The following is a 57121-nucleotide window of genomic DNA, read 5'->3' on the forward strand; positions in this document are numbered from 1 at the left end:
CGCCGGGCAGGGGGTGGCGCCCGGTACTTGCGAAGAGTCTCGGGGGGCTCCCGCCGCGAAGGCGCCGACGGGACCTGGCGGGAAGGCGCCCTGGCGGCTTCCCGCCAGGACATGCCGGTAGGAGCCGCAGAAACCGGGACAGCCTCAAGTGGCGGGCGCGGCAACGCCGTTGTCACGGCGACCGGTGCGTCGCTCCGGGTGCTCCGCGACGGAGGCCGGGACCCGGCTCCGCGGGTTCGAGCCCGGCGGGCGGCTCGGGGCCGCGGCAGGCTCCTGTCCGGAGACGGGATCGCGTTCAGGGATCGGATTCACCGCGGCGGCGGGCGTCCGGCGACGCGGCCCGGCCGGACGGCGCCGGACCACCCGTCCGGCGGTGCCTCGCCCGGCCGTCCAAAAGGGGCGCCCGGCGCGTCATGCCCTCAGGATGTCCAGAGAGGACCGCCGCCCGGCGGAGCCCCGCGGTCTGCGCACTCGGGAGGACCTGCCATGACAGCCAGTCTGGAGCAGCTGCGCCGCTGTCACTTCGCCGTCGACCTGGGCGCGTCGCGGACCCGCGTGTGGGTGCGGGGCGCGGGCCTGGTCGTCGACCAGCCGAGCGTCGCGGCGATCAACACGAAGACGGGCGCGCTGATCGCGGTCGGGGAGTTCGCGGAGCGGATGACGGGCCGTACGCCCGACTACATCCGGGTGGTGCGCCCGGTGTCCGGCGGCACGGTCGTCGACATCGACATGGCGCAGCGGATGCTGCGCAATCTGCTGGGCGACAAGGTCCGGCGCACGCTGCGCCGCAAGCCCCGGCTGCGGGCCGCGGCCTGCACCCCGCACGACGCGGACCCGCTGGCGCAGCGCGCCACGATCGAGACGCTGGTCGGGCTGGGGGCCCGGCGGGTCGAGCTGGTCGACACCCTGATCGCGGCGGCGGTCGGCTGCGGACTGCCCGTCGAGCGGCCCGAGGCCACCATGATCATGGTGTGCGGGGCCGCCGCGACCCAGCTCGCCGTGCTGTCGCTGGGCTCGATCGTCACCGCCGAGCGCATCCCGGTCGGAGGCGAGGCCGTCGACCACGCGATCGTGCAGCACCTGCGCCACCAGCACGAGCTGATGCTGCCGAGTCAGGCCGTACGGCCGCTGCAGCTCGCCCTGTCGGGGAACGGGCTGACCCCGCACGGACCGGCGCTGACCGAGATCCACGGGCGGGACGTGGCGACCGGTCTCGCGCGTTCCGTGAAGGTCGACACGGCAGCCGTGCGCTTGGCGATCGAGACGCCGCTGACCGCCGTGCTGGACGGCGTCGGCAAGGTGCTGCGGTCCTGCCCGCCCGATCTGGTGGCCGACGTCGCCGACCGCGGGATCATGATGGTCGGCGGCAGCGCACTGCTTCCCGGGCTCGACCAGATGCTCCGGCAGGCGACCGGTGTGCCCGTGCACATCGCGGAGCGGCCCGACGTCTGTGCCGTCCAGGGCCTCGGGTACATGCTGGAGGGCAAGATCGAGCCGATGGTCCTGAACCCGCTGGCGAACTGACGGTCCGGCGCCCGAGGGCCTCGTATGACCGATCCCGTGCCCGGTCTCACGCCCCTTCTCGAGGCGGTCCTCAGCGTCGGCGGCGAGCTCGAACTGCGCGCGACCCTGCAGCGGATCGTGGACGCCGCGGCCGAACTGACCGGGGCCCGGTACGCGGTGCTGGGGATGCGGGACCCGGCGCGGGACGGGCTGGTACGGATCCGCACGGCGGGACCGCCCGCCCCGGAGGCCGGCCCCGCGTCCGGGGAGCCGGAGGCGCCCGGGCCCGAGGACTTCCTCGAGTCCGACATCTGCCTGGACGTTCCCATCCGGGTCGACGACGAGGTGTTCGGCAACCTCTGCCTCGCGGACAAGCCGACCGGGCCGGTGACCCGTGAGGACGAAGAGCTGGTGCGCCTGCTCGCCACACAGGCCGGTATCGCGATCGGCAACGCCCGGCTGTACGAGACGGCCCGGCAGCGGGAGCGCTGGATCGAGGGCGTCGCCGCCGTCACCACCACCCTGCTCAGCGGCGGGACCGGCGCCGACGCGCTGGCGACGGTGGCCGAGCGCGCCCGGATGCTCGCTGGGGCCGCGGCGGGGATCATCCTCGAGCCCACGGGCGACGGCGGTATGAAGATCGTGGTCGCCTCCGTCCCCGGGGATCCCGTCGGCATCGTGGGCACCACCATCGCACCCGGCAGCCCCCTCCTCGAACAACTCCTGGGCGGGGAGCCGGTGTTCATCGAGGACTCGGCGACCGACCCGAGGTTCACCACCCCCGTACGGTCCCGGTTCGGGCCGAGCATGCTGCTGCCCCTGCAGACCGAGGGCCGGCTCATCGGCACGCTGGCCCTCCCGCGCGGGCGCGGCGACCGCCCGTACACGGAGGTCGAACGCCTGCTGGCCACCCAGTTCGCCTCGCAGGCCGCGCTCGCCCTGGTCCTCGCCGACGCCCGGCACAGCCGTGAACTCCTCGCGGTGTACGAGGACCGGGACCGTATCGCCCGTGACCTGCACGATCTGGTCGTACAGCGACTCTTCGCGACCGGGATGATGCTGGAGTCCACCCAGCGCAGGAACGCCGCGCACGCGAGGGGGGACGGCGAGGGCGGTGACGGCGGGGCCGAGGAGGTGTCCGCGGCCCTCGGCCGGGCGGTCGACGAACTGGAGGCCACGGTCCAGGAGGTACGCACCGCGATCTTCGCGCTGCAGCAGCCGCCGGCCGACGCCCCCACCACGTTCCGCGGGAAGGTACTGCGCGAGACGGCCGGCGCGGCGGCGGTTCTCGGCGTCCGGCCGTCCACCCGGTTCGCCGGCCCGGTGGAGAACACGATCACGGATCCGGTGGCCGGCCGGCTGCTCGCCGTGCTGCGGCGCGCACTGGCCGCCGCCTCGCGGCGCTCCGGGGTGTCACGGATCGAGGTCGTCGTCGATGTGACGGTGCCCCTGCCCGACGGCCGGCCCGGGGTCCGGCTGACCGTCCACGACGACGGCGACGGCGACGGCGTCCCGAACGGCACGGACGTCACCTGGCAGTCGGCGCTCTAGCGGCCGGGAGCCGACCGGGCACGGGGGGTCCGGACAACCGTCGGCAGGGGTCCGGACAACCGCCGGCGTGCGACCCGGGAGCGGACTCTCCCGGACGGACCCCGTCCTCCCGACACGACGCGGCCCGCCGGGTGCCCCGCCCGGCGGGCCGTACTGCTGTGGCCGAGGGTGGGTCAGTACGGCAGCAGGCGCCCCGACGGCGTCCTGCGGTCGATCGGCATCTCGCGCGAAGCGGCGGGCCGGCGGTTGACGCGAATCCGGACCTGACGGTTCATGACCCCTCCTCATGACGAATGGGACCGGCGTCCTCGTCGACGCGCATAGACGCATGGTGCCCACGGATGTGCCCCTCCTACCCTCCGAGCAGGATGTTCCGTCACCGGCCCCCGCGCACGGGCAACGCGCCCGACCGTGGTCCCTGTCTCGCGGGCCCGTCCGTGTTCACCTGGAACGCATGAACAGCAGACACGGAGCGCGCGTCACGCAGTGGTGGGAAGCACTGGATCCTTCGGCGCGAAAGGCCCTCCTCGATCTCCACCTGGTGGAGGGCGACAGGCTGCCCGAGGAGTTCGTGCGGGGCCTCACGGACCACGGCATCCACCCCGTCCAATGGGAAGAACCGGAAGCCGGGCACCTCGTGCCCGGGGAACTGGTGGCGTTCCTCGCCGAGAAGCGGGCCGCGGGCACCTGACCGTCCGCCCCGCACGCCGGGAGCCGCGGGACCGGCGCGGCGGCAGTGCGCCGGAACACCGGCCGGCGGTCCCCCGGGACCCGAAACCCCCTCACGGGAGGGGGCCGCCGGACGGTGCCGCCCGGCATGCCCGCGGCCGGGTCGCCCCCGTGGCCCGCCGTGTCCCACGACCGTCCCAGCGGTGATGCGTTCCCACAGGTCACAGGCGTGGGACTGTCCCGCCGTCCCGATCCGGAGCCAGAGGATCCACCCCCAGGGCAGGCGCTGCCAGCATGGCCGGCGGCCGGGATCTCCCGGCCGATGACCAGAGGGGGAACACCAGATGGGAACAAGGACGCTACTGCGGGGCCTGACCCTCGCCGTGGCAGCGGTCCTGCCCCTGTCCGGGTCGGCGGCGGTGCAGGCGGCACCGGCCACGGCCGCCGCGGTCGCGGTCTGCGGGCACACGAGCGAGCAGCCCACGCTGAAGCAGGGATCCACGGGGGACGCGACGGTCGAGGCGCAGTGCGAACTCGACCTGGCGACCAAGCCGAGCCGGTACGCGCCGATCGCGGCGGACGGCTCGTTCGGATCGGGGACGGAGACGCGGGTCAAGGAGTTCCAGCGGTGCGCCGGGCTGAGCGCGGACGGCGTGCTCGGCCCGAACACCTGGGCGGCGCTGAACACCTGGGCCGCCCAGCCGCACACCTGCGCGACCCAGGGCGCGGCGGGCACGGCGCAGGCGACCGTGTGCGGCCACACCGACACGCGCCCGACCCTGAAGCAGGGCGCGAAGGGCGATGAGGTCAAGGAGGTCCAGTGCCGTCTGAACCTCGCCATGGAGCCGTTCCACTACCCGCCGCTGACCATCGACGGCGACTTCGGGGGCGGCACCGCGGACCGGGTCGTCGAACTCCAGCACTGCGCCAACCTCAGCGCCGACGGCACGGTCGGCCCGAACACCTGGGCGAAGCTGGTCGACTGGTCCAGCCGTAACACGTACTGTGTCCCGCCCCACCCGGCCGGCCACCCGATCGACGGGCTGGACACGGCCAAGTACCAGCACCCGGGCGGTGCGCCGATCGACTGGAAGGCCGTGCGGGCCTCGGGCGTCGAGTTCGCGACGGTCAAGGCCACCCGGGGCATGAACGTCACCGACGAATACCTCGCCACCGACCTCGAGGCGGCCAGGGCGGCGGGGCTGGCCGTCGCGCCGTACCACTTCTACACGGGCACGGCGGCCGACACGGGTGCCGCGCAGGCCGACCGGTTCATCGCCGCCGTGCGGGCGACCGGTTACACCGGGAAGCGCGCGGGCGACCTGCCTCCGATCTTCGACCTGGAGCGCATGGACGACGGCAGCGGGCGCTGTCCCACCTACGGCACGGTGGCCGACGCCAAGGCCTGGCTCGACCGGGTGGAGAGCGCCTTCGGCCGCGTCCCGATGATCTACACCCAGAAGTCCTTCCTGGACGACTGCATGGGTTCGACCACCGCCTTCGCCCGGTATCCGCTGCAGCTCGCGGACTACCGCCAGTCGATCACCCAGCCGCCGCTGCCGAACGGCTCGACGACCTGGGCGATGTGGCAGTACACCGACGCCGCGGTCTTCCCGGGCCTGCGGGCGCCTGCGACCGGGGACGTGTTCAACGGCACCCAGGCCGATCTCGACCGGCTGGCCAACCGGTGATCCCGGCCGCCACCGTCGCCGTACCGAGGAGCGTCCCCATGACCGCCCGGTTCGCCCGCGCGTCCCTCGTCGCCCTGCTCGTCGCCCTGGGCTTCACCGTTCCGGCGCCCGCCTCGGCCGCCACCGCCACCGCCGCCACGAGCTGTTACGGCGGAGCGGTCACGGTGCACTACGGGGAGGTCCGCGACTTCGGCCCGTACGTGACCACGAGCCGCTGCACGGACATCAACATGCGGATGACCGGCGGCGACGCCGATTTCGGCTGGGCCTGCGTGCAGTTCGAGAAGGTCGGCGCCTGCAACCACTGGACCAAGATCGGCCGGAGCTGGACGACCATCGCCACCGACGTCCTGAACGGAACCAGGTTCACCGTGCCCAACGGCGTCGACCTGGAAGGCAGTTCCGCCACCTTCCAGATCGCCTTCTGACCCCCTCACCCACTTCACCGAACGGAGACCACCATGATCAGGACCAGGGCGCTCGCCTCGGCTCTCGTCACCGTGGCCGCACTGCTGGGAGCGGGTGCCGCGCCCGCCGCCGCACAGTCCTCGGCCGCGGCGACCAGCTGCTACGGCGGCGCGAAGGACCTGAACTACCGCTACCACGTGGGACCCAAGGAGTACGGCCCCTACACCACGTCCTCGCGGTGCGGTGACATCAACATGCGGCTCACCACGGACGACCAGGGGTTCCTGTACGCCTGCGTGGTGTTCATCGACCACACCGACAAGTGCAACAACGACAACAAGTACTCCCTCCACGGCACCCCGTGGGCGACCGTCGCCACCGACGTCAAGGACGGCACCCGCTTCGTCCTGCGCGTCGGCCCCTATGACACCGACGCGCAGAACGTGAACTTCCAGCTCGCCTACTGACCTCTTTCCGCTCCTTCTCGCACCACCGTTCCGAAAGGACGACGATGACTTTCCTGTTCCGCTCCGCCGGCCGCTCCCTCGGCAGTCGCTCCCTCGACCGCCGCAGCATGCTGCGCGGCACGCTGGCCGTCGGCGCCGGCCTGGCGTTCGGCCCGCTGCTGCTCTCCGGTACCGCGCAGGCCTACTCGTGGTCGCGCACCATGAAGCAGGGCGACAGCGGCGCCGACGTGCTGGAGCTGCAGATCCGGGTCTCGGGCTGGGCGGCCGACAGCGCAAGCCACACCCGGGTCGGCCTCGACGGTGACTTCGGTCCCGGCACGGCCGCGGCCGTCAAGCGGTTCCAGGCCGCGTACGGTCTCGACGACGACGGGGTCGCCGGTCCCAACACCCAGGCGAAGCTCAACGCGCTGGAGCAGTCGGACGGTTCCACGGCCCACTTCAACTGGAGCGAGTTCGTCGACCAGTCGAACGGCACCTTCGACGGCGGCAAGCTGAGCGCGGCGGCCACGAAGGAGAACGCCCGGCGCTGCATGTACAAGCTGGAGGCGCTGCGCAAGAAGCTGGGTGACAAGCCGATCACGGTCAACTCCGGCTTCCGCAGCATCGCGCACAACGCCGACATCGGCGGGGCCAGCGACAGCATGCACCTGTACGGCACCGCGGCCGACCTCGACGTGCCCGGCGTGGCCACCAAGACCGTCTACCAGAAGGCGGAGACCTGCGGGTTCTCCGGTCTGGAGCGGTACACCGTCGACCACCAGCACGTCGACAGCCGGGCCGACCTCGGCCGCGACTGGTGGTGGGAGAGCGGCACGGTCTGACGCCGTCGCGGATCGCCCGGGGCCGATCCCCGGCACCGGGCGATCCGGAGGCGGATCACCCGGGTACCGCGGGGAAGTACCCGGGCGTTCCGCCCTTGCGCGTCTCGTCGCCCGGCGTCCGGGCGCTCGGCACTCGGCGTTGGGGCGCCCGGTGCTCGGGCGCCCGGCGTTCGGGCTCGTGTCGTGCTTCCGGACCTCGGCTCTTCCGGGGCGTCCTTCGCGCCGTCAGCTCTTCAGGTGCCCTTCGGGGCGTCCTTCGCATCCTTCGCGTCCTTCGTGTCCTTCAGCGCCGCCTCGCAGGACGGCCAGTCGTGGAAGTCGTGCCGGACGCGCCACAGCCGGTGGGCCGCCTGGATGTTCCACTCCGGGTCGAACGCCCGCAGCGGCGTGCCGCCGAGTTCCCGCAGGCGGACGTCGGAGATCTGGAACACGCCCCAGTTGCGGCTGCCGTTGGTGTTGGGCAGCACCCACAGCGGGTCGAGGAACGAGGCGCAGCGGGCGATGGCCACGGCGGTGCGGGGGTCCTCGGTGAACACCTCGCGGATCCGCTTCGCCACCCTGTCCTTCGACCAGGTCGCCATGCGCACCTTGTGCGCGTAGAGCGCCTTCTTGGTGGGCTCGTCGACCACACTGCGGGCCGGCATGCCCGCCAGCACCTGGAACGCGGTCAGTCTGTTCAGGGTCTCGGGCCCGAAGTCCCCGTCGACGGCGAGCCGGCCCCCGGCCCGCACCAGCAGTTCCTGGACCTCGCGCACGCACTCGTCGTGCTGTCCCATGCTGACCGTCCTGCACGCGGAGGAGTACAGCAGCCCCTCGTCGGCGGGCGGCGAGGGATCGCCGGGCATCCACACGAAACCGGCCACCAGAGCGGTCACGACCACGACCGCGGCGGCCAGCACCGCGAAGCGGGAGGACAGCCTCTCGGGCACCCGGGGCCGTCGCGGCTCCACGTCCCCGGCGGGGGTGATGTCCGGCGTGAGGATGTCGCCCGGTCCGGAACCCGCCTGCGCGGGCACGATCGGGCCTCCGGATCCCGGCTGCGGGGCCGGAACCGATGCCGGATCCGGTACCGGAAGCACAACCGGTGCCACAGCCGCCTCGTCCTCGCCGGTCACCGCGGACCCACCGGTCGCGGGCGACACACCGGTCGCCGCAGCCGCCGCGGTCGCGGCCGGTGCGTTCCGTTCGGTGTCCGCCAGCGCCCACAGGCGGTGCAGTTCGCGGAGCTCCTCCGGACTGGCTCCGCACACCTTGGCGAAGGAGTGCACGACCCGGTAGTCCGTCGGGACGCCGAGGCCGGAGCAGTACCGATGCAGACTGGAACCGCTGACGCCCGCCTCCTTGCCGAGACGGTCATAGCCCCGGCCACTGCGGTCCTTCAGCATCCGAAGGCAGGCGGCGAACTTTTCGGTTTGCGAAGGGGCAGCCACGCATCCACCCTTGCTCAAGCCTCTACTGACGGGTAGAAGCTACACCGCGGAAACCTGTGTCCGCCCTTTGAGTGCCGGAACGCGATCGCCAACGACCTCTTCAAAGACGGTATTTGAAAAAGTGTCGACAGACGGGACCGCCGTCACGGCGTTCACCTCGGCTCCGGCCGGCCTCTGCCGACGATCACGCACGGGCATGGGTGTGAGCTCGCGCCATGAGGTTGACGTGCGGTGTCCGGCGGACAGGGAGGCGACGGATCGGGATCGCACCGGCACACGGGCCGCGGGACGACGGACGCACTCCGACCGGACGACAGACACACTCCGGCCGGACGACGGACAGGCTCATGACCGGACGAGGGATCTCGCTCACGTCCCGGGGTGGGCGTCCGGGGCTCTCGACGGCCTTCCGGATCACTCCGCGACCCTCGGGGCCTCAGGGGGCCTCCTGGCCGTCTCCGGGCTCCTGGACCGCTCCGCGCCCCGCCTCGGGGCAGCCGTCCCGGAAGCCGGCGACGGCCGGGGCCGAGGTCTGCGTGGTGGGGCGGGTGGGACTCGAACCCACGGCCGACGGATTATGAGTCCGCTGCTCTAACCGGCTGAGCTACCGCCCCGTTACGGCGCGCCGCGCACATTTGTGCGCGCCGTCTGCCGCAGCATAGCCGCTCATACGATCTCCTGCTCCGGCTGGTCGGCTTCGCGCGACCATGACGCCTTCGGCATGCCCTGAGCGGTTCCCGCGGACATGAAAAAGGACCCCGAAGGGTCCTCTTTCGTTGCTCTCCCGACTGGACTCGAACCAGTAACCTGCCGGTTAACAGCCGGCTGCTCTGCCAATTGAGCTACAGGAGATCGAGCTCCCCCGACTGGACTCGAACCAGTAACCTGCCGGTTAACAGCCGGCTGCTCTGCCAATTGAGCTACGGAGGATTGATCTTTGCATCGAACGCACCTACCTGGGTATTCGCCAGGGGGCGTGCGCTCGCTGCGACACATACATTAGCGCAAGCAGGGGGGTGCTCCGCCAATCGGTTCCCTCCGCACCGATGCCGACGCAAGGGAAGGGTGGCCGTCATGCGCTACCGGCTCACGTTCGTCGCCGGACTGGCCCTGGGTTACGTGCTCGGCACGCGGGCCGGGCGCGAGCGCTACGAACAGCTGAAGAAGTCCATGCGCCAGGTCGCGCAGAACCCCGCGGTGCGCAACACCGCCGAGACCGCGGCCCAGCAGGGACGGGAGATCGCGGGCAAGGCGCTGCACACGGTGGGCGAGAAGGTGGGCGACCGCGTCCCCGCCTCGGTCTCGGGCCGGGTCCGCTCCCTGCGGGACCGGAACACGGCCGGCACCGGCGAGGACGACTGGGGCACCAGCAACACCTAGAACCTGCCGTTCGGATCGTGTCGCGGGGCGCCGGGTGAGGCCTGTGTGCCGGCCCGGCGCCACCGGCTCCCGCCGTACGGCAGAATTTCCGCCATGGGGATAGTCGCCGGGTTGGACAGTGCGCCCGATTTCACTCGCATCGTCGTCTGCGACGCGGACACGGGTGCCGTTCTGCGGCAGGGGTATGCGCCACATCCGGTCGACGGTGCCGAGGGCGGCGGCCGTCGTTCCGACGTGGATCCGCAGGCCTGGCTGCTGTCCCTGGGCGAGGCCGCCGGGGGCGGGCTGCTCGAAGGCGTCCAGGCCATCGGCGTGTCGGCCCAGCAGAACGGGCTCGTCCCGCTGGACCCGCAGGGCAACACCGTGCGGCCCGCGATGGTCGGCGGCGACAAGCGGGCGCAGGTCGCGGCGGCCGATCTGATCGACGCGCTCGGCGGGCGCGAGGCGTGGGCGCAGGCGGTGGGCAGCGTCCCGCAGGCCGCGCAGCCGGTGACCAAACTGCGCTGGCTGAGCAAGACCGAGCCCGAGGCGGCGCGGCGCACCAGCATGCTGCTGCAGGCCCACGACTGGCTGGTGTGGCAGCTTCTCGGGCGCCCCGTGCGCAGGACCACGGACCGCGGCGGGGCCTCGGGGACCGGGTACTGGTCGGCGGCGACCGGCGCGTACCGGCAGGACCTCGTCGAACTGGCACTCGGCCACCAGGCGGGGCTGCCGGACGTGCTCGGCCCCTCCGAGGCCGCCGGGACCACGCCCGAGGGGCTGCTGATATCCGCCGGGACCGGCGAGACCATGGCGGCGGCGTTCGGGCTCGGCATCGGGCTCGGCGACGCCGTGGTGTCGCTGGGCGCCTCCGGCTCCGTGATGGCCGTCCACCCCGAGGCGCTGGCGGACTCCACCGGCATGATCACCTCTCTGGCGGACGCGACCGGCATGCACCTTCCGGTCGTCACCACGCTCAACGCCGTACGGGCCCTGCGCGGGGCAGCCGAGATGCTCGGCGTGCCGGACCTGGAGGGGCTGTCCGAGCTGGCGCTGAAGTCGACGCCGGGCTCGCACGGGCTCGTCCTGCTGCCGTACCTGGAGGGTGAGCGCACCCCGAACCTGCCGCACACGGCGGGGACGCTGTCCGGTCTGCGCCGGGAGTCGATGAAGCCCGAGCACCTGGCGCGGGCGGCCTTCGAGGGCATGCTGTGCGGGCTCGCGGACGCGCTGGACGTGCTGCGCGGCCGGGGTGTCGACGTACGCCGGATCTTCCTGCTCGGCCAGGCCGCCGAGCTGCCCGCCGTCCAGGCCGTGGCGCCCGCGCTGTTCGGCGCGCAGGTCGTCGTACCGCAGCCCGCGGACTACGCGGCGCTCGGCGCGGCCCGTCAGGCGGCCTGGGCCCTCGGCGTCTCGCAGGGCACCCTCGACCCGCGGACCCCGCCGATGTGGCAGGGGCCGGTCGCCCAGGTGCTGGAGCCCGGCGAGGAACTCGCCGTGGGGCAGGCCGTACGGCAGCAGTACGTCTCCGTGCGCGAACAGACACATCCCGGGGCGTTCCGGGCCTAGCCCTCGCGCGGGCGTACGACCGAAGGCGGAGGCGGCGTCCTCTTTTGGGCCGCACTTGGGTCAATCGGTTGAGGTAACGCCGGGGGAGTGTCCGACGATAGGGGGTGGTGCGTGCACCATGCACAACCCGTCGGTCACCCCCGCCGTCCACGATTCCGAGAGACCCCGCGTGCTCATACGACTCCTGCGGACCCACCTCAGTCCGTACAAGAAACCCATAGCCCTGCTGGTGCTGCTGCAGTTCCTGCAGACCTGCGCCACGCTCTACCTGCCCACCCTCAACGCGCACATCATCGACAACGGTGTCGTGAAGGGTGACACGGGTTACATCCTGTCCTTCGGCGCCCTGATGATCGGCATCTCGCTGGCCCAGGTCGTCTGCAACATCGGGGCGGTCTACTACGGCGCCCGCACGGCGTCCGCGGTGGGCCGGGACATCCGCGCCGCCGTCTTCGACCGGGTGCAGTCCTTCTCGGCGCGTGAGATGGGCCACTTCGGCGCGCCGTCGCTGATCACCCGCACCACCAATGACGTCCAGCAGGTGCAGATGCTCACGCTGATGACGTTCACGCTGCTGGTGTCGGCGCCGATCATGTGTGTGGGCGGCATCGTCCTGGCCCTCGGCCTGGACGTGCCGCTGTCCGCGGTGCTCGTCGCCGTGGTGCCCACCCTCGGCATCTGCGTGACGCTCATCGTGCGCCGGCTGCGCCCGCTGTTCCGCACCATGCAGGTGCGTCTGGACACCGTGAACCGGGTGCTGCGCGAGCAGATCACCGGCAACCGCGTGATCCGCGCGTTCGTGCGCGACGGCTACGAGAAGGACCGCTTCAAGGGCGCCAACACCGAGCTCACCGAGACCTCGCTGGCCACCGGCCGGATGCTGGCCCTGATGTTCCCGATGGTCATGACGGTGGTGAACCTGTCGTCCATCGCGGTGGTCTGGTTCGGCGCCCACCGCATCGACAGCGGCGGCATGCAGATCGGCGACCTGACCGCGTTCCTGGCCTACCTGATGCAGATCGTGATGTCCGTGATGATGGCCACCTTCATGTTCATGATGGTGCCGCGCGCGGAGGTCTGCGCCGAGCGCATCCAGGAGGTCCTGGCCACCGAGAGCAGCGTGGTCCCGCCCGTCGCGCCGGTCCTGGAGCTGCGCCGGCACGGCCACCTGGAGATCCGCGAGGCCGGGTTCCGCTACCCGGGCGCCGAGGAGCCGGTCCTGAAGTCCGTCGGCCTGGTCGCCCGCCCCGGTGAGGTCACCGCGGTCATCGGGTCGACGGGCAGCGGCAAGTCGACCCTGCTCGGCATGATCCCCCGCCTGTTCGACGCCACCGACGGCCAGGTGCTCGTCGACGGCGTGGACGTCGCGACCATCGACCCGAAGCTGCTGGCCAGGACGGTCGGACTGGTCCCGCAGAAGCCCTACCTGTTCGCGGGGACGGTCGCGACCAACCTGCGGTACGGCAATCCGGAGGCGAGCGACGAGGAGCTGTGGCACGCGCTGGAGGTGGCGCAGGCCAAGGGCTTCGTGGAGGAGCTGGAGAACGGTCTCGACGCGCCGATCGCGCAGGGCGGCACGAACGTGTCCGGCGGCCAGCGCCAGCGTCTGGCCATCGCCCGCACCCTCGTCCAGCGCCCCGAGATCTACCTGTTCGACGACTCCTTCTCGGCCCTCGACTACGCGACCGACGCGGCGCTGCGCGCCGCCCTGACCGAGGAGACCGCGGAGGCGACCGTGGTGATCGTCGCCCAGCGGGTGTCGACCATCAGGGAGGCCGACCGGATCGTGGTCCTCGACGAGGGCCGGGTCGTCGGCACCGGACGGCATCACGAACTGATGGCGGACAACGAGACCTACCGGGAGATCGTGCTCTCCCAGCTGACGGAAGCGGAGGCCGCCTGATGGCCGGGCCCATGGGACGCATGATGGCCGGGAGCGGCCCTGACCAGCGCTCGATGGATTTCAAGGGGTCGGGCCGACGGCTCCTCACCCAGTTCAAGCCCGAGCGCGCCACGCTGTACGTGATGCTGGTCGCCGTCGTCATGAGCGTGGGGCTCTCGGTGGTCGGCCCGAAGATCCTCGGCCGGGCCACCGACCTGGTCTTCGCGGGGATCGTCGGACGCCAGATGCCGGCCGGGGCCACCAAGGCCCAGGCCCTGGACTCGCTGCGCGCGAACGGCAAGGGCGGCATCGCCGACATGCTCTCGGGGACGGACTTCACCCCCGGCCAGGGCATCGACTTCGACGCCGTCGGACGGGTCCTGCTGCTCGCGCTCGGCACGTTCCTGCTGGCCGGCCTGCTGATGGCGGTGGCGACGCGGCTGGTGAACCGGGCCGTCAACAAGACCGTCTACCGCATGCGCGAGGACCTGCAGGCGAAGCTGTCGCGGCTGCCGCTGTCGTACTTCGACAAGCGCCAGCGCGGTGAGGTGCTCAGCCGCGCGACGAACGACATGGACAACATCCAGCAGACCCTGCAGCAGTCGATGGGCCAGCTGGTCAACTCGCTGCTGACCATCGTGGGCGTGCTCGTGATGATGTTCTGGGTGTCGCCGCTGCTGGCGCTCGTCGCGCTGGTCACGGTGCCGCTGTCGTTCTTCGTGGCCACCCGGGTGGGCAAGCGCTCGCAGCCGCACTTCGTGCAGCAGTGGCGCACCACCGGCAAGCTCAACGCCCACATCGAGGAGATGTACACCGGCCACAACCTGGTGAAGGTGTTCGGGCGGGCGGACGAGTCGGCGGCGCAGTTCGCCGAGCAGAACGACAAGCTCTACGAGGCCGGGTTCAAGGCGCAGTTCAACAGCGGCGTCATGCAGCCGCTGATGATGTTCGTGTCGAACCTCAACTACGTGCTGGTGGCCGTGGTCGGCGGTCTGCGGGTGGCCTCGGGCTCGCTGTCGATCGGTGACGTGCAGGCGTTCATCCAGTACTCCCGCCAGTTCTCGATGCCGCTGACGCAGGTCGCCTCGATGGCGAACCTGGTGCAGTCGGGCGTCGCCTCGGCGGAGCGGGTCTTCGAGGTCCTGGACGCGGACGAGCAGGAGGCGGACCCGACGGTGTCGGCCCGTCCCGAGGAACTGCGCGGGCGGGTGGCGCTGGAGCACGTCTCCTTCCGCTACGACCCGGAGAAGCCGCTCATCGAGGATCTCTCGCTGAAGGTGGAGCCGGGCCACACGGTGGCCATCGTCGGCCCGACCGGCGCCGGCAAGACGACCCTGGTGAACCTGCTCATGCGGTTCTACGACGTCACGGGCGGCCGGATCACCCTGGACGGGGTCGACGTGACCTCCATGTCCCGTGACGACCTGAGGGCCGGGATCGGCATGGTCCTCCAGGACACCTGGCTGTTCGGGGGTTCGATCGCCGACAACATCGCGTACGGCGCCTCGCGGGACGTCACCCGCGGGGAGATCGAGGAGGCGGCGCGCGCGGCGCACGCCGACCGGTTCATCCGCACGCTGCCCCAGGGCTACGACACGGTGATCGACGACGAGGGGACGGGGGTCAGCGCGGGCGAGAAGCAGCTGATCACCATCGCCCGGGCGTTCCTGTCGGACCCGGTGATCCTGGTGCTCGACGAGGCGACCAGCTCCGTGGACACCCGCACCGAGGTGCTGATCCAGAAGGCGATGGCGAAGCTGGCGCACGGGCGTACGTCGTTCGTGATCGCCCACCGTCTGTCGACGATCCGGGACGCGGACACCATCCTCGTGATGGAGAACGGGTCCATCGTGGAGCAGGGCACCCACACGGACCTGCTGGAGTCCGGTGGGGCCTACGCACGCCTCTACCAGGCCCAGTTCGCCCAGGCGGTCGCCGAGGTCGACTAGGGCCACTGCCCCTGGATCCCCGCCGGAACCGACCGGGCGGGGGTCCGGGGCAGCGCTCCGGGTCAGTCCAGATAGCCCCGGAGCTGGTCGGCGAAGGCATGGTCCCGCAGCTTGTTCAGGGTCTTGGACTCGATCTGCCGGATGCGCTCACGCGTGACACCGAAGATGCGCCCGATCTCCTCCAGCGTCCGCGGCCGCCCGTCCGCGAGCCCGTACCGAAGCTGGACCACCTTCCGCTCCCGCTCCCCGAGCGTGGACAGCACCGCCTCCAGATGCTGCCGGAGCAGCAGGAACGCGGCGGACTCCACCGGAGACGTCGCGTCCCCGTCCTCGATGAGGTCACCGAGGGCCACGTCGTCCTCCTCGCCCACGGGGGCGTGCAGGGACACCGGCTCCTGGGCCAGCCGCAGGACTTCGCTCACCCGCTCACCGGACAGATCGAGCTGGGCCGCGACCTCCTCGGGCGTGGGCTCGTAACCGCGCTCCTGGAGCATCCGCCGCTGCACCCGGACGACCCGGTTGATCAGCTCGACCACGTGCACGGGCACACGGATCGTGCGCGCCTGGTCGGCGAGCGCGCGCGACATGGCCTGCCGGATCCACCAGGTGGCGTACGTGGAGAACTTGTAGCCGCGGGCGTAGTCGAACTTCTCGACGGCCCTGATCAGGCCCAGGTTGCCCTCCTGGACCAGGTCGAGCATGGTCAGGCCGCGGCCCACGTACCGCTTGGCCACGGAGACCACGAGGCGCAGGTTCGCCTCGATGAGCCGGCGCTTGGCCATCCGGCCCATGACGACGATCCTGTCCAGGTCCATGGAGAGCTGGCTGTCCAGGTCGGGGGTGAGCCGGAGCTTCTCCTCGGCGAACAGCCCGGCCTCCACGCGGCGGGCGAGTTCGACCTCCTCGGCCGCCGTGAGCAGCGGGATCCGCCCGATCTCCCGCAGATACTGGCGGAACAGGTCGGACGAGGGTCCACCGGTGTCGGCGGCGCGGCGAACCGGCTCCACGGGTTCGGGGGCCTCTGTCTCCACCTCCACCTCGACCTCCGCCCCGGGAGCCTCTTCGAGGGCCTCGGGCGGGCTCTGGGGCCCGCCCTCGGGGTGGTGCGCGGCACGCCGCTGCGCGGGGACCGCCCCGACGACGCCGGGATCCGCGTCCGTGGCGGTGGTGTTGTCGGTCTGGGCGAGGGTCTGGGTCTGCACGGGGGCGACCTCCAGGAATGTCGCTGCTGAGGCGTGCGGCAGCGGTACGTCGGGGATGGGGTCGACGGTCTCGCCGCTGTCCATCCCGCAGTCGTTTGGCGGAACCGCGGGGATGGGGAACCCGTCGCGTGCGGGTCGGCCGCGCTCCGAGGACTCAGGCACCGGAACCCAGTGTGGAGTACGACACATCGCCGCCACGAGGGGCGTGCGGTGACTTTTTGCGTCCGGTCCGTGACCGCGTGGTTACCACCTCGGACGAGTGCGCAGCTCAGCGGAGACGAAACCCGCAAAGGCGGATGCGGGATTGGCATGTGCGCCGGTGGCTTCGGCCGCCCGTCGCGCCCCGGTGGCCCCGCCGGTCCGCTCCCGGAACATCCCCGGAGGCCCGTCGTACGGCCTCAGAGGGCTTCGGCGCCCCGCTCGCGCAGGGCCTGGCCGTACTGCTGGAGCACCCACAACTCGTTCTGCACGGCGGCCAGCTGAACCGGGTCGCCGCCCGTGCTGAGACGGGCCAGGGAGCCCTGGACGTCCCGGATGCGGCGGTCGACGGCGCGGCGGCGGACCATGACGAGCTGGTCGCCCGCGTACGTCTCGTCGACGGTCCTGCGCATGATCGCCTCGACGGCCAGCTCGGTGACCATCGCGCGCACGGTGTCGTCCGGGGCCGCGTCACGGACCCGGATCAGATACTCCTGCGGGTCCTGGACGCCGTACTCGGCGCCGCCCGCGTCCATGACGGCCTGGCGCACGGCGGCATACGGCGGTGCGGTGAACTCGTCCATGCCGTACGCGTCGAACGCCGGGGAGACCAACTCCGGCCGCTGGAGGGCGAGTTTGAGCAGTTCGCGCTCGGTGGCGAAGACGGGGTTGCGCAGGGTGAGGGCCGGGCCCGCGCCGGTGGGTGCCTGCGGGGCGGCCGTGTACGCCTGCTGGGGACGGCCGGTCGTGGGCGCGGGCCCCGCGCCGCCGCGGTCACGGGCCCAACGGGCCAGCTGGGCGACCCTCTTGACGACGAACTGGGTGTCGAGGATGCCCAGCATGCCGGCCAGCTGCACGGCGACCTCGTGCTGCGCGCCGCTGTTCTTGATGCGGGCGACCACCGGTGCGGCCTCGTCCAGGGCGGCGGCGCGTCCCGCCGGGGTCTCCAGGTCGTAGCGCAGGACGATCTGGCGCAGCGCGAACTCGAAGAGGGGGGTGCGGGGTTCGGCCAGGTCGGCGACGGCCTCGTCGCCCTTGGCCAGGCGCAGTTCGCAGGGGTCCATGCCGTCGGGCGCGATGGCGATGTAGGTCTCGGCGGCGAACTTCTGGTCGTCCTCGAAGGCGCGCAGGGCGGCCTTCTGGCCGGCCGAGTCGCCGTCGAAGGTGAAGATCACCCGGGCCGAGCCGTTGTCCATCAGGAGCCGGCGGAGGATCTTGATGTGGTCGCCGCCGAACGCCGTGCCGCAGGTCGCGATGGCCGTGGTGACGCCGGCCAGGTGGCAGGCCATGACGTCGGTGTACCCCTCGACGACGACGGCCCGGCTGCTCTTGGCGATGTCCTTCTTGGCGAGGTCGATGCCGTACAGGACCTGGGACTTCCGGTAGATCGCGGTGTCGGGCGTGTTCAGGTACTTCGGGCCGTTGTCGGACTCGTACAGCTTGCGGGCGCCGAAGCCGACGACGTCGCCGCCGATGTCGCGGATGGGCCACATGAGGCGGCCGCGGAAGCGGTCGATGGGGCCGCGGCGGCCCTCCTGGGCGAGGCCGGAGAGGAGCAGCTCCTTGTCGGTGAAGCCCTTGCCGCGCAGATGGCGGGTGAGGTGGTCCCAGCCCTGGGGGCTGTAGCCGACTCCGAAGTGGGCGGCGGCCGCCTGGTCGAAGCCGCGCTCGGCGAGGAAGGCACGGCCCGTGTCGGCCTCGGGGCTGGTGTCGAGCTGCTCGGTGTAGAACCGCGCGGCCGCCTTGTGCGCCTCGACCAGGCGGATGCGCTCGCCGCGCTGGTGGGCGGGGTTGTACCCGCCCTCCTCGTAGCGCAGGGTGATGCCGGCCTGGGCGGCGAGGCGCTCGACCGACTCGGAGAAGGTGAGGTGGTCGACCTTCATCACGAACGTGATGGTGTCGCCGCCCTCCTGGCAGCCGAAGCAGTGGAAGAGGCCCTTGCTGGGGCTGACCTGGAACGACGGGGACTTCTCGTCGTGGAAGGGGCACAGTCCCTTGAGGTTTCCGCCGCCCGCGTTGCGCAGCTGGAGGTACTCGGACACCACGGCGTCGATCGGGACCGCGTCCCGAACCGCCTTCACGTCCTCGTCATTGATCCTGCCTGCCACGAGGTGATTCTACGGGGCCGCACCGACACTCCCGGGGCAGGTGGACGGCCACCGTGCCGGGATCCGGGGGCGCACCCCCGGATTCCCCGGCACGGCGGACGTACGGGAGCCGTCCGGCGGCCGCGCGGGCCGCCGGACGCGTCACCGGGCCACCAGGAGGCCGTCAGGGGACCAGGCTCTCCAGCGGGACGTGGGGGTCGGCGAGGGCGTCGGTGTCCACCCGGGCCCGGGAGCGGATCAGCTGCTGGATGGGGTCCGTGACGTCCCACACATTCACGTTCATCCCGGCCAGCAGTCTCCCCTCCTTCACCCAGAAGGCGATGAACTCCCGCTTGCCCGCGTCACCGCGGATCACCACCTGGTCGTACGACCCCGGAGGCGCCCAGCCCGAGTACTCCAGGCCCAGGTCGTACTGGTCGGAGAAGAAGTAGGGCACCCGGTCGTAGGTCGCCCCGCGGCCCAGCATCGAGCGGGCGGCGGCCGGTCCGCCGTTGAGGGCGTTGGCCCAGTGCTCGACGCGCAGCCGGGTGTCGAAGAGGCCGTGGTGGAAGGAGGCGACGTCACCGGCGGCGTACACATCGGGGTCGGAGGTGCGCAGCTGTTCGTCGACCGCGATGCCGCCGCCGTGCGCGCGGTCCGCCATCTCCAGGCCGGCGGCCTCGGCGAGGCCGGTGCGCGGGGCGGCGCCGATGGCCGCGAGGACGACGTGGGCGGGGTGCTCCTCGCCGTCGTCGGTACGGGCGGCCAGCACCATGCCGTCCTGGCCGATGATCTCGGTGAGCTGGGCGCCGAAGTGGAAACGCACCCCGTGCTCGCCGTGCAGTTCGGCGAAGAGCTCGCCCAGCTCGGGGCCGAGCACGTTGTGCAGCGGGGTCGCCGCGGGTTCGACGACGGTGACCTCGGCGCCGTACCCGCGGGCCGCGGCGGCAACCTCCAGGCCGATCCAGCCGGCGCCGGCGATGACCAGGTGGCCGTTGTCCCGGCCCAGCGCGGCGAGGACGCCCTTCAGACGCTCGGCGTGGGCGAGGCGGCGCAGATGGTGGACACCGGCGAGACCGGTGCCCGGGATCTCCAGGCGGCGCGGCTCGGCACCGGTCGCCAGGAGCAGTTTGTCGTAGTGGACGAGGGTGCCGTCGTCGCCGAAGCGGACGGACTTGGCCGCCCGGTCGATCGCGACGACGGTCTGGCCGAGGTGCAGCTCGATGTCGTTCTGCGCGTACCAGGCGGGTTCGTGCACGAAGACGCTGTCGCGCTCCTCCTTGCCGAGGAGGTAGCCCTTGGACAGCGGCGGGCGTTCGTAGGGGTGGTCGCGCTCGTCGCAGATCAGTATCACGCGGCCGGTGAAGCCCTCCGCTCGGAGCGTCTCGGCCGCCTTGGCGCCTGCCAGGCCTCCTCCGACGATGACGAATGTCTGATCCGCGTCGACCACTTGATGCCTCCTCGTAAGGATGTCGCCATATGCGAGCGTCCCGCACGGAGCGTGATGCGGGAAGGGGTGGTGGCCCGATCAGGCCACGCAGGGTCACATCTGTCCGCCCCCATGGGAACGCGTGGTGAGTCTGAGGTGCAGGGAACGCGCCGAGGCGTCCGTGAGAGATGCGATCTGGTCCACGATCACGCGCTTGCGGGCGCGGTCGTCGGCCGCGTGCTCGAACAGTGCCCGGAACTGCGGGTCCAACACCTCGGGGGCGCGGGCGGTGAGCGCCTCGGCCAGTTCGGCGACGACGATCCGCTGGTCGGCGCGGAGCAGCTCCTGCTCGGCGCGCTGCATCACGTACCGGTCGGCGACCGCCTTGAGGACGGCGCACTCCAGCCGGGCGGCCCGCGGGACGACCAGTTCCGCCGCGTACCGGGTGAGGCGTCCGCTGCCGTACCGCGCGCGGGTGGCACCCTCCGCGGCCAGGCAGAAGCGGCCGATGAGCTGGCTGGTGGCGTCCTTCAGCCGGGCCTGCGCGACAGCCGATCCGTCGTACCCGTGCGGCCACCACTCCTGGCCGAGGAGCCGGTCGAGGGCCTCGGACAGCTCGGCCGGATCGGTGTCCTCCGGCACGTACCGCCCGACGGCCACGGCGAAGATCTCCCGGCGTTCCGGTCCGGCGTGCAGGGCGGCAGGGTCGATGTGGCCCGCGTGCAGGCCGTCCTCGACGTCGTGCACCGAGTACGCCACGTCGTCGGCCCAGTCCATCACCTGGGCCTCGAAGCACGTGCGCGCGGCGGGGGCGCCCTTGCGGATCCAGTCGAACACCGGCCGGTCGTCCTCGTAGACCCCGAATTTCGGCGACTTCGGATCGGTGGGACGGGCGCCTCTCGGCCACGGGTACTTGGTGGCGGCGTCGAGGGCAGCGCGGGTGAGGTTGAGGCCGACGCTGACGAGGTCGCCGCCTGCGGCGGCGGAGGCCGGGGTGACCATGTCGCTGCGCACGAAGCGCTTGGGCTCGATCCGGGTGAGCAGGCGCAGCGACTGCGCGTTGCCCTCGAACCCGCCGCAGTCCTCGGCGAACGCGTTGAGCGCCTGTTCGCCGTTGTGCCCGAAGGGCGGGTGCCCCAGGTCGTGCGAGAGGCAGGCCGCCTCGACCAGGTCCGGGTCGCAGCCGAGGGCGGCACCGAGCTCGCGGCCGACCTGGGCGCACTCCAGGGAGTGGGTCAGCCGGGTCCGGGGACTTGCGTCCCACACCTGGATGGGCGCGCCGCTGGACCCGGCCGCGCCGAGCACCTGGGGAAGGGTTCCGGGGGTGACGACCTGGGTCTTGCCCGCGAGGCGGCGCAGGGCCGCGGAGTGCAGCACGCGGGCGCGGTCGCGCTGGAAGGCGGTACGGCCCGGCCGTTTGTCGGGCTCGACGGCCCAGCGTTCGACGGCCGACACGTCGTACTCTTCGTACTCGTCGTGGGGCGTGTGAGCCGTGCGGTTCTCGTGTGCCTGCGGTGCGGTGTCTTCGGTCCTCGGTGCCATGCCTTCCATGGACCGACAGTAGACGCAGGCAGTGACAATCGGGGCGGGGGCGGCGACGGCGCGAGGGCGAGGCCGGGGAAAAGCGCCGGGTTCAGACCGGGTTCAGGCCGGGATCAGGGTGCGCTCCGGGGCGGACTCGGGGGCCGCGACGGCCTGGTCGTAGCGGTGCAGGACCAGGCGGGCCATCGCCGGGTGGTCGCCCAGCGGTTCGGCGCAGATCCAGGGGGCCTCCTCGGCGACCTGCGTGGCGAAGCGGCCGGGGGCGGTGAAGTACGAGGCGACGGCGATCCGGTGGCGGCCCCGGGCGGCCAGCGAGCGCACGGCGGCGGGGACGGTGGGCGCGGCGGCGGAGGCGTACGCCGGGACGACCGGGACGCCGAGGCGTTCGGCGAGCAGCTGGGCGGTGCGGCGGGTGTCGGCGGCCGAGTCCGGGGCGCGGGACCCGGCGGAGGCGAGGACGACGGCGCTCGCGCGGCGGACCGCGGCGCTCGTCCCGGTGCGCCATCCGGCCTCGACGAGACGGGCGTAGAGGGTTTCCACGAGCAGCGGGTGCGGGCCGAGCGGGGCGGCGACGCGGGCGCGCAGGCCGGGAACGGCGGCGACGGCCTCGGGGATGTCACGCCGGACGTGGTAGCCGCGGCCGAGCAGCAGCGGTACGAGGACGGCGTCCTGCCGGCCGGCCAGGGAGGCGAGCGTGTCGCCGAGGAGCGGCTCGTTCAGCTCGATGTGGCCGAGGCGCACGGACAGGTGCGGGCGCAGCTCGCGGACGCGTTCGATCAGGGTGCGCACGGTGGCGAGCGCGCGCGGGTCGCGGCTGCCGTGGGCGACCAGGACGAGGGCGGGCGGCGGCGGGCGGCGGGTGCCGTCCGGCGAGACGAGGCTGAGCCGGCTGCCGAGCTGCCCGGCGATCCGGTTCAGGAGCTGCACCGCGCTGTCGAGATGGCCTTCCGGATGGCCTTCGAGGCGGACGTCACGGGGCGGCGGGCCGCCGAGGCGGTGGGAGAACGCGTCGCGAGCGGGGTTCGAGGCCGTCATGGGTCGATCCTGGCGGCAGGAGGTTGCCGGGCCGTTGCGTGGGCGTGTCGGGCGCTTTCCAGTGGTTCACCGGACGGCGGCGGCCCGGTGTGAGGGTCCCGACCTGCGGCTCCCGCCCGCCCGATGGCCCGGGCCGGCGCGTCCGGGCGAACCGAACGACCTTACGATGCGTCTTCATCCGTCGAACGGGAACGCGGGATCCGGCGCGAGCCCGCCGGACGCGGGGGCCCGCAGCGCCGTCGCGAGTGACGACATCTGGGGGGACACCGATCATGCCGCGTCTGCCGCGCCTGCCGCGACCGAAGCGTCCGGGCCTCCGCCGGCCCCGGCTGCTGCGCCTGCCGCCGCTGCCGCGTACGCGCAAGGGGCAACGGCGGGCCGTACAGGCGCTGATGGTCCTGTGCGTGCTGGCGCTGCTCCCGGCGACCTGGCTGTACGTGTCGACGGGCGACCGGATGCGGACGACGGCGGACGCCCCGCGCACCGAGGTCGCGATCGTCTTCGGCGCGGGGCTGTGGGACGGCGAGCCGTCCCCGTATCTCGCCCACCGTCTGGACGCCGCCGCGAAGCTGTACCGGGCCGGCCGGATCGAGGTCGTCCTCGTCACCGGCGACAACAGCCGCAAGGACTACGACGAGCCCGACGCGATGCGCACCTACCTCACCGCGCACGGGGTGCCCGACCGGCGGATCGTCAGCGACTACGCCGGCTTCGACACCTGGGACTCCTGCGTCCGCGCCCGGAAGATCTTCGGCGTGCACGAGGCGGTCCTGATCAGCCAGGACTTCCACATCCGGCGCGCTCTCGCCCTGTGCCGGGCGGCGGGCGTGCGCTCGTACGGCATCGGCGTGGCCGCCAAGCACGACGTCACCTGGTACTACGGCAACACCCGGGAGGTCTTCGCGGCGGGCAAGGCCGCGCTGGACGCGGTGTTCGAGCCGGATCCGCATTTCCTGGGCCCGAAGGAGCACGGGGTGCCCCGCGCCCTGGCGGCGGCCCGCTAGCGGATCTCACCGCGGGTCCGGCGCGCTTCGCGGTCCGGCGTGCTTCGCGGGCCGACGCGCTTCGTGGTCCGGACCGCCGTTCGGGGTCGTCAGTGGCCGACCTGGTCCTGCGGCCCGGACCGTCCGGCGGTCCCGGGCGCTTTCGTCGGGCCGGAGCCGGACCCGGAGTGCCCGCCCGGCCCGGGGGCCTTGGCCGAGCAGGAGCCGATCCCGATGCCCAGGGCGGCACCGAAGGCCGCCCCGCTGAGCGCGAGGACACGTCGTCTGGTCAAGTCGCGGTCGGTCATGGCCGGACCCTAGGGGCGGCGACGGCCGTGATTCGGCGGACGCACGGAACGGCCACTCGCACGGGTGCACCGGGCCACGGCGGCAGCCACCCGCTCCCCGCCGCGCAGACCGCCCGGCACGGCCCGGCCGCTCCCCTCTCCGAGCCGCACCGGGCCGCACCGCACACGGCAGGCACACCCCGCCTCCCCTGGCCGGCCCGCACGGACCCACCCGGCACAGCCGCGTCGGCTCGACCGCACCGAGCCGCACCGCAGGCATACCCGGAGCCTGCCCGGCCGGCCCGTGCGGGCGGGGCCGGGCACCGCGCGGATGTCCCGCCCGGACGGGCGCCCCTCAGCCGTCCCGGCGGGCCGGGGCGTCCGTCCGGGGGCCGCGCCAGTCCCCGCCCGCGATCGGCGTGCCGCCGGACCGCAGGCGGGCCGCCACAGCGGGCCCGGCGACGTACACCCAGGCCCGGACGACCGTGACGCCGTCCGCCCGCACGGCGTCACGTACGACCCGTTCGTACAGGCTGCGCGCGTCGCCCGGCACGTACTCCTCCAACTCGTCCAGTTCCGCGAGGAGTTCCTCGTAGGCCCCGGGCCCCGCGGTCACGATCTCGCCGCACACCGTGCCGCCGGGCTCGTCGACGGCGTACGGGTATCCGGGCCCGGCGTAGAGCGCGAGTCCGCGCATCCGTCCCGGTTCCTCGGAGCGGGTCCGGCCGCGCAGGAACAGGTCGTGGTTGTGCTCGCCGGGGCGCAGGGTGCCGTAGACGAAGAAGGGCAGTTCGGCCTCCTCGACGAGGGGGGTCGGGGGGCTGCCGCGGGGGTCCAGGGGGCTCAAGGGGTGGTTTCCTCCTCCAGCCAGCGCAGGTAGTCCGGGCTTCCGGCCACGACCGGGGTCGCGATGATCTCGGGCGTGTCGTAGTCGTGGGCGTCCAGGAGGTACGCCTCCAGCGCCGGGTAGCACGCCGCGGTCGTCTTGAACTGGACGCGCCACTCGGCGGCCGTCTCCACGGCGCCCTCCCAGCGGTAGACCGAGACGACCGGCCCCGAGATCTGCGCGCAGGCCGCGACCCGCGCCGCCACCGCTCCCCGGGCCAGCGTCTCGGCCTTCTCCGACGCGTCCGTCGTGGTCAGGACGGCCAGGCAGGCCGGCAGTTCCATGATCGCCTCCATTCGTGAGGGTACGGAAACGATTCTCGCCGCATCCCGTACGCACCATGCGGACGCTATGGACATGACATGTCATGCACCTTTAAATCGGATGCAGCTCTCAGCGACTCCCACCACGGGCCCCACCCCCCGCATGCCCTCCCCGGGGCATCTTCCCAAGGAGACCGATGAGTCGAATACGGCACATCCGAGGTTCCTCCCTCGCGGCCGCCGGAGCGGCCGTGACCACGGCCACCCTGCTGGCCGCCGCGCTCGCCCCGGCCGCGAGCGCCGACAGCGGGCGGCCGACCCGGGCGACCGCGATCGAGAACGCGGCCTCGGCACTGGCGGCCCACGCCGCGAACCTGGGCCTCACCTCCGCGCAGCACACCACCGTCCGGGACGTCGTCGTCGACAAGGACGGCACCCAGCACGTGCGGTACGACCGGACCTACCGTGAACTGCCGGTGCTCGGCGGCGACTTCGTGGTCCACCTGGCGCCCGGCGGCGCGTTCCGGGGCGCGGACCGCGCGACGCGGAAGGCCGTCTCCCTGAACAGCGTCACCCCGGAGCTCTCCGGCGCGAAGGCGGCCGGCCTGGCGGTGGACGCGCTGCGCTCCGCCAACCCCGGCGAGGCGCTGAAGAAGGTGACCGCGCGGCCGCGGCTGATCGTCGACGCCCTGCACGGCACGCCGAGGCTCGCCTGGCGCACCGACGCGGTGGCCCAGGACTCGCTCGGCAACCCGGTCGCCCGCACGGTCCTGACCGACGCCCGCACCGGCGCGCGGATCGACGCGTGGGACAGCGTCGAGACGGTGACGGGCGACGGCAGCTCGCTCTACAGCGGCACGGTTCCGCTGGAGACGACCCTGTCCGGGTCGGCGTACCAGCTGAAGGACCCGACGCGCGGGAACACGTACACGGGCGACGCGGCGAACAAGACGGACCTGTGCATCTTCGGGATCTGCATCAGCCGGGCGCCCGCGACGCTCTTCACCGACGCGGACAACCACTGGGGCACGGGCGCGTCCTCGGACCGTTCCTCCGCGGCGGTGGACGCGCAGTACGGCACGAACGCGACCTGGGACTACTACAAGAACGTCCACGGCCGCAACGGCATCGCGGGCGACGGCAAGGGCTCGTACAACCGCGTCCACTACGGCAAGAACTACAACAACGCCTTCTGGGACGACAGCTGCTTCTGCATGACGTACGGCGACGGTGACGGCTCGACGTTCGGGCCGCTGGTCGCCCTCGACGTCGCCGGGCACGAGATGTCGCACGGGGTGACCTCGAAGACGGCCGCGCTGACGTACTCGGGCGAGTCCGGCGGCCTGAACGAGGCGACGTCCGACATCTTCGGGACCATGGTGGAGTGGTACGCGGGCAACGCCTCGGACCCGGGTGACTACCTGATCGGCGAGGAGATCGTCCGTCCCGGCTTCGGCAAACCCGCCCTCCGCTTCATGGACAAGCCCTCCAAGGACGGCAACTCGGCCGACTGCTGGAGCAGTTCGGTCGGCAACCTCGACGTCCACTACTCCTCGGGCGTCGCCAACCACTTCGCCTATCTGCTCTCGGAGGGCAGCGGGGCGAAGACCGTCAATGGTGTCTCCTACGACTCCCCCACCTGCAACGGAGCCACCGTCACCGGCATCGGCCACGACAAGGTGGGCAAGATCTGGTACCGCGCGCTGACGGTCTACATGACCTCGTCGACGAACTACGCCGGAGCGCGCACCGCCACGCTGAACGCGGCCAAGGACCTGTACGGAGCGGGCAGCGCCGAGTACGACGCCGTGGCGGCGGCGTGGTCGGCGGTCTCCGTGGGCTGACCGGCGGTCAGGCCGGAGATCCCGTGTCGCCGTGGGCAGACGCCGTCAGGTTCGTCTGCCCACGGCTCATCATGAGCATGTCCACCTCGGGCGGGTCCTAGTCCTCCGCGCCGGCCGGGACGCGCCCGCGCCCACCCCCCGCGGTGGGGGTGGAAGCGCGTCCGGACGGGCACCCCGTCCCGCCGCCCGTTTCCCGTCCCGCCGCCCGGCCGGAGAAGGGACCGGGCTCCGGGTGCGGAGGGCCGCGCACCCGGCCGGCGGACCACCGCCACCGGGGAGCGGAGGCGTCGGCCGGCGGACCCGGGTCACCCATTCACACCCCCGGCCCGCCCCCTTCGGCTCCCCGTGCCCGGTACACCCGGTTCACACCGGTGACCTGCCGGAATACCGAGGGCTCCACCCGGCCCCGGGTGCCGCCTGACACCCGTTCACATCATTTCTGACGCTCCATCAGAGAGCGCTCGCGGTCCTGTGCCACTTACCTCGGAAGGGCAGGGGCACGACCTACGCTGCGGCACTTGGAGGTGTCGCGGGCCGCGCCCCCTCGGAGGAGCTGGCACGATGCGACGTACCGCACGGCTGTTGACCGGTACCGCGCTCGCCGTCGCCGTCGCGGGGCTCGCCGCCGCGCCCGTGTACGGCGGGGACACCCGAAGTCTGGAGGTGTACCCCTCCAGTGTCGTCCCGGGCGCCGACGTCACCGTCAACACGGCCGCGTGCGGCTCCGACGGCACCGCGAGCGGGGACGCCGACGCGGTGGGCGGCGGTACCTTCACCCTCGCCGCCAGCGCGCACGAGCACGACGCGATCGGGCAGTTCCAGGTGCCGCCGAGCGCGCAGCCGGGGACGTACGAGATCGTCGCGACGTGCTCCCACGGCCGGCGCGTCACCGGCGACCTCCTGGTGACGCTGGCCGCCGCGCGCGAGCAGGTACAGCCGCGCGGGCATGTGGACACGGGTGTCGGCGGCGCGCTGGGCCCCGACCCCGTACAGACCGCGGCGGGAGTGGCGGCGCTGGCCGTCGCCGCCGCGGGCGGTACCTGGCTCCTGCATCGCCGGGCGAGAGGCGACGGGATCTGACGGACACCCTCCGCTGTCCGTCCGCCGGTACCGCCGTCCCTCCCCCTCCGTGGCCCGACGCCCCTCGCGGCCCGGAGGGGGAAGGGACCGGCACAGTCAGCACACTCCCGGCCGCGTCGCGGGCGCCGGCCGGTCCCGCTCCGGAAGGGAACCCCCGTGAGGAGGCTCGCGTGCGCCGGGTCAGCAATGCCGTCATAGCGTCGGTCACGGTCGTCGCCCTCTGCTCGGGTGCCTGGCTGCTGGACAGCGGCTCCGAGGCGCACCCGCCGCCCCAGCCGTCCGCGGCGCAGGCGGCGGCCTCCGGGAGACCGGCACGGTCCGCGGCCCCCTCGATGCCGCACTCCCCGCCGGACCGCATCCGCATCCCCTCGATCGGCGTGGACGCCCCCCTGATCGGCCTCGGCCTCACCCCGCAGGGCAGTCTGGACGTACCGCCCGCGCAGAAGAAGAACCTGGCGGGCTGGTACGAGGCCGGGACCAGCCCCGGTGAGCGCGGCACGGCGATCGTGGCCGGGCACGTCGACAACGCGGAGGGCCCCGCCGTCTTCTACGACCTCGGCTCGCTGCGCAAGGGCAGCACGGTCGAGGTGGACCGGCTCGACGGCAGAACGGCCGTGTTCACCGTCGACGCGGTCGAGGTGTACGACTCCCGTTCCTTCCCCGACGCGAAGGTGTACGGCGCCGCGCGCCGGCCCGAGCTGCGGGTCATCACCTGCGGCGGCGGCTACTCGCGGACGACGGGCTACCAGGGCAACGTGGTCGTCTTCGCCCATCTCACCGGCAGCAGCCGGTAGTCGGCGGGGCACCGGAGGCCGCGCGGACCACCAAAGGCAGGCAGGCCGCCGGGGGGTGGACGCGGGGCGCCGGCCGGACAGCGGACAGCCGCCGGAGGCCGGGCAGGCCGCGGACAGCAGCCGGACGCTCGGCCGGGCCGCGGACAGCCGCCGGGACTCAGACGAGCCGCGAACCGCCGCCGGGACTCAGCCGAGCCGCGAACCGCCGCCGGGACTCAGCCGAGCCGCGGACAGCCGCCGGGATTCAGACGAGCCGCGGACAGCCGCCGGGGCTCAGGCGAGCCACTGCTGGTAGGCCAGGTTCGCCACCAGGGCGAACACCACCGTCAGCAGCACCGCCCGGACGAACCCGCTGCCCTGCTTCAGCGCGGTCCGCGCCCCCACCATGCCGCCCGCCAGATTGAACAGGGCCATGAGCGCGGCGAGTTCCCAGAAGACCGTGCCCTTCCAGGCGAAGGTCGCGAGGGCGCCCGCGTTGGTGCAGCAGTTGACGATCTTGGCCGTGGCGGAGGCCGTCACCAGGTCGAGGTGGAGCAGCGCGGTGAGGGCGAGCACGAGGAAGGTGCCCGTGCCGGGGCCGATCAGCCCGTCGTAGAAGCCGATGCCGAGGCCCGCGAGCCCGATCGCGGCGAGGACGCGGCGCGCGCTGACCGGGGTGGTCGGCGGCGCCGTGCCGAAGGCGGGCCGCAGGATCACGAAGGTGCCGACGGCGAGCAGGACGACCATCACGACCGGCTTGAGGACGTCGGTGCTCAGCCCGGCCGCGACGAACGCGCCCGCCGTCGAACCGGCGAGGGCCGCGAGCCCGATCCGTACGGCGAGGCGCACGTCCACGGTCGTCTTGCGCGCGTACGTCACCGCGGCGCCCGTGGTGCCGACGATCGCGACCGCCTTGTTCGTGCCGAGCGCGTACGCCGCCGCGGTGCCGGCGGGCAGACCGAGCAGCATGGCGGGCAACAGGAGCAGCCCTCCGCCGCCGACCACGGCGTCGATCCAGCCGGCCGCCAGGGCGGCGGCACAGAGCACAAGAATCATGGTCAGCGATATGTCGGGCATGATCGCGACCCTAAGGGACGGATGAGTGTGCGGTGCACGGACCCCGGGAGACTTGAGCGACTCCAGAGGTTCGCGCCGCGGACCGCCCCGGGAGCGGGACCGTGCCGCGGTCGCCGGGGGCCGTGCTCCGGCCGTCCGCCGGTCCGGGCCCGGCGTCCGGTCAGTTCACCGAGTCCAGGTAGCGCAGCACCGCGAGGACCCGCCGGTGACCCGTGTCCGACGGGGGCAGGTCGAGCTTCAGGAAGATGTTGGCGATGTGCTTCTCGACGGCGCGCTCGGAGACGGTGAGGGCGGCGGCGATCGCGTGGTTGGTACGGCCCTCGGCCATCAGCGCGAGGACCTCGCGCTCACGCGGTGTGAGGGCGTCGAGGGCACGGACGCGGCGGCTCGCGCCGAACAGCTGGGAGACGACCTCGGGGTCGAGGGCCGTCCCGCCCGAGGCGACCCGCTCCATGGCGTCCACGAACTCGCCGATGTCGACCACGCGTTCCTTGAGGAGGTAGCCGAATCCCGCCGGGTTTCCGAGCAGTCGGGTGGCGTACTTCGTCTCCACGTACTGCGAGAAGACCAGCACGCCGGTGCCGGGGTGCTCCTCGCGCAGCCGCACGGCCGCCCGGATGCCCTCGTCGGTCTGGGTCGGCGGCAGCCGGATGTCGACGACGGCCACGTCCGGCCGGTGCTCGGCGACCCGGTCCAGCAGGGACTCCGCGTCGCCCACGGCCGCTGCCACCTCGACGCCGCGCAGCTGGAGCAGCTGGGCCAGGCCGTCCCGCAGCAGGGCCGAGTCCTCGGCGATGACGACACGCATGGGGCTCCCGTTCGCCAGGGTCAGCAGGGCAGTTCGACGGTGACCACGGTAGGCCCTCCGGGCGGGCTGTCGCAGACCAGCGTGCCGTCGACGGTCCGCACCCGGGCCAGCAGTCCGGTCAGGCCCGAGCCCGCGCCGATCACCGCTCCCCCGCGGCCGTCGTCCCGCACGCTCAGCCGCAGGAGCCCGTCCCGGGCGGTCACCGTGACGCCCGCCCGCGTGGCCCCGCTGTGCTTGGTGGCGTTGGCGAGGAGTTCGGCGGCGCAGAAGTAGGCGATCGACTCCACCGCCGGGACCGGCCGCTCCTCGATGGCGGCGCTCACCTCGACGGGCAGCGCGCTGTCGGCGGCGAGGGTGGCCAGTGCCGTGTCCAGGCCCTGGTCCAGTACGGGCGGATGGATGCCCTTGACGAGACCGCGGAGGTCGGCGATGGCCTGCCGGGCGTTGCCCTGCGCGGTGTCGACGACGGCGAGGAGCCGTTCCTCCGAGGCCCCGGCGCCGATCAGCTCCCTGATCATCGTGAGGTGCATCGCGAGGCCGACGAGCCGCGCCTGGGTGCCGTCGTGCAGGTCGCGTTCGATGCGGCGCAACGTCGCCGCGGCGTCGTCCACGGCCTGGGCGCGGGTCTCCTCCAGGGTGCGGATCCGGCGGTCGGCGGGGTCGGGGCCGAGCAGCGTGGCGATCCAGGAGCGGTGCGGGGCGAGCGCCTGGCGCAGCAGCCAGGCGGCGCTCGCGAGGAGCAGCAGTCCGAGGACCACCGGAATGAGCCAGCGCGGCCAGGTGTCGACCTGGTACCCCCAGAACCCCAGCGACACCCGGCGCTCCGTGCCGTCCCCCGCCCGCTCGGTCTCGTAGTTCCAGTGTTCGAGGACGGGGTGGAGGGTGAGCAGGACGCCCCAGACGTAGCCGATCACCACGGCGAGGTAGCCGAAGACGGCGGTGAAGGGCGCGGCCAGCGCGCAGGCGACGGCGCGCCAGCCGCCGCGGTCGGCGAGCAGCGCCCGCCGCCAGCCCAGCACGCCGGCCCCCGGGCGGTGCTCGGGTTCCTCGATCTCCATCCCCAGCAGGCTCCGGGCGAGGACGCGTTGGAGCCGGCCGAGGGCGAGTGCCCCGCGGACGGTGACGGCGATCAGCCACAGCCCGAGGGTGGTCACGGACAGCGCGCCCCCGACCAGCAGGCCGGCGAGGGTGAGGACGAACCCGGCCAGGGCGAGCGGGAAGGCGATCAGCGCGTAGAGGAGGGCCGCCAGGGCTCGCCGCCCGAAGGAAAAGCCCAGTACGGCTCGGAGGCGGTTCATGGTCCCCAACCTAGGTTCATGGGCTCCGGCCTAGGAGAGGAGCGTCGCCGCGAGGCGGAGCTGGACGGCGGCCATGGCCCGGCCGAGCCACGGCATGAGCAGCAGGAAGCCGATGCCGCCGAGGAGGGCGTGGAAGGCCCAGGCTCCGGCGAAGGTGGGCCCGCCCCAGGAGTCTGCGTAGTCGGAGCCCGCGCGCAGGGGCCAGCCGAGGTTCATCGGCACGATGCTCCAGCCGTAGCCGGTGACGGCCAGGACGAGGAGGTTGAGGGGCGTCGCGAGGAGCGCGTGGGCGAGGCCCCTCACGGGCGCCGGCGGCCCGGGGTTCCCGGGAAGGCCGAGGAGGCGGTGGGCGAGGGCCCGCTGCCACCGTCCGGTCGGAGCCCCCACGAGCGACAGGGGGACGCAGACCAACCCGACCGGCAGGGCCAGCAGCGCGTACGCGACCCGCCGCCAGGTGTCCGCCCGGAACGGCTCCCGGACCATGCGCCATACGCGGACGGAGGCCTCGTCGCGGACGGGGGCGGGCCGAAGCCGGAGATCGCGCGCCGGCCGGGGGTGCGGCTGGGACTGCGGCTCGGGTTGCGGCTCGGGTTGCGGCTGGGACTGGGGCTGGGGTGTGCGGGTGGTCGCCATCGTGGGTCCCCTGGTCGTGGACGGGTGGGCTCCGGGTCTTCCCGGACGTGGTCCGGCTTTTCCGAACGGGGTCCGGCCTTTCCCGGACGGGTCCGGCGGCCGGACTCCCCCGAACGGGGCCCGGTTCACCCCGGACGGGTCCGGTGTCCGGACTCCCCGGACGGTGTCCGGCCCTTGAAAGGATTCCGTTCCGGAGCGCTCCGATCGATGGGGCCCGCACGTGGACAGGGGGTTCGGCTGACCCCACCACCGGCCCTCACACCGCCGCCCCGCCCCCGCTGAGGGCAGCGTTCCTCCCGGGAAACAGGTGTGATGCCACCGGGTAACACCGGCACCGCACGGTGTGGTCATGACCTCGAATACGCGTGTGGTGGTGATCGGCGCCGGCCCCGCGGGCGGCCGGCTCGCCCGGCGGCCCGGCGAGCCCGGCAGGCCCGCGCGGTTCGTCGGCGAGGAGGGGCACCGGCTCTGCGACCGGGTGCCGCTCGCCGAGGTCGGCGGAGTTCTCGTCGGCGGACTCCGCACCGTCGGCGCGCCCGCCCGCGCCGGGGAGGGAGCGGAGCCGCTCCCCACGGACGGCACCCCCCTGCTCCACCTGCTCACCAACGACGGAGGCTCCTGATGACTGCCGCCCCGGGGGCCACCCCCACGATCGTGCTCGTCGGCCACGGCATGGTCGGCCAGCGCTTCCTCGAAGCGCTCGCCGAACGCGGCCTGACCGCCACGCACCGCGTGGTCGTGCTGTGCGAGGAGCCGCGCCCCGCCTACGACCGCGTCGCCCTCACCTCGTACTTCTCCGGGAAGACTCCCGAGGAACTCTCCCTGACCGACATGGAGTTCATCCGCGCGCACGGCATCAAGCTGCACCTGGGCGACCCGGCGGAGACGATCGACCGTGCGGCGCGCGAGGTCACGGCCCGTTCCGGTCTCGTCGTCGGCTACGACACGCTCGTACTGGCCACCGGCTCCTTCCCCTTCGTTCCGCCGGTCCCCGGCAAGGACGCCGAGGGCTGTTTCGTCTACCGCACGATCGAGGACCTGCTCGCCATCGAGGAGTACGCGAAGTCGCGGGCGACGACGGGAGCCGTGGTCGGCGGCGGCCTGCTGGGCCTGGAGGCCGCGGGCGCGCTCAAGGGACTCGGACTCACCAGCCACATCGTGGAGTTCGCGCCACGGCTGATGCCGGTGCAGGTCGACGAGGGCGGCGGCGCCGCGCTCCTGCGCACGATCGAGGAGATGGGCCTGTCCGTCCACACGGGGGTCGGCACGCAGGAGATCGTGGTCGGCGACGACGGCGCGGTCACCGGGATGAAGCTCTCCGACGGCTCCGAACTCGCCGCCGATCTGGTGGTGTTCTCCGCCGGTGTCCGCCCCCGCGACCAACTGGCCCGGGACTGCGGCCTGACGGTCGGCGAGCGCGGCGGCATCACCGTCGACGAGCAGTGCCGTACGGTCGGTGACCCTCACGTGTTCGCGATCGGCGAGTGCGCGCTGGCGGCGGACGGCCGCGTGTACGGCCTGGTGGCACCCGGCTACGAGCAGGCGGAGACGGCCGCGGCGACCATCGCCGAGGACGAGAAGTCGTTCACGGGCGCGGACCTGTCCACCAAGCTCAAGCTGCTGGGCGTCGACGTGGCCTCCTTCGGCGACGCCCACGGCACCACCGCGGACTGCCTGGACGTCGTCTACTCCGACTCCCGCGCGGGCCTGTACAAGAAGCTGGTCATCGGCCGGGACGGCACGCTGCTCGGCGGCATCCTGGTCGGCGACGCGGAGGCGTACGGCACGCTGCGGGCGTTCACCGGCTCGGTCCCGCCCGTCTCGCCGGAGTCGCTGGTCCTGCCGGCGGGGGCGGGCGCCCCCGTGCAGCTCGGCCCCTCGGCCCTCCCCGACGAGGCGATCATCTGCTCCTGCCACAACGTGTCGAAGGGCACGATCCGCGACGCGGTGACCGAGCACTCCTGCACCACCGTGCCCGAGGTCAAGAAGTGCACCAAGGCCGGTACGGGATGCGGGAGTTGCGTCAAGGTGCTCGGCCAGCTGGTCACCGCCGAGCTGGAGGCGGGCGGCATCGAGGTCGACAAGGGCCTGTGCGGCTGCTTCGGACAGACCCGCGAGGAGCTGTACGAGATCGTCCTGGCGCTCAGGATCACCTCGTACCGGGCGCTGCTGGACCGGTACGGCCGCGAGGACGCCCGGGGCGGCGACGGCTGCGAGGTCTGCAAGCCCGCCGTCGGTTCGATCATCGCCTCCCTCGCCCCGACGATCGGCGCCGACGGCTACGTCCTGGACGGCGAACAGGCCGCGCTCCAGGACACCAACGACCACTTCCTCGCCAACCTCCAGAAGAACGGCTCGTACTCGATCGTGCCGCGCATCCCCGGCGGCGAGATCACTCCCGAGAAGCTCATCGTGATCGGCGAGGTGGCACGGGACTTCGGGCTCTACACGAAGATCACCGGCGGTCAGCGGATCGACCTGTTCGGCGCCCGGGTGGAGCAACTCCCGTTGATCTGGGCCCGGTTGGTGGACGCCGGTTTCGAGTCCGGGCATGCGTACGGCAAGTCGCTGCGGACGGTGAAGTCCTGCGTCGGGCAGACCTGGTGCCGCTACGGCGTGCAGGACTCGGTCCGGATGGCGATCGACCTGGAGCTGCGCTACCGGGGTCTTCGCTCCCCGCACAAGCTGAAGTCGGCGGTCTCCGGCTGTGCCCGCGAGTGCGCGGAGGCCCAGTCCAAGGACTTCGGCATCATCGCCACCTCCAACGGCTGGAACCTGTACGTCGGCGGCAACGGCGGCGCGACCCCGCGCCACGCGGACCTGCTGGCCCAGGATCTGAGCGACGCCGAACTGGTCCGGCTCATCGACCGCTTCCTGATGTTCTACATCCGCACCGCGGACCGCCTGGAGCGCACCTCGACCTGGCTGGAGCGGATTCCCGGCGGCCTCGACCACGTCCGCGAGGTGGTCGTGGAGGACTCCCTCGGCATCTGCGAGGAGCTGGAGTCGCTGATGACCGCGCATGTCGCGAACTACCGGGACGAGTGGGCCGAGACCATCAACGACCCGGAGAAGCTGGGCCGGTTCGTGTCGTTCGTGAACGCCCCCGACACCCCGGACCCGGTCGTCGGCTTCGTCCCGGAGCGCGACCAGATCAAGCCCGACCTGCCGCTGCTGACCATCGGACACCGGCCCCTGGAAGGAAGTGCCCAGCGATGACCCTGGCACCCGAGACGACCCGGCCGGCGACGGCCCTCACCCTCCAACTCCGCCTGGAGGAAGACTGGTTCACGGTCTGCGAGCAGTCCCTGCTGACCCCGGGGCGGGGGGTGGCCGCCCTCCTCCCGGACGGCCGCCAGGTCGCCCTGTTCACCGACCGCGCGGGACGGACGTACGCCATCGACAACCGTGATCCGTTCACCGGGGCCGCGGTGCTCTCCCGCGGGCTGACCGGCACCCACCGGGGCCGCCCGTTCGTGGCCTCTCCCCTGCTCAAGCAGCGCTTCGACCTGGAGTCCGGGCGGTGCCTGGACGACGAGGACGTGCGGGTGGCGACGTACGAGGTACGGGCGGCCTGAGCCGGTCCGGTACGGGTACCTGAGCCGGTCCGGGCAGCGCGCCCGGCGGCCCGGCCGCTCGGTGGCCCGGCCGCTCGGCGGCGTCAGACCTCGAGTCCCTCGAAGACAACACCCGTCAGCCGCTCCGAGGCGGACCAGAGCAGCTCCGCCCTGGTGTCGTCACGGGTGCGGCCGGCCCGCCAGGACGTCGAGGGCGAGCCGCGCCACATCGCGAAGGACGGTCCGACGAAGGTGTCGGGCCGCACGCCGGGGGCGGTCGCCGCGTACAGCGTCGGCAGGGCCCCGGCCTCGGCGCTCTGCCCGAGGACCCGGTTGCCGATCTCCATCAGCCGCTCGGCGCCCCTGCGCCCCTCCAGCCGGGGCCCGGCGGTCTGCAGGTTGGTGGAGGCGTACCCGGGGTGCGCCGCGGCCGCCACGACGTCGGACCCGGTGGCGGACAGCCGCCGCGCGAGCTCGTGCGTGAACAGGAGGTTGGCGCTCTTGGACCGGCCGTAGGCGACCCACTTGCGATAGGCCCCCTTCTCGCTGCCGAGGTCGTCGAGGTCGATGTCGGCGAGGGCGTGCATCATGCTGGACACGGTGACGATCCGGGCGCCGGAGGTCGTCGCGATCAGCGGGAACAGCAGTCCGGTGAGCGCGAAGTGCCCGAGGTGGTTCACCCCGAACTGCGTCTCGAACCCGTCGGCCGTCGTCGCGAACGGCAGCGCCATCACCCCGGCGTTGTTGACGAGCAGATCGAGCCGGTCGTACGGGAAGCGGTCCGCGAACTCCCGCACGGACGCGAGGTCCCCGAGGTCGAGACGGCCGAACTCCACCTCGGCGCCCGGAACTTCGGCGGCGATCCGGTCGGCCGCCGCCCGGCCACGATCCTCACTGCGGCAGGCGAGCACCACCCGGGCACCGTGGCGCGCCAGCTCCCGCGCGGTGACGAGCCCCAGCCCGCTGTTGGCCCCGGTGACGACGGCGACCCGCCCCCGCTGCCGGGGTATGTCCGTCGCTCTCCAGCCACCCACGATCCCGCTCCTTGCCTCTGCCCGGGCCCCAGCCTACGACCGCCGGTCCACCCGGAAGCTCTCGCGGGCCGTGAACGCCACACAGGCGCCGACGGAGGCGACGCAGCTCGCGAACGAGAGCAGGTCACGCTGCGAGTCCTCGACAGCCACCTCGTACTCGGCCTTGGTCAACGCGACTTCCCTGGAATGATGGTTGCGGCCGTACTCGGCCCAGTACCGGTCGCCGTGCGCCTTCGGGCCCGACAGGTCGGGGTCGCCGTGGGCCAACGACAGGGCGAACGAGGCGACGGCCGTCAGCAGCAGCCCGAGGAGCACCCGGCGCAGGGGCCGGGGCAGCTCCTCCCGGAAGACCGGCCACAGTTCGACCTCCACGTCGTTCAGCCGCAGGCGCACGACGATGGCCACCGGCACGAGGACGACGACCCCGACCATGACCGTCACCGCCCACCCGATGCCGTCGACCGGTGACGGTCCGGGCAGCCAGGTGACCGCGACGAACAGCAGCAGGGCGACGGCGAGCACCGCCGCGAACACGCTGTGCACCTTGAAAGATCCACTCACGCCCCGGAGGGTCGCACACACGTCCGGGCGATGTGAAGCCGAGCGCGCTCCGGCCCTCGGGGACCACAGCCCCGATCCCGGTGCCGGGCCGCATCGGGTCGGCGTAGAGCGTGCCGTCGCGGGCGCGGCTGCTGCCGCGACCGTCACCGAAGGCTTCCGTCCCTGACCTGTCCGGGGGCCCCTCCGGACCCCCGGACGACGCGTCAGTTCCCGGCGCGGGACCGTCGGGAGAGCGCTACGGCCGCACCACCGGCCAGCAACAGCGCGCCGGCCGCCCAGCCGATCCGGCCGCCGCCGAATCCGGTGTCGGCCAGCGATCCGGACCCTGTGGAAGAGCCGCCCGAAACGGAGCCGGACGCTCCGGCCGCGCCGCCGGAGCCGGACCCGCCGGGCGTACCGCCGGAGCCGGACCCGCCGGGCGTACCGCCGGAGCCGGACCCGCCGGCCGTGCCGCCGCCCCCGGAGCCGTCCTGCGCCAGCCGCAGGGTCAGCGCCGCACTGTCGTTGGAGGCGTCGGGGTCGAACCCCTCGAAGAACTCGACCGTGCGGATCAGGCCTGTGGAGACGGCCGGGGTACGGGGGCCGATGGCGACGGTGAACGACAGGGAGTGTCTGTCTCCCGGGGCGGGGTCGGAGAAGTAGCACTCGTAGGAGGACCGGCCCATCCGGGGGCCGGGGTCCGACCCGTCGTCCGTGGGCGTCGGCTGGCAGTTGACCGGGATCTTCGTGGCCTTCGTGCCCGGCGGCAGCTTGACGCGGACCGAGAGGGAGGCGTCGTCGTCGAGGAGGTCCTCCACCAGCGCCGGCCCGTGGTCGACCACCGTGGCGTGCAGCGTGGCGTGACCGCCGCGCCGCCCGGTGACGGTGTCCCCGGTGACGGCGAAGTCGGCGTGGTTGACGCTGTTGACGTAGGTGGTGAAGTACGGGTCGGGGTTCCCGTCGGACGGCATCGCGCCACTCGGGACCAGGGTCAGCGGGGTCCCGGAGCCGTTCGCCGGGGCGGCGCCGGTCAGCGGGGTGAATCCGTAGAAGATCTCGTCGTGCAGGGCCTCGTCGCCGACCTTGAAGCGCAGGGGCGACGACAACGTGTACTGCCGGCCGGGCTCCACCGGGGTGGGGAAGTCGCACAGGGTCTCACGCACGATGTGCCGCCCGCGGTCGCGCGCGGGCACGTCGCGGCAGTTGGCCCAGGATCCCTGGAGGTGCAGCCCGGCGGTGGTGTCGATCCACAGCTCCACCCCCTTGGCCGCCGGGAGCTGGCCGGTGTTCCACACGTCGAGCGGAACGGTCAGCATGTCGCCCGGCACATGGTCCGACTCGTCGGCGGTCGCGCTCACCTTCAGCTGCGTCTTGCCGTTGGTCAGGGTGAGGTGGTCGCCGGTCACGGTGGCGTCCGACGCCGTGCCGGAGACGGTCACGGTGCCGCTGGCGCCGACGGCCGCTCCGGGCTTCGGCACCAGCGTGACGACGTGGTAGTCCGAGGTGGCGGACGCCAGGTCCAGCGTGCAGAGGTTGCCGTCGCAGTGCTCCGACGGTGCCGGCTCGGCGAAGTCGGCCACTCCGGACAGGTCGACGGTCAGGTGGACGTGATGTGCCGTGCCCCCGCCGGCCACCTTCCACCGGTAGGACAGGTTCACGACCGGCGGCTCCGTCCCGATGAAGAGCTCGTGCTCGGCGAACCGGACCGTCATCCCTCGTGCGGCGTCCGCCGCGTCGGCGCGGGCCGGACCCGTGCCGAACACCCCCGCCACCAGCGCCATCGCGCCCGCCGCCGCTGTCGCGACCGCGCGCGCCCATGATCTTCGTGCCATCCGCCCCAGACCTTCCCGTGCGCCGGGAGGGTCCCGGCCCGCCGTGCTGCACAGGTGTGACCCGCGAGGTGCGGAAATGGTTGCGGCCGGCCGGGCTCGGATGTCCGCGCCGCCATGCCCGAAAGGGCGGCACCCCCGCACAGGGTGTCGCCCTTTCTCGTGGGCCGGAGCCGCCGCCCATCGGTCTTGAGGGTCGGGGACGGACGGCGGCTCCGGGGTCTTGTCGCCTCGGGGGCTAGCGGTGGTCGCTGCCCTTCGAGGTGGAGGCCGCGCGGCCCGCTTCCAGACGGGCGACCGGGATGCGGAACGGGGAGCAGGAGACGTAGTCGAGTCCGACCTCGTGGAAGAAGTGGACCGACTCGGGGTCGCCGCCGTGCTCGCCGCAGACGCCGAGCTTGATGTCGGGACGGGTCTCGCGGCCCGCCTTCGCCGCGGCGGCGACCAGCGCGCCGACGCCGTCCTTGTCGATGGTCTCGAACGGGCTGACGCCGAAGATGCCCTTCTCCAGGTACGCCGTGAAGAACGAGGCCTCCACGTCGTCGCGGGAGAAGCCCCACACCGTCTGGGTCAGGTCGTTGGTGCCGAAGGAGAAGAACTCGGCGGCCTCGGCGATCTGGCCCGCGGTCACCGCGGCGCGCGGCAGCTCGATCATCGTGCCGATCGACAGCTTGAGCTCGGTACCGGTGGCGGCCTCGACCTCGGCGATGACCTGGTCGGCCTCCTCGCGGACGAACTCCAGCTCCTGGACGGTGCCGACGAGCGGGATCATGATCTCCGCGCGCGGGTCGCCCTTGGCGTTCTTGCGTTCGGCGGCCGCCTCGGCGATCGCGCGGACCTGCATGGTGAACAGACCGGGGATGACCAGGCCCAGGCGTACGCCGCGCAGACCCAGCATCGGGTTCTGCTCGTGCAGCCGGTGCACGGCCTGGAGCAGACGCAGGTCGTTCTCGTGCGGCTCCTGGCGGGACTCGGCGAGGGCGACCCGTACCGACAGCTCGGTGATGTCGGGCAGGAACTCGTGCAGCGGCGGGTCGAGCAGCCGGACGGTGACGGGCAGGCCGTCCATCGCGGAGAACAGCTCCACGAAGTCCTTCTTCTGCAGCGGCAGCAGCGCCTGGAGGGACTCCTCGCGCTCCTCCTCGGTGTCGGCGAGGATCAGCCGCTCGACCAGCTCGCGCCGGTCGCCGAGGAACATGTGCTCGGTGCGGCACAGACCGATGCCCTGGGCGCCGAAGCGGCGGGCGCGCAGCGCGTCCTCGGCGTTGTCGGCGTTGGCGCGTACGCGCAGGCTGCGCTTGCGGTCGGCGAAGGCCATGATCCGGTGGACGGCCTCGACCAGCTCGTCGGCGTCGTCGGCGCCGGCGTGCATCCGGCCCTCGAAGTACTCGACGACCGGGGACGGGACGACGGGGACCTCACCGAGGTAGACCTTGCCGCTGGAGCCGTCGATCGAGATGAGGTCGCCCTCCTCGACGACGTGCCCGCCGGGCACGGTCATCCGGCGGCGCTTGGTGTCGACCTCCAGCTCCTCGGCGCCGCAGACACAGGTCTTGCCCATGCCGCGGGCGACGACGGCCGCGTGGGAGGTCTTGCCGCCGCGCGAGGTCAGGATGCCCTCGGCCGCGATCATGCCGTCGAGGTCGTCGGGGTTGGTCTCACGGCGGACGAGGATGACCTTCTCGCCGGAACGGGACCACTTCACGGCGGTGTACGAGTCGAAGACCGCCTTGCCGACCGCGGCGCCGGGCGAGGCGGCGATGCCCCGGCCGACCTGCTCGACCTTCGCGTCCTCGTCGAAGCGCGGGAACATCAGCTGCGCGAGCTGGGCGCCGGTCACCCGCTGGAGCGCCTCGGCCTCGTCGATCAGGCCCTGGTCCACCAGCTGCGTGGCGATGCGGAAGGCCGCGCCCGCCGTGCGCTTGCCGACACGGGTCTGCAGCATCCACAGCTGGCCGCGCTCGATGGTGAACTCGATGTCGCAGAGATCCTTGTAGTGGTTCTCCAGGGTCTCCATGATCTGCATGAGCTGGTCGTACGACTTCTTGTCGATCGACTCCAGCTCCGCGAGCGGGACCGTGTTGCGGATGCCGGCGACGACGTCCTCGCCCTGGGCGTTCTGCAGGTAGTCGCCGTAGACGCCCTGGTGGCCGGAAGCGGGGTCGCGGGTGAAGGCGACGCCGGTGCCGGAGTCGGGGCCGAGGTTGCCGAAGACCATCGAACAGATGTTGACGGCCGTGCCGAGGTCGTGCGGGATGCGCTCCTGGCGGCGGTACAGCTTCGCGCGGTCGCCGTTCCAGGAGTCGAAGACCGCCTTGATGGCAAGGTCCATCTGCTCGCGCGGGTCCTGCGGGAAGTCCCGGCCGGCCTCGGTCTTGACGATCTTCTTGAACTTGGTGACGAGCTTCTTGAGGTCGGCCGCCTCGAGGTCCGTGTCGACGGTGACCTTCTTGAGCGCCTTCGCCGCGTCCAGCGCCTCCTCGAAGAGTTCGCCGTCGACGCCGAGGACCGTCTTGCCGAACATCTGGATGAGACGGCGGTAGGAGTCCCACGCGAAGCGGTCGTCGCCGGACTGCCGGGACAGGCCCAGGACGGACTTGTCGGAGAGCCCGATGTTCAGGACGGTGTCCATCATGCCGGGCATGGAGAACTTGGCGCCGGAACGGACGGAGACGAGCAGGGGGTCGTCGGCCTGGCCGAGCTTCTTGCCCATCTTGGTCTCGAGGGCGTCGAGGTGCGCACTCACCTCGTCACGCAGTGCCGCCGGCTCCTCGCCACTGTCGAGGTAGGTCTTGCACGCCTCGGTGGTGATGGTGAAGCCGGGCGGGACGGGAAGACCCAGGTTGGTCATTTCGGCGAGGTTGGCACCCTTGCCGCCAAGCAGGTCCTTGAGGTCCCTGTTGCCCTCGGTGAAGTCATAAACGAACTTCGCTCCGCCAACGCCGTTTCCGGCTACGTGGGGATCTTTGATTTCCGACACGAGTCTGACTCCTCGACGTCGCGGTGGCTGCCCTGACGACGGGGAACATACCCAGATCGAAGGCGTCTGGGTACGTCCACTTGCGCGTCATGCGCCTGTAACCAGTCGTCCGCCACCAGATCCAAAGTCAAGGGTTGGCAAGTCATCGGGTGCCGATGTTTTCACTTCTTGAACGGATCAGCGCAGACAGGCCGACTTCGACGCTCACATGAGCACGGTTCAACACGTCTGAGTTTAATCGATGAACGATCAGATGGTGGCACTGAGTGCCACCCCTTAGGAAAGTGCACCCGCCCAAGATCCGCTCATCTGAGCGTGACCCTTATCAAGGGTGGCGAGAATCACGCCCCAAGAGGAGCCAGATTTCATCATGCGGACCGCGATCCGGGCACGACACACGGAGATACGGGCACGACACACGGATGTCTCACCCGGATGCCGTATCCCGGCGCCCTCGGCTCTTCCCAGGGGCCGTTCCCGGATCCCGCACGAGAGGGGATGCCGGACCCCGAACCCCGGACCCGCACGCGCGGCCCGGGAACGGACCGCCCCGGGAACGCGCGAGCCGGCCGTCACACCCCGAGGGCCGCCAGCCGCTCCTCGGCCCGCTCCGGCGCGTACAGGTGCTCCACGACCAGTGCCCCCGCGCCCACGAGCCCGGCCCGCTCGCCGAGCCGGGAGGTCACCACGTCCAGATGAGCGGTGGAGCGGGGCAGGGCCCGCTGGTACAGCAGCTCCCGGACGCCCGTGAGGAAGGGAGTTCCGGCCAGATCCCCGGCGATCATCAGCACGCCCGGGTTGAGCAGGGTCACCACGGTGGCCAGGACGTCCCCGACCCGCCGGCCCGCCTCCCGCGCGAGCGCCGTCGCCTCGGGGTGCCCGGCCGCCAGCAGCTCGCGCACGTCCGAGCCGGACGCGGCCGGGACCCCGGACTCCGCGAGCCGGCGCGCCACCGCGCCACCACTGGCGACGGCGGCCAGGCAGCCGTAGGAGCCGCACCGGCACAGCGCGTCGGCGCCCACCCGGATGTGCCCGATGTCGCCGGCGCCGCCGTCGACGCCCCGGTAGACGGTGCCGCCGACGACCATGCCCGCGCCGATACCGGTGGAGACCTTGACCAGCGCGAACGCCGAGCAGTCGGGATAGCCGGTGCGCTGCTCCCCGTACGCCATGAGGTTGGCGTCGTTGTCGACGAGCACGGGGACGCGGGCGGCGCCGGTGCCCGCGTTCTCGGCGAAGGCACGGCCCAGCCGGCCCCGTATGTCGTAGCCGTCCCAGCCCGGCATGATCGGCGGCTGGACCACACGGCCGGTCTCGCTGTCGACCGGTCCCGGCACCGCGAGCCCGATGCCGCAGACGGCGTCGGCGCTCCGGCCCGACTTGGCGACCAGCTCGGCGAACCAGCGTCCGAGTTCGCCGAGGACCGCCTCGGGGCCGTCGTCGACGATCAGGGGACCCGCGTGCTCGGCGAGGATCTCGCCGGTCAGGGTGAGGACGGCGGCCCGGCCGTGCCGGGTGTCGAGATCGGCGGCGAGGACGACGGCGTGCTCGTCGTCGAACTCCAGGGTGATGGACGGGCGTCCGCCCAGCGGCGAGTCGACGGGGCCGCCGGCGCCCTCGCGGAGCCAGCCCGCGCGGAACAGCCGGTCCAGGCGCTGGCCGACCGTGGCCCGCGACAGACCGGTGGCCCGCTGGAGCGCGCCGCGCGTGGTGGCCCGGCCACTGCGCACCAGTTCGAGCAGTTCTCCGGCACTTGCCTGGTTCCCGGTCTTCACGGTCCTCCCCGCCCTTTCCGTCATGCGCACCCTCTTGCGTTCCCCAACTCTGCATTACATATTGAGTTTTGCGTGTTAAATAGACGTAACCCTACGGCAGATACTGCCGAACCGGCCGACCGGACGTCTTCGGGGAGACCTGAGTGGACAGCACAACCCAGCTCACCGCCCTGCACAGGGGACCCGTCACCCCCCTGAGCGCCGTCGGCACCCCCGCCCACGCCTCCGGCCCGCCCGCCCCGTCCGGTGCGGACGGGATCGTCCGGAGCGGACCACCCGTATACAGTCCGGGCGCGGCGTCCGCATCGCTGCACCTCAGGGCTTCCCGGGTGCTGGACGACAACTGGACCGGAACGTCCACGGTGCCCTCGCGCGGCCTGTATCCGCACCAGTGGTCCTGGGACTCGGCGTTCGTCGCGATCGGCCTGCGCCATCTGTCCCCGCTGCGGGCGCAGACCGAGCTGGAGACCCTGCTCGGCGCGCAGTGGGCCGACGGGCGTGTCCCGCACATCGTGTTCAACCCCTCCGTCCCGCTCGACGCGTACTTCCCGAGCCCCGACTTCTGGCGCTCCTCGACCGCCGGGCGCGCGGCAGGCGCCCCGCGCACGGTACAGACGTCGGGCATCGTGCAGCCACCGGTGCACGCGCTCGCGGTGTGGCTGGTGCACCGGGCGGACCCGGGCCTGTCCAGGGCCCGCTCGTTCCTCTCCCGGATGTATCCCCGCCTCGCGGCCTGGCACCGCTATCTCCTGCACCGCAGGGACCTGGGCGGCGGCGGCCTCGCCAGCGTGGTCCATCCCTGGGAGCAGGGCATGGACAACAGCCCCTGCTGGGACGCCCCGCTCAGCCGCGTCACCCCGGCGCCGGCCCGCTCCTTCCGGCGCGCCGACCTCGACCACGGCGCCCCCGAGGACCGCCCGACGGATCTCGACTACGGGCGGTACGTACGGCTGGCCGCGGACTACCGCGACCGGGGTTACGCCGACGGCGGCGGCGCGTTCGCCGTCGAGGACCCCCTGTTCAACGCCCTGCTGATCGCCTCGGAGCACGCGCTGGCCCGGATCGCGCGGGAACTGGGCGCGACGGGGACCGCCCGGCACGCGCGCGCGGAGCGGCTGACGGCGGCGCTGGTGGAGCGGCTGTGGGACCCGGCGGAGGGCCTGTTCTTCTGCCGTGACGAGCGGAGCGACAAAACCGGCGGGAGCAACGGGAACGACGGGCGCGGTGGGCGTGGGGCGCTGATCCGTGAGCGCAGTGTCGCCGGGCTGCTGCCGCTCATCCTGCCCGCGCTGCCGCGCGACATCGCCGCCACGCTCGTACGGACCGCGTGCGGGCCGCACTTCGGGCTGGGCGGAGCGGCCCGTCTCGCGCCCAGTTACGACCTGACCGGCGAGGCCTTCGATCCGCACCGCTACTGGCGCGGGCCCGCCTGGTTCAACACCAACTGGCTGCTGGAGCGCGGGCTGCGGCTGCACGGGGAGCGGGGACGGGCCGACGCGCTGCGGACCGCCCTGCTGGAGACCGCCGGGAGTTCCGGGTTCGCGGAGTACGTGGACCCGTTCACCGGCGAGGCCTGCGGAGCGCTCGGTTTCAGCTGGACGGCGGCGCTGACGCTCGATCTGCTGCACGAGCCCTCCGCGGCGGAACCGGTCGTGTCCCCGTGGGGGCACGGCGCGTTGACCGACACGGCACACAGCACCGGCGCCGGCACCGGCGGTGGTGGACAGCGCGTACTCGAGTTCGGCACGGACGCCAAGGGAGGGGACCGGGGATGACGAACCGGCATCATCTGCTCGTGCACGGTGGGACGTTCGCCGCCGTGGGCGACGGCGGGGACATCAGCGGAGTGCGGGGCGGCAACTCCCCGGACGGGTTGTTCGTACGGGACGCCCGGCACCTCAGCCGCTGGCAGCTGACGGTGGACGGCGCGGTGCCCGAGGCGCTGACACCGGTCGCGGCCGGTGACACGGCACGCTGCGTGCTGGTGCCGCGCGGCGGCCGCAACGAACCGCCCGCCTACACGCTCTTCCGTGAACAGGCCGTCGCCGAGGGCTCGTTCGTGGAGGCGCTGCGCGTCACCAGCAACCGTCCGACGGCCACCACGGTCCGGATCGCGGTCACCGCGGACGCCGACTTCACGGATCAGTTCGAACTGCGCTCCGACCACCGCACGTACGCCAAGACGGGCGTCGTACGCCAGCGACAGGTCCTCGACGACGGCGTGGAGTTCAGTTATCGGCGCGGGGAGTGGCAGTCGCGGACGACGGTCACCTCCGAGCCCGCGCCGGACGGCGTGGAGGAGACGGGCACGGGTGCGCGTCGCCTCGTGTGGACCCTCGACCTCGAACCGCACGGCTCGGCGGAGCTGGCGCTGCGCGTCGCGGCGCGTCCGCACGGCTCCCCGCACGAACCGCACGTTCCCGCCTCGCCCGCCGCGGCGGGCGAGCGGCTCCTCGCCCTGGAGGACGAGTTCGCGCAGGGGGTGCCCTTCCCGACCGGCTGGCCCGAGCTGGCCGCGGCCTGTGCGCGCGGCCTGTCCGATCTGGCCGTCCTCCAGGTGCCGGCGACGGGCCCGGACGGCGAGGAACTGCGGGTTCCCGCGGCCGGGGTCCCCTGGTTCCTCACCCTGCTGGGCCGGGACGCGCTGCTCACCTCGCTCTTCGCGCTGCCCTACCGGCCCCGGCTCGCCGCCGCCACGCTGCCCGCGCTGGCCGCCACCCAGGCGGTCGAGTCGGGGGTGGGCGCGGTCGCCCAGCCCGGCAAGATCGTGCACGAGGTGCGGCACGGCGAGCTGGCCCACTTCGGGCAGGTTCCGTACGGGCGTTACTACGGCTCGGTGGACGCGACACCGCTGTTCCTGGTGCTGCTCGGCGCCTACACCGAGCAGACCGGCGACGTGGCCCTGGCCCGCAGGCTGGAGCCCAACGCCCGTGCGGCGGTCGGCTGGATGCTGGACCACGGCGGGCTGACCTCACGCGGCTATCTCGTCTACCGCGCGGACGGCGGCGGCCTCGCGAACCAGAACTGGAAGGATTCCCCGGGCGCCATCTGTTCGGCCGACGGCAGCCGCCCCACCGGCCCGGTGATGGCGGCGGGCGCGCAGGGATACGCGTACGACGCGCTGCGCCGCACCGCCCACCTCGCCCGCACGGTCTGGGGCGACGAGGTCTACGCGGCACTCCTCGAACAGGCCGCCGCCGATCTGCGCGACCGTTTCCAGCGGGACTTCTGGATGAGCGAACACGCCTTCCCCGCGCTGGCGCTCGACGGCGACGGCCGGCATGTCGACGCGCTCGCCTCGGACGCGGGTCACCTGCTGTGGTCCGGCCTGCTGGACAAGGAGTACGGCGAGCTGGTCGGCCGCCGGCTCCTCGAACCGGACTTCTTCTCCGGCTGGGGTGTGCGCACGCTCGCCTCCGGCCAGCCCGCGTACCACCCGCTGTCGTACCACCGCGGTTCCGTCTGGCCCCACGACAACGCCCTGATCACCCTGGGGCTGGCGCGGTACGGACTGCACGACGAGGCCCGTACGGTGGCGCACGGGCTCGTGGACGCGGCCACGGCCGCGGGTCACCGGCTCCCCGAGGTCATCGCGGGCTACGGCCGGGACACCCATGCCCAGCCGGTGCCCTATCCGTACGCCTGCGTACGGGAGTCCCGTTCGGCGGCGGCCCCGCTGGCCCTGCTCGCGGCGGTGGGCGGGGCGTAGTACCACCGGGAAACCGGGCGGCGTGGGGGCGGCGCCCGGGCCGTTCGGTGCGCGCGCGGGCGGCGCGCGTGCCGGACGGCCGGCGGGTCAACCGGGCATCCGGTCAGCCGCCGGAGGTGTCCAGCTCGGCGTCCTCGGACACGCCCGCGCAGTCGTAGGGGTCCTTCAGCCAGCCGTCCGGCAGGACGACCCGGTTGTTGCCGGAGGTACGGCCGCGGGGTCCGTCGGCGCCCGCCGGCCACGGCTGGTCCTGGTCCAGCTCGGCCAGCCCGTCGGAGAGTTCGGCCAGCGACGAGGTGATCGCGAGACGCTTGCGCATCTCCGAGCCGACCGAGAAGCCCTTGAGGTACCAGGCGACGTGCTTGCGGAAGTCGATGACGCCCCGCGTCTCGTCGCCGATCCACTCCCCGAGGAGCGTGGCGTGGCGGACCATGACCGCGGCGACCTCGCGCAGCGTCGGCCGCGCGTAGTCGTCGGGGCGGCCCTCGAAGGCGGCCACCAGGTCGCCGAACAGCCACGGCCGGCCGAGGCAGCCGCGTCCGACGACGACCCCGTCGCACCCGGTCTCGCGCACCATCCTGAGCGCGTCGTCCGCCGACCAGATGTCGCCGTTGCCGAGGACGGGGATCTCCGGCACGTGCTCCTTCAGCCGGGCGATGGCGTCCCAGTCGGCGGTGCCGCCGTAGTGCTGGGCGGCGGTCCGACCGTGCAGCGCGATGGCCGTCACACCCTCCTCGACCGCGATCCGTCCCGCGTCCAGGAAGGTGATGTGGTCGTCGTCGATGCCCTTGCGCATCTTCATGGTGACGGGCAGGTCCCCGGCGCCGCTGACGGCCTCGCGCAGGATCGCGCGCAGCAGGTGGCGCTTGTACGGGAGGGCGGAGCCGCCGCCCTTGCGGGTGACCTTGGGGACCGGGCAGCCGAAGTTGAGGTCGATGTGGTCGGCCAGGTCCTCTTCCGCGATCATGCGGACGGCCTTGCCGACGGTGGCGGGGTCGACTCCGTAGAGCTGGATCGAGCGCGGCTTCTCGGTCGCGTCGAAGTGGATCAGCTGCATGGTCTTCTCGTTGCGCTCGACCAGCGCCCGCGTGGTGATCATCTCGCTGACGAACAACCCCTTGCCGCCGCTGAACTCGCGGCACAGCGTGCGGAACGGCGCGTTCGTGATCCCGGCCATGGGGGCCAGGACGACGGGCGGCTGCGCCGTGTGGGGGCCGATCGAGAGCGTGGGGTTCACGGTGGACGTGGGCGTGGGCATTCCCCCATTGTGGCGCACGGCGCCGCGTGCTCGCGCGAAAGATCGTGTAGTGGTCATTAGTTAGACACACTATCGACAAAGACGTAGGCTGAAGGACATGCCTGAGCTCAGCCATCGCCATCGGATGCTCGTGCTCGCGATCTGCTGCATGAGCCTGCTGATCGTGAGCCTCGACGTCACGATCCTGAACGTCGCGCTGCCCTCGATGCAGCGGGAACTGCACGCGAGCGTCGCGGGCATGCAGTGGACCATCGACGCGTACACGCTCGTGCTGGCCTCGCTGCTGATGCTCGCGGGCTCCACCGCCGACCGCATCGGCCGGCGCCGGGTGTTCATGGCGGGCCTGGTGCTGTTCACCATCGGCTCGGTGCTCTGCTCCCTGGCCCCGGACCTCGACACCCTCATCGTCTTCCGGATGGTCCAGGCGGTCGGCGGCTCGATGCTGAACCCGGTGGCGATGTCGATCATCACCAACACCTTCACGGACCCGCGCGAACGAGCCCGCGCGATCGGCGTCTGGGGCGCCGTGGTCGGCATCTCCATGGCCGCCGGACCGCTGGTGGGCGGGCTGCTCGTGGACACCGTGGGCTGGCGGTCGATCTTCTGGATCAACCTGCCCGTCGGCCTCGCCGCGTTCCTGCTGACCCTGCGCTTCGTCCCCGAGTCCCGCGCCCCGAAGGCCCGCCGCCCCGACCCGGTCGGCCAGCTCCTCGTCATCGCCCTGCTCGGCTCCCTGACGTACGCGATCATCGAGGCGCCCGCCTCCGGGACCGCCCACACCCTGTCCTTCGGCGCGATCGCCCTCGCCGCGCTGCTCGGCCTGCTGTGGTACGAGCCCCGGCGCGACGAGCCCCTCATCGACCTGCGCTTCTTCCGCTCGGTCCCGTTCAGCGGGGCCACCGTGATCGCGGTGAGCGCGTTCGCCGCGCTGAGCGGCTTCCTGTTCCTGTCGACGCTGTACCTGCAGAACGTGCGCGGTCTGAACGCCCTGCACGCGGGCCTGTGGATGCTGCCCATGGCGTTCCTGTGCTTCGTCGGCGCGCCGATATCGGGACGCCTGGTCGGCAGCCGGGGTCCCCGGCCGTCGCTCCTGATCGCCGGGGTCGCGATGACGGTGAGCGGTGTGCTGTTCGCCGCGTTCGAGGCGGAGACGTCGAACGTCACGCTCGTCGTCGGCTACGTCTTCTTCGGCCTCGGCTTCGGCTTCGTGAACGCGCCCATCACCAACACCGCCGTCTCCGGCATGCCCCGCGCCCAGGCCGGTGTCGCCGCCGCCGTCGCCTCGACCAGCCGGCAGATCGGCGGCACCCTCGGTGTCGCCGTCATCGGCGCGGCCCTCGCCTCCGGCATCCAGGCCTCCGCCTACCGGGACACGTTCGTCGAGGCCTCCCGCCCCGGCTGGTGGATCATCACCGGCTGCGGTGTCGCCGTCCTCGTCCTCGGCCTGCTCAGCAGCGGACGCCGGGCCCGCGCGTCGGCCGAACGCGCCGCCCTCCTGCTGGAGTCCCCGGAGATCCGGGACGCGGCGGGCGTACGGGCCCAGGACGCCTCCTCCGCCGCCGCCTGACGGGACCGGCGGACGAACGCCGAACCGGCGGGGCGGCCGGACGGGCGGACTGCCCGGGCGAACGCCGAACCGGCGCGAGGACCGGCGGGGCGGGCCGTCCCCGGGTCGGCCGTCCCGAGTCGGGTGTCCCCGGGGCAAGCCGTCCCGGGTCAGGCCGCCCCCGGCGCTTCCGGCTCGGCCTCCAGCGCGATCGCGTACAGCTTCTCCAGCCGTTCGCGGCTCTCCTCGTCGCGAGGCACGTACGCGACCATGCGGGCGCCCAGGTCGGGGGCGAGCCACAGGTCGGTGTGGTCGACGGTGACGAGACCGACGTACGGGTTCATGAACTGCTTGGTCTTGCCGCGGGTGGCGGCCACCTCGTACCGGTCCCAGTTCTCGCGGAACTCGGCCGACTCGGCCCGCAGCCGCTTCAGCAGGGTCTTCCAGGCCGGCTCCCCCAGGTGCCCGGCCATCGACGCCCGCAGCTTCGCGGCCATCAGCCGCGTGGTCTCGTCGAGCAGGACGATCGACTCGCGCCACTCCGCGTTGGTGTAGGCGAGCAGCACGCAGTTGCGGTCGGCGGGCGGGACCGCGTCGAGGTCGCGCATCATCAGCCGGGCGTAGGTGCGGTTGTACGCCAGGATGTCGTACCGGCTGTTCTGGATGCAGGCGGGAACCGGCTCCAGCTGCGCCAGGACCTGGCGCAGCGCCGGGGTGATCACCGGGCAGTGCGCGGCGGGCGTGGGGTCGACCGCTCCGGCCAGCTGGAAGAGGTGCGCCCGCTCGCTGGGGTCCAGCAGCAGGGCGCGGGCCAGCGCGTCGAGGACCTGTTCGGAGACCTGGATGTCGCGGGCCTGCTCCAGCCACGTGTACCAGGTGACCCCCACGGCCGAGAGCTGGGCGACCTCCTCGCGGCGCAGGCCCGGCGTGCGCCGTCGGCGGCCCCGGGGCAGCTGGACCTGCTCGGGCGTGATGCGTTCGCGGCGGCTGCGCAGGAAGGTGGCCAGTTCGTGCCGCCTGATCTCCCCCGCGCGGGACGCCACGGCGGCGGCCGTCCCCGTCCCGTCGCCGGGTGGCCGCACGGGGTCCGGGCGGACGGCACCGCGCACCGGGTCCGGCCCGGCGGCGGTCCGCACCGGCCCCGGACCGTCAAGGACCCGCACCGGCCCCGGACCGGTGGGCGCCGGTCGTGCAGGCTCCGTGCCGGTGGGCACCGGTCGTACAGGCTCTGTGCCGGTGGTCGTCCGCCGTGCCATCGTCGTCATGCCTCCAGCCTGCCGTCCGGCGCAGCCTGTTGCCAGGTAGTGCTTGTACCAGGATGAAGAGACTCTGGTACCCGTCTGAGCGCGGGAGAAGTCTGGAGGACGTGACCGAAACCGGAACTCTCACGACCACCGCCCGCGCCCCCGCCTCGCCGCCCGCCCTCGGCGGCCTCGGACTCTTCACGGTGCTGCTCGGCGCGGCACTGCCCCTGATCGACTTCTTCATCGTCAACGTGGCCCTTCCCACCATCGGCCATGACCTGAACGCGAGCGAGGCCGTCCTCGAACTCGTCGTCGCCGGCTACGGGGTCGCGTACGCCGTCCTGCTCGTCCTCGGCGGACGACTCGGCGACCTCTTCGGGCGCCGCCGGCTCTTCCTCGGCGGCATGGCGGCCTTCGGCCTGACCTCGCTCGGCTGCGGCCTCGCGCCCACCGCGTGGACCCTGGTGGCGGCGCGCGTCGCCCAGGGCGCGGCGTCCGCGGCGATGCTGCCGCAGGTCCTCGCCACCATCCAGTCGGCGACCTCCGGCCCCCGCCGCGCCAAGGCGATGGGCCTGTACGGCGCCACGGCCGGCCTGTCCATGGTGGCCGGGCAGATCCTCGGCGGTCTCCTGGTCGCGGCCGACGTCGCGGGCACCGGCTGGCGCTCGGTGTTCCTCGTGAACGTGCCCGTCGTCGTGCTCGGCCTGGTCCTGGCCCGCCGCGCCGTCCCCGAGACCCGCTCGCAGCGCCCGGAGCCGGTCGACGCCCCCGGCACGGTCCTGCTCGCCGTCGCCCTGCTGGCGCTGCTCGCCCCGCTCACCGAGGGCCGGGCCGCGGGCTGGCCGCTGTGGACCTGGGTGTCCCTCGCCCTGTTCCCGCTCGCGGCCGTCGCCTTCTATCTCGTGGAGCGCCGGGCGGACCGCAACGGCCGCACTCCCCTGGTTCCGCCGAGCCTGTTCGAGCTGACCTCGCTGTGCCGGGGCCTGATCATGATGGTGCCGTTCTCCATCGGGTTCAGCGGCTTCATGTTCGTGATCGCGGTGGCCCTGCAGCGCGGCGAGGGCCTCGGTCCCGTCCCCGCGGGGCTGGCCCTCGCGCCCATGGCCGTCGTCTTCTTCGCGACGTCCCTGTGCGGGCCCCGGCTGATCGCCCGCTTCGGCACCCGGGTCGTCACCGCGGGCGGACTGCTGCAGGCGGTGGGCCTGGCCCTCATCGCGCTGGCCGCGTGGCGCTCCTGGCCGGACCTCGGGGTGGTGCGGCTGCTGCCCGGAGCGGCCGTCGCCGGCGCGGGCCAGGCGCTCCAACTGCCCGTCCTCATCCGGATCGTCCTCTCCGAGGTGCCGGCCGCTCGGGCCGGCGTGGGCAGCGGCGTGATGGCCACCACCCAGCAGGCCGCGCTCGCCGTCGGGGTGGCCACCCTCGGCACCCTGTTCCTGTCCCTGGTCCCGTCCCACGGCATGCGGGACGCCCTGGTGACGACCCTCCTGGTCCAGCTGGCCGGCGTGGCCCTGACCACCGCGCTGAGCCTGCGGCTGCCGCGCACGATCAGCTGAACGCCCGGCCGCGGCCGAGGGGCCGGCCGCGCGGCCCTCGCCGGTGCTCGCGCCGGACTCACCGGACTCATCGGACTCACCGAACTCACCGCCGAAGAACCCCCGTTGATCTTCGCCATGCTGCACACTCCTTGCTGCACACGCCTTGCCGCGCAGACGAAGCGGGAGAACCAGGAGGTGTCATGGTTCAGATCAACACGAGCAAAGTGAGCCGCTGGGACCAGCACGGCCGCGAACACACCGTCCACGTACAGCGGGCGGGTGTTCAGCGCACCATCCGGTGCGAGACGTGCGGCTGGCGCAAGAACACCCAGTTCCTCCCCTGGCTGAAGGCGGAGGAGCACCTGGCCGGGGAGCACCAGGCGACGGTCGACCCCAAGGCCTGAGGACGTCCGAAGTGGCCCGAGCCGGAAAACAGTTGGCCGGTCCGGGCCGTGCGGAGCGAGACTGAAGGTCTTTGCCGCGACGGACGAGAGACAGGACGCGCACTGACGTACAACCGGGACACCCTGCCCTTCCCCGACAACCTCGTCCCCCATGTCTCCTTCGAGACCATGCGGGACTGGAGCAACCTCGACCCGGCCCGGCACCCCTTCGCCTGGGACGACGAGGAGGAGGCTCGCCTCCACGCACTGATCCGGCCGTGGGTGCCGCCCGTGCTCTCCGGGTACGCGGGCCGGTGGCAGTGCGAGTCGTGGTGCGAGGAGCAGGTGGACGCCGTCATCCGGGAGCGCTACGGCAGTTGGACCTACGCGTGGCGGTGGGACCTGAGGTTCGGCGGTCATGTGAACGGCTGGGGGTACGCGAGCACCGCGGTCACGACGCCCGAGGCGACCGCGGCCCGCGCGGCTGCCGCGCTGCTGGACTGGCGGAGGTCGCTCGAATGGCTCGCCCGGCGCTTCGCGGAACTGGCGCCGCCCCCGGACGCCTCCCCCGAGGACCGGAGCTGGCATCTGGAACGGGCCTGCGTACGGCTGGTGACCACGGCACTGGACTCGGGCGTGGACTCCTGGCCCGCGCAGTCCGACCGGCTGCTGCGCTGGTTCCTCACCAGCACCGGGACGGACCGGGACGAGGCCGGCCGGGTGGTGGAGGCCGCGATCGGCGGCCGGTTCGAGAGCTGGGTCGCTCCCGCGCCCTCACTGATCGACTCGGTCGGCGAGAACGTCGCCGTCACGCTCACCGGCCACGCCCCCTACCGGGACCACCGCGCGTGGGCCGCCCTGGAGGAGTTCCATGACAACGGCCGCTGACAGCCTCGCGGTCTGGCTGCGGGTGCGCCGGGAGGCCGACTGGCACGGGGCTCCGGCGCTGCGGCGGGGGCCGTCGGCGCGCGACGGTTTCCGGGCCTGGTGCGCGGGGCCCGTCCACCGGCGCGACCCCGTCCGCGCCGATCGTCTGCTGCGCGCCCACGACCGGGCCCGCTCCGACGCCGAGCGCCGCGCCCCGCTCGGCTTCGCCCTGCTGGCCGGCTGGCAGTGCGAGGTCCTCGGGGTGGCGGAGGCGCCGTTCCGCACGGGGGACGCCCATGCGAAGGGCGGGCGCGAGCGCTACGGCCTGACCGCGCGGACCCGGGCCGACTTCGCCGCCTGTCTGCGCGAGGCGGCCGACCCGGACGTGCCGCTCGCGGGCCGGGCGGCGCGCGCCTATCTCGACGTGGCGTTCTTCCATCCGTTCGACGACGGCAACGCCCGTGCGGCCCTGCTGACCCTGGTGCACGTCCTGGCCCGTGAGGGCGTCGTCCTCCCGGAGGTCGGCCCGCTCCAGACGACGCGTTACGCCGACGACCCCGAGGGCGCCGCCGACCTGGCCACGCTCGTCGGTGTGCTCCACCGCCGCCGCACCGCGCAGGCGTCCGGCCACCGGTGAACGACGGGCCGCCGGACCCGCCCGCACCACGTCCGGACCCCCCACGGCCCGGGACGGCGCGAAGCCCCCGGTTCCCTGCGCGGGAACCGGGGGCTTCGTGAGCCGTGTGGGTCAGCAGCCGATGAGGCGGGCGGCCAGGTAACCCTCGATCTGGTCGAGCGAGACACGCTCCTGCTTCATCGAGTCGCGCTCGCGCACCGTGACGGCGTTGTCGTCGAGGGTGTCGAAGTCGACGGTGACGCAGAACGGCGTGCCGATCTCGTCCTGACGGCGGTAGCGGCGGCCGATGGCGCCGGCGTCGTCGAACTCGATGTTCCAGTTCTGGCGCAGGGCGGCGGCCAGACCCTTGGCCTTCGGGGACAGGTCCGCGTTGCGGGACAGCGGCAGGACCGCGACCTTCACCGGGGCGAGGCGGTGGTCGAGACGCAGCACCGTGCGCTTCTCCATCTTGCCCTTGGCGTTGGGGGCCTCGTCCTCGACGTAGGCGTCGAGCAGGAAGGCGAGCATGGCGCGGCCGACACCGGCGGCGGGCTCGATGACGTACGGGGTCCAGCGCTCCTGCTTCTCCTGGTCGTAGTACAGGAGGTCCTGGCCGGAGGCCTTGGAGTGCGCGTCGAGGTCGTAGTCGGTGCGGTTGGCGACGCCCTCCAGCTCACCCCACTCGTTGCCGCCGAACTGGAAGCGGTACTCGATGTCGGCGGTGCGCTTGGAGTAGTGGGAGAGCTTCTCCTTCGGGTGCTCGTACCACCGCATGTTCTCCTCGCGCATGCCGAGACCGGTGTACCAGTTCCAGCGCTGCTCCATCCAGTACTCCTGCCACTGCTCGTCCTCGCCCGGCTTGACGAAGAACTCCATCTCCATCTGCTCGAACTCGCGAGTGCGGAAGATGAAGTTGCCGGGCGTGATCTCGTTGCGGAAGGACTTGCCCATCTGGGCGATGCCGAACGGCGGCTTCTTGCGCGAGGCGACCTGCACGTTGGCGAAGTTGGTGAAGATGCCCTGGGCGGTCTCGGGGCGCAGGTAGGCGACGGAGCCGCTGTCCTGCGTCGGGCCGAGGTGGGTGGAGAGCAGGCCCGAGAACTGCTTGGGCTCGGTGAAGGTGCCCTTGTTGCCGCAGTTGGGGCAGTTGAGGTCGGCGAGGCCGTTCTCCGGGAGGCGGCCGTGCTTGGCCTCGTAGTGCTCCTCCAGGTGGTCGGCACGGAACCGCTTGTGGCACGAGGTGCACTCGGTCAGCGGGTCCGTGAAGGTGGCGACGTGACCGGAGGCGACCCACACCTCGGGGGCCAGGATCACGGACGAGTCGAGACCGACCACGTCCTCGCGCGACGTGACCATGTAGCGCCACCACTGGCGCTTCAGGTTCTCCTTGAGCTCGACACCGAGCGGGCCGTAGTCCCAGGCGGCCTTCTGTCCTCCGTAGATCTCACTACAGGGGAAAACGAAGCCACGGCGCTTGCTCAGGCTGACGATGGAATCGATCTTGTCGGCGGCCACGGTGCTCTC

The 57121-nt window shown here is 72.5% G+C and carries 46 protein-coding genes, 3 tRNA genes and 1 pseudogene; 25 read left to right on the plus strand and 25 right to left on the minus strand.

The genetic code is table 11. The annotated features are described in order from the left end of the window. Nucleotides 1–486: 486 nt before the first annotated feature. The 7 genes from ACH4S8_RS11175 to ACH4S8_RS11205 all read left to right on the plus strand — a co-directional run bounded on the left by ACH4S8_RS11175 (nt 487) and on the right by ACH4S8_RS11205 (nt 7110). A complete protein-coding gene (locus tag ACH4S8_RS11175; protein ID WP_328452794.1) occupies nt 487–1524 on the plus strand; it encodes a rod shape-determining protein in 1038 nt (345 codons plus the stop codon). 24 nt (nt 1525–1548) lie between these two features. Then, a complete protein-coding gene (locus ACH4S8_RS11180) occupies nt 1549–3054 on the plus strand; it encodes a GAF domain-containing protein (RefSeq protein WP_398392450.1) in 1506 nt (501 codons plus the stop codon). Between the two features lie 454 nt (nt 3055–3508). After that, nucleotides 3509–3745 (plus strand): hypothetical protein, encoded by a 237-nt coding sequence (locus ACH4S8_RS11185; RefSeq protein WP_398392451.1) that lies wholly within the window; start codon nt 3509–3511, stop codon nt 3743–3745. A gap of 322 nt (nt 3746–4067) precedes the next feature. After that, complete coding sequence (locus ACH4S8_RS11190; RefSeq protein WP_398392452.1) at nt 4068–5414, plus strand: GH25 family lysozyme; 1347 nt, start codon at nt 4068–4070, stop codon at nt 5412–5414. Between the two features lie 38 nt (nt 5415–5452). Then, the gene (locus ACH4S8_RS11195) at nt 5453–5842 is read left to right on the plus strand and encodes a hypothetical protein (protein ID WP_398392453.1); all 390 of its coding nucleotides are present in this window, start codon (nt 5453–5455) and stop codon (nt 5840–5842) included. A gap of 33 nt (nt 5843–5875) precedes the next feature. Beyond that, a complete protein-coding gene (locus tag ACH4S8_RS11200; RefSeq protein WP_398392454.1) occupies nt 5876–6289 on the plus strand; it encodes a hypothetical protein in 414 nt (137 codons plus the stop codon). Between the two features lie 44 nt (nt 6290–6333). Further along, the gene (locus ACH4S8_RS11205; protein WP_398392455.1) at nt 6334–7110 is read left to right on the plus strand and encodes a D-Ala-D-Ala carboxypeptidase family metallohydrolase; all 777 of its coding nucleotides are present in this window, start codon (nt 6334–6336) and stop codon (nt 7108–7110) included. A gap of 233 nt (nt 7111–7343) precedes the next feature. Here ACH4S8_RS11205 and ACH4S8_RS11210 read toward each other — a convergent pair whose 3' ends face one another. The 5 genes from ACH4S8_RS11210 to ACH4S8_RS11230 all read right to left on the minus strand — a co-directional run bounded on the left by ACH4S8_RS11210 (nt 7344) and on the right by ACH4S8_RS11230 (nt 9470). Further along, entirely contained in the window at nt 7344–8540 is a 1197-nt protein-coding gene (locus tag ACH4S8_RS11210) for a helix-turn-helix domain-containing protein (RefSeq protein ID WP_398392456.1), read from the minus strand. Between the two features lie 436 nt (nt 8541–8976). Beyond that, complete coding sequence (locus ACH4S8_RS11215; protein WP_398392457.1) at nt 8977–9105, minus strand: hypothetical protein; 129 nt, start codon at nt 9103–9105, stop codon at nt 8977–8979. Further along, nucleotides 9078–9154 (minus strand) — tRNA-Ile (locus ACH4S8_RS11220). Before ACH4S8_RS11220 ends, ACH4S8_RS11215 begins: the two co-directional genes overlap by 28 nt. A gap of 165 nt (nt 9155–9319) precedes the next feature. Next, nucleotides 9320–9392 (minus strand) — tRNA-Asn (locus ACH4S8_RS11225). A gap of 5 nt (nt 9393–9397) precedes the next feature. Beyond that, nucleotides 9398–9470: transfer RNA gene (locus tag ACH4S8_RS11230), tRNA-Asn, on the minus strand. 144 nt (nt 9471–9614) lie between these two features. Between ACH4S8_RS11230 and ACH4S8_RS11235 the strand changes: the two genes are divergently transcribed. The 4 genes from ACH4S8_RS11235 to ACH4S8_RS11250 all read left to right on the plus strand — a co-directional run bounded on the left by ACH4S8_RS11235 (nt 9615) and on the right by ACH4S8_RS11250 (nt 15299). Continuing rightward, complete coding sequence (locus ACH4S8_RS11235; protein ID WP_398392458.1) at nt 9615–9920, plus strand: YtxH domain-containing protein; 306 nt, start codon at nt 9615–9617, stop codon at nt 9918–9920. A 93-nt stretch (nt 9921–10013) separates the two neighbouring features. Next, entirely contained in the window at nt 10014–11468 is a 1455-nt protein-coding gene (locus ACH4S8_RS11240; protein WP_398392459.1) for an FGGY family carbohydrate kinase, read from the plus strand. Between the two features lie 169 nt (nt 11469–11637). After that, nucleotides 11638–13371, plus strand: coding sequence for an ABC transporter ATP-binding protein (locus tag ACH4S8_RS11245; RefSeq protein WP_398392460.1), 1734 nt, complete (start codon nt 11638–11640; stop codon nt 13369–13371). After that, nucleotides 13371–15299 (plus strand): ABC transporter ATP-binding protein, encoded by a 1929-nt coding sequence (locus ACH4S8_RS11250; protein WP_398392461.1) that lies wholly within the window; start codon nt 13371–13373, stop codon nt 15297–15299. Before ACH4S8_RS11245 ends, ACH4S8_RS11250 begins: the two co-directional genes overlap by 1 nt. Before the next feature lie 62 nt (nt 15300–15361). Here the strand turns inward: ACH4S8_RS11250 and ACH4S8_RS11255 are convergent, their stop codons facing one another. From ACH4S8_RS11255 to ACH4S8_RS11275, 5 genes are all read right to left on the minus strand, one after another. Further along, nucleotides 15362–16663 carry an RNA polymerase sigma factor gene (locus tag ACH4S8_RS11255; protein ID WP_398392462.1) on the minus strand — a complete coding sequence of 434 codons (1302 nt, stop codon included), beginning with the start codon at nt 16661–16663 and terminating at the stop codon, nt 15362–15364. Nucleotides 16664–16899: 236 nt separating this feature from the next. After that, nucleotides 16900–18807: a DNA primase gene (dnaG, locus tag ACH4S8_RS11260; protein ID WP_398392463.1), complete on the minus strand. Its 1908-nt coding sequence runs from the start codon at nt 18805–18807 to the stop codon at nt 16900–16902. Nucleotides 18808–18970: 163 nt separating this feature from the next. After that, entirely contained in the window at nt 18971–20236 is a 1266-nt protein-coding gene (locus ACH4S8_RS11265; RefSeq protein WP_398392464.1) for an NAD(P)/FAD-dependent oxidoreductase, read from the minus strand. Nucleotides 20237–20329: 93 nt separating this feature from the next. Beyond that, the gene (locus ACH4S8_RS11270) at nt 20330–21766 is read right to left on the minus strand and encodes a deoxyguanosinetriphosphate triphosphohydrolase (RefSeq protein ID WP_398392465.1); all 1437 of its coding nucleotides are present in this window, start codon (nt 21764–21766) and stop codon (nt 20330–20332) included. A 93-nt stretch (nt 21767–21859) separates the two neighbouring features. Beyond that, nucleotides 21860–22792 (minus strand): sirohydrochlorin chelatase, encoded by a 933-nt coding sequence (locus ACH4S8_RS11275; RefSeq protein ID WP_398392466.1) that lies wholly within the window; start codon nt 22790–22792, stop codon nt 21860–21862. A 272-nt stretch (nt 22793–23064) separates the two neighbouring features. Here ACH4S8_RS11275 and ACH4S8_RS11280 point away from each other — a divergent pair, with 272 nt between their 5' ends. Then, nucleotides 23065–23796 carry a vancomycin high temperature exclusion protein gene (locus ACH4S8_RS11280; RefSeq protein ID WP_398392467.1) on the plus strand — a complete coding sequence of 244 codons (732 nt, stop codon included), beginning with the start codon at nt 23065–23067 and terminating at the stop codon, nt 23794–23796. An 89-nt stretch (nt 23797–23885) separates the two neighbouring features. Here the strand turns inward: ACH4S8_RS11280 and ACH4S8_RS11285 are convergent, their stop codons facing one another. The 3 genes from ACH4S8_RS11285 to cutA all read right to left on the minus strand — a co-directional run bounded on the left by ACH4S8_RS11285 (nt 23886) and on the right by cutA (nt 25232). Further along, complete coding sequence (locus ACH4S8_RS11285; RefSeq protein WP_398392468.1) at nt 23886–24083, minus strand: hypothetical protein; 198 nt, start codon at nt 24081–24083, stop codon at nt 23886–23888. 334 nt (nt 24084–24417) lie between these two features. Continuing rightward, complete coding sequence (locus ACH4S8_RS11290; RefSeq protein WP_398392469.1) at nt 24418–24909, minus strand: gamma-glutamylcyclotransferase family protein; 492 nt, start codon at nt 24907–24909, stop codon at nt 24418–24420. Then, complete coding sequence (cutA, locus tag ACH4S8_RS11295) at nt 24906–25232, minus strand: divalent-cation tolerance protein CutA (RefSeq protein ID WP_398392470.1); 327 nt, start codon at nt 25230–25232, stop codon at nt 24906–24908. The genes ACH4S8_RS11290 and cutA overlap by 4 nt, the downstream gene beginning before the upstream one ends. 176 nt (nt 25233–25408) lie before the next feature. Between cutA and ACH4S8_RS11300 the strand changes: the two genes are divergently transcribed. From ACH4S8_RS11300 to ACH4S8_RS11310, 3 genes are all read left to right on the plus strand, one after another. Beyond that, entirely contained in the window at nt 25409–27055 is a 1647-nt protein-coding gene (locus ACH4S8_RS11300) for a M4 family metallopeptidase (protein ID WP_398392471.1), read from the plus strand. 561 nt (nt 27056–27616) lie between these two features. Then, nucleotides 27617–28135 (plus strand): hypothetical protein, encoded by a 519-nt coding sequence (locus ACH4S8_RS11305; RefSeq protein ID WP_398392472.1) that lies wholly within the window; start codon nt 27617–27619, stop codon nt 28133–28135. Nucleotides 28136–28305: 170 nt separating this feature from the next. Then, on the plus strand, nt 28306–28929 hold the full coding sequence (locus ACH4S8_RS11310) for a class F sortase (RefSeq protein ID WP_398392473.1): 624 nt from the start codon (nt 28306–28308) through the stop codon (nt 28927–28929). A 273-nt stretch (nt 28930–29202) separates the two neighbouring features. Here ACH4S8_RS11310 and ACH4S8_RS11315 read toward each other — a convergent pair whose 3' ends face one another. From ACH4S8_RS11315 to ACH4S8_RS11330, 4 genes are all read right to left on the minus strand, one after another. After that, nucleotides 29203–29985 (minus strand): sulfite exporter TauE/SafE family protein, encoded by a 783-nt coding sequence (locus tag ACH4S8_RS11315; protein WP_398392474.1) that lies wholly within the window; start codon nt 29983–29985, stop codon nt 29203–29205. 160 nt (nt 29986–30145) lie between these two features. Further along, nucleotides 30146–30793, minus strand: coding sequence for a response regulator transcription factor (locus ACH4S8_RS11320; protein WP_398392475.1), 648 nt, complete (start codon nt 30791–30793; stop codon nt 30146–30148). Between the two features lie 20 nt (nt 30794–30813). Next, nucleotides 30814–32091, minus strand: a complete 1278-nt coding sequence (locus ACH4S8_RS11325) for a sensor histidine kinase (RefSeq protein ID WP_398392476.1) — start codon at nt 32089–32091, stop codon at nt 30814–30816. Between the two features lie 30 nt (nt 32092–32121). Next, on the minus strand, nt 32122–32724 hold the full coding sequence (locus ACH4S8_RS11330) for a hypothetical protein (RefSeq protein ID WP_398392477.1): 603 nt from the start codon (nt 32722–32724) through the stop codon (nt 32122–32124). A gap of 493 nt (nt 32725–33217) precedes the next feature. On the opposite strand from ACH4S8_RS11330, the pseudogene ACH4S8_RS11335 reads away from it, so the two are divergent. The 3 genes and pseudogenes from ACH4S8_RS11335 to nirD all read left to right on the plus strand — a co-directional run. Beyond that, a pseudogene (locus ACH4S8_RS11335) lies at nt 33218–33346 on the plus strand (NAD(P)/FAD-dependent oxidoreductase); the annotation flags it as partial. Beyond that, on the plus strand, nt 33346–35943 hold the full coding sequence (nirB, locus tag ACH4S8_RS11340) for a nitrite reductase large subunit NirB (RefSeq protein ID WP_398392478.1): 2598 nt from the start codon (nt 33346–33348) through the stop codon (nt 35941–35943). The pseudogene ACH4S8_RS11335 and the gene nirB, both read left to right, overlap by 1 nt. Next, nucleotides 35940–36302, plus strand: a complete 363-nt coding sequence (nirD, locus tag ACH4S8_RS11345; RefSeq protein WP_398392479.1) for a nitrite reductase small subunit NirD — start codon at nt 35940–35942, stop codon at nt 36300–36302. The genes nirB and nirD overlap by 4 nt, the downstream gene beginning before the upstream one ends. Nucleotides 36303–36385: 83 nt before the next feature. Here the strand turns inward: nirD and ACH4S8_RS11350 are convergent, their stop codons facing one another. The 5 genes from ACH4S8_RS11350 to ACH4S8_RS11370 all read right to left on the minus strand — a co-directional run bounded on the left by ACH4S8_RS11350 (nt 36386) and on the right by ACH4S8_RS11370 (nt 44463). Continuing rightward, on the minus strand, nt 36386–37315 hold the full coding sequence (locus ACH4S8_RS11350; RefSeq protein WP_398392480.1) for an oxidoreductase: 930 nt from the start codon (nt 37313–37315) through the stop codon (nt 36386–36388). 33 nt (nt 37316–37348) lie between these two features. Beyond that, the gene (locus tag ACH4S8_RS11355; protein WP_398392481.1) at nt 37349–37876 is read right to left on the minus strand and encodes a hypothetical protein; all 528 of its coding nucleotides are present in this window, start codon (nt 37874–37876) and stop codon (nt 37349–37351) included. A 203-nt stretch (nt 37877–38079) separates the two neighbouring features. Then, the gene (locus tag ACH4S8_RS11360) at nt 38080–39687 is read right to left on the minus strand and encodes a hypothetical protein (RefSeq protein ID WP_398392482.1); all 1608 of its coding nucleotides are present in this window, start codon (nt 39685–39687) and stop codon (nt 38080–38082) included. A gap of 235 nt (nt 39688–39922) precedes the next feature. After that, the gene (ppdK, locus tag ACH4S8_RS11365; protein WP_398392483.1) at nt 39923–42664 is read right to left on the minus strand and encodes a pyruvate, phosphate dikinase; all 2742 of its coding nucleotides are present in this window, start codon (nt 42662–42664) and stop codon (nt 39923–39925) included. A 572-nt stretch (nt 42665–43236) separates the two neighbouring features. Beyond that, nucleotides 43237–44463 (minus strand): ROK family protein, encoded by a 1227-nt coding sequence (locus ACH4S8_RS11370; protein WP_398392484.1) that lies wholly within the window; start codon nt 44461–44463, stop codon nt 43237–43239. A gap of 119 nt (nt 44464–44582) precedes the next feature. Between ACH4S8_RS11370 and ACH4S8_RS11375 the strand changes: the two genes are divergently transcribed. Both ACH4S8_RS11375 and ACH4S8_RS11380 read left to right on the plus strand, forming a co-directional pair. Next, entirely contained in the window at nt 44583–46214 is a 1632-nt protein-coding gene (locus ACH4S8_RS11375) for an MGH1-like glycoside hydrolase domain-containing protein (RefSeq protein ID WP_398392485.1), read from the plus strand. Then, nucleotides 46211–48148, plus strand: coding sequence for a glycogen debranching N-terminal domain-containing protein (locus ACH4S8_RS11380; RefSeq protein WP_398392486.1), 1938 nt, complete (start codon nt 46211–46213; stop codon nt 48146–48148). Before ACH4S8_RS11375 ends, ACH4S8_RS11380 begins: the two co-directional genes overlap by 4 nt. A gap of 103 nt (nt 48149–48251) precedes the next feature. Here the strand turns inward: ACH4S8_RS11380 and dusB are convergent, their stop codons facing one another. Continuing rightward, the gene (gene dusB, locus ACH4S8_RS11385; protein ID WP_398392487.1) at nt 48252–49406 is read right to left on the minus strand and encodes a tRNA dihydrouridine synthase DusB; all 1155 of its coding nucleotides are present in this window, start codon (nt 49404–49406) and stop codon (nt 48252–48254) included. Nucleotides 49407–49503: 97 nt separating this feature from the next. Here dusB and ACH4S8_RS11390 point away from each other — a divergent pair, with 97 nt between their 5' ends. Continuing rightward, nucleotides 49504–50973: an MFS transporter gene (locus ACH4S8_RS11390; protein ID WP_398392488.1), complete on the plus strand. Its 1470-nt coding sequence runs from the start codon at nt 49504–49506 to the stop codon at nt 50971–50973. A gap of 149 nt (nt 50974–51122) precedes the next feature. On the opposite strand, the gene ACH4S8_RS11395 is transcribed toward ACH4S8_RS11390, so the two are convergent. Then, nucleotides 51123–51995 carry a helix-turn-helix domain-containing protein gene (locus ACH4S8_RS11395; protein ID WP_398392489.1) on the minus strand — a complete coding sequence of 291 codons (873 nt, stop codon included), beginning with the start codon at nt 51993–51995 and terminating at the stop codon, nt 51123–51125. Nucleotides 51996–52318: 323 nt separating this feature from the next. Here ACH4S8_RS11395 and ACH4S8_RS11400 point away from each other — a divergent pair, with 323 nt between their 5' ends. From ACH4S8_RS11400 to ACH4S8_RS11415, 4 genes are all read left to right on the plus strand, one after another. Continuing rightward, nucleotides 52319–53749 (plus strand): MFS transporter, encoded by a 1431-nt coding sequence (locus ACH4S8_RS11400; RefSeq protein WP_398392490.1) that lies wholly within the window; start codon nt 52319–52321, stop codon nt 53747–53749. Between the two features lie 182 nt (nt 53750–53931). Beyond that, nucleotides 53932–54135, plus strand: coding sequence for a hypothetical protein (locus ACH4S8_RS11405; RefSeq protein WP_398392491.1), 204 nt, complete (start codon nt 53932–53934; stop codon nt 54133–54135). A 48-nt stretch (nt 54136–54183) separates the two neighbouring features. Further along, nucleotides 54184–55002, plus strand: a complete 819-nt coding sequence (locus ACH4S8_RS11410; protein WP_398392492.1) for a hypothetical protein — start codon at nt 54184–54186, stop codon at nt 55000–55002. After that, the gene (locus tag ACH4S8_RS11415) at nt 54986–55618 is read left to right on the plus strand and encodes a hypothetical protein (protein WP_398392493.1); all 633 of its coding nucleotides are present in this window, start codon (nt 54986–54988) and stop codon (nt 55616–55618) included. The genes ACH4S8_RS11410 and ACH4S8_RS11415 overlap by 17 nt, the downstream gene beginning before the upstream one ends. 111 nt (nt 55619–55729) lie before the next feature. On the opposite strand, the gene ACH4S8_RS11420 is transcribed toward ACH4S8_RS11415, so the two are convergent. After that, the gene (locus ACH4S8_RS11420; RefSeq protein ID WP_398392494.1) at nt 55730–57112 is read right to left on the minus strand and encodes a glycine--tRNA ligase; all 1383 of its coding nucleotides are present in this window, start codon (nt 57110–57112) and stop codon (nt 55730–55732) included. Between the last annotated feature and the right edge of the window lie 9 nt (nt 57113–57121).

The organism is Streptomyces sp. NPDC021080, assembly GCF_044333225.1.
Classification (GTDB): Bacteria; Actinomycetota; Actinomycetes; order Streptomycetales; family Streptomycetaceae; genus Streptomyces.

What these genes read in the sequence shown, in the direction of transcription:
- ACH4S8_RS11175 (WP_328452794.1), top strand. Translation starts at nt 487, where the DNA reads ATGACAGCCAGTCTGGAGCAGCTGCGCCGCTGTCACTTCGCCGTCGAC.
- ACH4S8_RS11180 (WP_398392450.1), top strand. Translation starts at nt 1,549, where the DNA reads ATGACCGATCCCGTGCCCGGTCTCACGCCCCTTCTCGAGGCGGTCCTC.
- ACH4S8_RS11185 (WP_398392451.1), top strand. Translation starts at nt 3,509, where the DNA reads ATGAACAGCAGACACGGAGCGCGCGTCACGCAGTGGTGGGAAGCACTG.
- ACH4S8_RS11190 (WP_398392452.1), top strand. Translation starts at nt 4,068, where the DNA reads ATGGGAACAAGGACGCTACTGCGGGGCCTGACCCTCGCCGTGGCAGCG.
- ACH4S8_RS11195 (WP_398392453.1), top strand. Translation starts at nt 5,453, where the DNA reads ATGACCGCCCGGTTCGCCCGCGCGTCCCTCGTCGCCCTGCTCGTCGCC.
- ACH4S8_RS11200 (WP_398392454.1), top strand. Translation starts at nt 5,876, where the DNA reads ATGATCAGGACCAGGGCGCTCGCCTCGGCTCTCGTCACCGTGGCCGCA.
- ACH4S8_RS11205 (WP_398392455.1), top strand. Translation starts at nt 6,334, where the DNA reads ATGACTTTCCTGTTCCGCTCCGCCGGCCGCTCCCTCGGCAGTCGCTCC.
- ACH4S8_RS11235 (WP_398392458.1), top strand. Translation starts at nt 9,615, where the DNA reads ATGCGCTACCGGCTCACGTTCGTCGCCGGACTGGCCCTGGGTTACGTG.
- ACH4S8_RS11240 (WP_398392459.1), top strand. Translation starts at nt 10,014, where the DNA reads ATGGGGATAGTCGCCGGGTTGGACAGTGCGCCCGATTTCACTCGCATC.
- ACH4S8_RS11250 (WP_398392461.1), top strand. Translation starts at nt 13,371, where the DNA reads ATGGCCGGGCCCATGGGACGCATGATGGCCGGGAGCGGCCCTGACCAG.
- ACH4S8_RS11270 (WP_398392465.1), bottom strand. Translation starts at nt 21,766, where the DNA reads ATGGAAGGCATGGCACCGAGGACCGAAGACACCGCACCGCAGGCACAC.
- ACH4S8_RS11275 (WP_398392466.1), bottom strand. Translation starts at nt 22,792, where the DNA reads ATGACGGCCTCGAACCCCGCTCGCGACGCGTTCTCCCACCGCCTCGGC.
- ACH4S8_RS11280 (WP_398392467.1), top strand. Translation starts at nt 23,065, where the DNA reads ATGCCGCGTCTGCCGCGCCTGCCGCGACCGAAGCGTCCGGGCCTCCGC.
- ACH4S8_RS11285 (WP_398392468.1), bottom strand. Translation starts at nt 24,083, where the DNA reads ATGACCGACCGCGACTTGACCAGACGACGTGTCCTCGCGCTCAGCGGG.
- cutA (WP_398392470.1), bottom strand. Translation starts at nt 25,232, where the DNA reads ATGGAACTGCCGGCCTGCCTGGCCGTCCTGACCACGACGGACGCGTCG.
- ACH4S8_RS11300 (WP_398392471.1), top strand. Translation starts at nt 25,409, where the DNA reads ATGAGTCGAATACGGCACATCCGAGGTTCCTCCCTCGCGGCCGCCGGA.
- ACH4S8_RS11305 (WP_398392472.1), top strand. Translation starts at nt 27,617, where the DNA reads ATGCGACGTACCGCACGGCTGTTGACCGGTACCGCGCTCGCCGTCGCC.
- ACH4S8_RS11315 (WP_398392474.1), bottom strand. Translation starts at nt 29,985, where the DNA reads ATGCCCGACATATCGCTGACCATGATTCTTGTGCTCTGTGCCGCCGCC.
- ACH4S8_RS11320 (WP_398392475.1), bottom strand. Translation starts at nt 30,793, where the DNA reads ATGCGTGTCGTCATCGCCGAGGACTCGGCCCTGCTGCGGGACGGCCTG.
- ACH4S8_RS11325 (WP_398392476.1), bottom strand. Translation starts at nt 32,091, where the DNA reads ATGAACCGCCTCCGAGCCGTACTGGGCTTTTCCTTCGGGCGGCGAGCC.
- ACH4S8_RS11330 (WP_398392477.1), bottom strand. Translation starts at nt 32,724, where the DNA reads ATGGCGACCACCCGCACACCCCAGCCCCAGTCCCAGCCGCAACCCGAG.
- nirB (WP_398392478.1), top strand. Translation starts at nt 33,346, where the DNA reads ATGACTGCCGCCCCGGGGGCCACCCCCACGATCGTGCTCGTCGGCCAC.
- nirD (WP_398392479.1), top strand. Translation starts at nt 35,940, where the DNA reads ATGACCCTGGCACCCGAGACGACCCGGCCGGCGACGGCCCTCACCCTC.
- ACH4S8_RS11360 (WP_398392482.1), bottom strand. Translation starts at nt 39,687, where the DNA reads ATGGCACGAAGATCATGGGCGCGCGCGGTCGCGACAGCGGCGGCGGGC.
- ACH4S8_RS11370 (WP_398392484.1), bottom strand. Translation starts at nt 44,463, where the DNA reads ATGACGGAAAGGGCGGGGAGGACCGTGAAGACCGGGAACCAGGCAAGT.
- ACH4S8_RS11380 (WP_398392486.1), top strand. Translation starts at nt 46,211, where the DNA reads ATGACGAACCGGCATCATCTGCTCGTGCACGGTGGGACGTTCGCCGCC.
- dusB (WP_398392487.1), bottom strand. Translation starts at nt 49,406, where the DNA reads ATGCCCACGCCCACGTCCACCGTGAACCCCACGCTCTCGATCGGCCCC.
- ACH4S8_RS11390 (WP_398392488.1), top strand. Translation starts at nt 49,504, where the DNA reads ATGCCTGAGCTCAGCCATCGCCATCGGATGCTCGTGCTCGCGATCTGC.
- ACH4S8_RS11405 (WP_398392491.1), top strand. Translation starts at nt 53,932, where the DNA reads ATGGTTCAGATCAACACGAGCAAAGTGAGCCGCTGGGACCAGCACGGC.
- ACH4S8_RS11415 (WP_398392493.1), top strand. Translation starts at nt 54,986, where the DNA reads ATGACAACGGCCGCTGACAGCCTCGCGGTCTGGCTGCGGGTGCGCCGG.